Below are 57,671 nucleotides of genomic sequence, written 5' to 3'. Positions count from 1 at the left end.
TATTGCTGCGGGTGTGGCGTGATACTGGAACCTCTGGCACATGACTGGGCATGGTTTTTCCTCTTCTGTTATCTGTTTCTCTCGCTGTGCGTGCTACTTAACATTCTCGGCATCCCCCTTGACGTGGGGGCGCTTGCATCGCACCTTCTATTAATCAAGGCATGTTGCCAACTCTTTTCAAGGTTTGGAGAAAATCGCCATGAAAGGCGTTTGGGTTATTATCAAATCCATTTTTAAATTCATTCAGGGCCTCGGCACCACCGCGCTCGGTCTTCTGGTTATTCTCTTTCTCGTTGGCCTTTACGCTGCCAGCAACCGCGACACTCGTCCTGTGGTGCCGAACGGTGCTGTGCTGGTACTGTGGCCAAACGGTTCGATTGTCGAGCAGGCGGAATATCCCGACCCGCTTGATGAACTCTTCACCGATTTCAACAGCGTACCACCGCAAACCAGTGTGCATGATATCCTGCGCTCGCTGGACCGTGCCAAGGGTGACGGTCGCATCAAGGCTGTGGCTGTGCTGACGGACAATATGTTCGGTGCCGCACCCAGCCACCTGCACGCCATCGCGGGCGCGCTGCGCGACTTCAAGGCCAGCGGCAAGAAGGTGTATGCGATCTCAAGCGCCTATTCCCAGGGCACCTATATGATCGCCGCGGAAGCCGACAAGGTATACATGAACCCGCTCGGCAGTGTGCTGCTGACCGGCTTCGGTTCCTACCCCACCTATTTCAAGGACATGCTGGACAAGATCGAAGCCAACGTGAATGTCTTCCGCGTTGGTACCTACAAGTCAGCGGTTGAGCCTTTCATCCGGAACGATATGTCACCGGCTGCAAAGGAAGCGAACCTCGCGTTCCTCAACAGCCTGTGGGAACAGTATGAAACGTCCGTCGTGACCGCACGTGGGCTTGAGCCCGGCGCGCTGACTGCCGCCATGAACACGGTGAACGAAGACCTGCGTGCCGTGGGCGGTGACTTTGCCCAGCTTGCGGTCTCCAACGGTCTCGTGGACGAACTGGCCGCGCGCCAGGACTGGCGTCAGGCGCTGATGGATGAATACGGTTCCACGCCGGACGGCACCAGCTTCAACCAGATCCATTTTGAGGCGTATCTCGCCGCGACCGACAAACCCAACATGAACCCGAACCAGATTGCGGTTATCACCGCGCAGGGTGAGATTGTGATGGGTGAAGGCCCGATCACGGTCACCGCCGCGGAAACCGTGGTCGGTTACATTCGCGACGCACGCAACAACCCGAACACAGCGGCGATTGTACTGCGTGTGGACAGCCCCGGCGGCTCTTCCTTCGCGTCGGAACTGATCCGGCAGGAGCTTGTGGCAGCGCAGCAAGATGGCCTCAAAGTAATCGCGTCCTTCGGCCCTGTGGCGGCCTCGGGCGGTTACTGGATTTCCGCGACCGCTGATGAAATCTGGGCCGCGCCAAGCACCATCACCGGCTCCATCGGTATCTTCGGCATTGTGCCAACGTTTGAGCGCACGCTTGATAAAATCGGCATCCACACCGACGGCGTGGGCACCTCCCCACTCGCCGGTGCCTTTGACATCACCCGCCCAATGACCGACACCGCCAAGGACATCATCCAGCAGTCGATCGAGAACGGCTACGACCAGTTCCTCAACCTTGTGGCCACCGGCCGCAACATGACGGTTGAGGATGTGGACAAAATCGCACAGGGCCGTGTGTGGGTTGGCTCCAAAGCGCTTGAGCTTGGCCTTGTTGACCACCTTGGTGACTTTGGCGACGCCGTGAAAGCCGCTGCTGCGGCGGCCGGTGTGGACAGCTATTCCGTTGTCTTCTACCGCGACCAGCCGGACCGCTTTGACCAGATGCTGGCAAGCTTCCTCAACTCCTCCATGGGTGGTGGCCTGAAAGGTTCGCTTGCGCCGCATATGTCATCGATGATGAAAACGGCGCTTGAGCTAAAGTCGAGCGCGGAGCTGTTCCTGTCGCAGTTCAATGACCCGAACGCGCGTTATGCGGTTTGTTTCGTCTGTAAAGTGAAGGAATAAAACGTGTCTGACCCCAAGACAAAAAGCGATGCTGAATGGCGTGATGAACTGACGCCGGAACAGTATCAGGTGTGCCGCTGTGGCGGCACCGAACCACCTTTCACGGGCCGCTATTGGAACACCAAAACCAAGGGCACTTACCTATGTGCAGCCTGCAAGGCGCCGCTGTTCTCAAGCGAAACCAAATACGATAGCGGCTCCGGCTGGCCCAGCTTCTGGGCCGCGATTGACGAGGACGCGGTGGCTGAAAAGCGCGATACGTCCCACGGCATGATCCGCACGGAAATCCTGTGTGCACGCTGTGACAGCCACCTCGGCCATGTATTCCCGGATGGGCCGCAGCCAACAGGGCGGCGCTATTGCACCAATTCAGCCTCGCTTGAGCTCGAGCCGGAGGGCTGATTTTGTCAAGGCGGAAGGTGTTTCAAAATACGCAACACGGTGTCGACAAAACACCAGCTACCGTTTCAAAATAAGCATCATACATTTCTTTCAACAGCAGCGCACAGCGCACCGGCCAGCAAGGCCAAGGCTCAAGAAAGGAATGTATGATGACCACCGCCCAGAACTCGCACCTGACCGTGCTCCGCGTTGATGCAAGTGCGCGCAAGTCCGGCTCCATCACCCGCGATTTCACCAACCGCTTTATCGACACCATCAGCGCAGGCCGCGATGTTGCCGTGCTGAACCACGATGTGGCGGACGGCCTGCCGTTCCTGTCGGAAGACTGGATTGGCGCCAACTTCACCCCGGCTGATGCCCGCACGACTGAGCAGCAACAACTGCTCGCACTCTCCGACAAGCTGATCGAAGACGTGAAAGCGGCTGATATCCTCGCCATCGGTGTTCCGATTTATAACTTCAGCGTACCGGCGGCGCTTAAAGCTTGGATCGACCAGATCGCCCGCGCTGGTGTGACGTTCAAATATACCGAGAAAGGCCCTGAAGGCCTGCTGACGGGCAAGAAAGCATATCTGTTTGTGGCATCAGGCGGCACACCCGTGGGCGCCGACTATGACTATGCCACCACCTATATGCGCCATGTGCTTGGCTTCATCGGCATCACGGACGTGACCATCGTCGCCGCTGATAAAACCGCGATTGACGTGGACGCCAGCCTCAAGGGCGCTGAAGCCCAGCTTTCGGGCGCGGTGGAAGAGTTCAAACAAGCGGCCTAATCCTCGCGGGCCACTTGAACGGGAAAACGCACCGCATCCTCGCGCGGTGCGTTTTCTATTTTGCCTACAGGTCGCGCAAGCCCAGAAGCACGGCACCACCAATGGCCGTTGCCATAATGGCGAAATAGCTGACCCAGATGAACCCAGCCTTGAGGAAGGCGCGTATCCAGCCCTGTTCCTGCCCAACCCTGAGCGCAATGATCAGGTAAAGCGACGTACCCCACCAAAAGACGCTAAAGCCCATATCGCCGCCAAAGCGCGGTACGATGATAATGAGCGCCGTCATCAGCAGAAAAAGGAAGCTGTGGAAATGCAGCGAGAACACCAATTGATGCAGGAAAAGCCTGTCTTTCTTCCAGTGGAATAGCCTCAGGAGCAGCGCAAACACTGGCACCAGCACAAAAAGCGCCCGCGGCAGCCATTCGTTGAACAGGCGGTTCATCTGTTCGGGCTGCCTCAGCGCCCTTGCCGCACCGCGGATCACGTCTTTCATGAACTCTGGCGTTTCGGGGTCATTCAGGCGTTCGTCAATGTCTTCCTGCCTGAGGCCTTCATGCTCTTCGCCGTCATTGTCGACAAACATGCCGATATCGATGTTATAAGGCATCTCCATGCCAAAATCGTCGTCGTCATCCGAGACTTTTACCTTAAGTGCTTCGGGATCAAGCGCCATTTTCTCAAGCGCCGCGCGGGCTTCTTCGGGGATTTCATCACCGTTTTCCTCAAGCGCCTTTTTGATCGCATCGCGCGCGTTTTCAACACGCTCTTCTGCCGGCGACGGCTCACCTTCCTTCTGCTCGGCTTCTGGAACGTCATCAGGCGTCGGCGGAACTGGCAGGACCTCAAGGCCCTCTTCCTCACGTTGCTGGTTCAGCTCCTCAAGCTTCTTGGCCGCCTCAGCCTCGGCTTCCTTGCGTTTTTCGGCCAGCTCTTCCGCCGTGTTGCGCGGGCTTACGTCAATATCCAGGATCAGCACATCGGCAATGGCCACGATGACAAAGAACATGATCGAGACAGTGATGTATAGCCTGAGTGGCGGCACAAATTGCGCGCGCCTGCCTTGCGCAAACGCACGGGTCAAGCCACCGGGCACCAGCACCAGCAGGAACAGGGTCTTGAACAGGCGGCTGTCGCTAGAGAATACGTTATCGAGGATTTCCCGGAGCAACGACCAGAAGGGCCGCTTGAAGTCATCATCGCGCTGGCCGCAAATATGGCAGAACGGGCCGGTGAGCGGCGCGCGGCAATTGCTGCATTCAAGCCCGGCGGAACGAATTTCAACCGCCTTGGCTTCATGGGAATCGCGCAAGCGAAACTCATTCCGAAGCCGCCGCTTACGAAGCTGGAGTGTCCATTTTCTTAGTAATTTGCGCATCGCCCTGCCCCCTCAATATTTGCCCTATAGCAAAGGGGGCCGTTTGTTTCCAGCGCGGAATGTGGCGTGAGACCCTAGCCCGCTGCCATCGCCCGGTCGGAAACATAAGGGTTGGACTGCCGCTCCGCGCCAAATGTGGACAAGGGACCATGCCCCGGCACAAAGGTCACATCGTTCCCAAGCGGCCACAGCTTTTGGGTGATGGCGTCAAGAAGGTCCTGATGGTTGCCGCGCGGGAAATCGGTGCGGCCGATCGAACCTTTGAACAGCACATCGCCCACGAAAGCCACTTTGTGTGTGGGCTCAAAAAACACCACATGCCCCGGCGTGTGGCCCGGCGTATGCAGCACCTTGAGCGTGATATTGCCGATGGTGACCTCATCGCCATCATTGAGCCACTCATCAGGCTCAACGCACCTCAGGCCCGGCATACGGTAGTTGGCGGCATGTTCCTCAATCTGGTCGAGCCAGAATTTATCGTCCCGGTGCGGGCCGATGACCGGCAGGCCAAGCTGCTCCCGGATCTGCTGCGCACCGCCTGCATGGTCAAGGTGACCGTGGGTGAGGAAGATTTTCTTGAGCGTCACACCCAGCTTTTTCGCCACGTCCAGCAGTTTGTCAGCGTCCCCTCCGGGGTCGACAAAGGCAGCTTCCATCGTTTCATCACACCAGATGATGCTGCAATTCTGCTCAAACGCGGTAACGGGAACAATCTGGGCCTTCAGCATATTCACTCCTCAACCAAATTCGGGGCCGACCATAGCGGCAGGCGCGACCACCATCAATAGATAGGGCAGCGCGCGGGCAAATAAAGCCTTGTACCGCGGACTCGCGTCGGGCATAGGGGACTCTCAAACCCTGTGGAGAGTATATATGCGCCAGACCCTTGCCCTTGCGGCCCTCGCCTTCCTTGTCAGCGCATGTTCTGTCATCACTCTCCCCGTCAAGGTTGCTGCCAAAACCGTCGATGTCGCTGTGGACGTTATCGACTGAGGTTTGCTAAAACCGGTGCGTAAAAACAGTCCTTCGAATGCGCATTGAAACTTGTGCGCAATCGCGTTAGCATCAAAATAGTTTAGGCCTAAAATAAATAGGCCGCTATATTCCGTGTGTGAGGGGATGAAACATGTCAAAGCAGCCTGAGGCACCCAAGGGCCCAGCCACCGCCGTCGATGTCAGCGGTGAGGATATCCACTGGAATCAGGATATTTCCTACGGCTCCTACCTGAAGCTCGACGAGCTGCTGGAATGCCAGACCCCGCTTTCCGACAAACACGACGAAATGCTGTTTGTCATCATCCACCAGGCGTCGGAGCTGTGGATGAAATGCTGCATTCATGAGATCGGCGCCGCGATGGAGCATGTGAAGGCCGACACCTTGGGCCCCGTGTTCAAGATGCTGGCGCGTGTAGCGCGTATCCAAACCAACCTCAAGCAGTCTTGGGAAATCCTTTCCACCATGACCCCGTCGGATTATGCCGAATTCAGGGGCGACCTTGGCCAAAGCTCCGGTTTCCAGAGTTTCCAGTACCGGGAAATTGAATACCGCCTTGGCAACAAGTCCGAACGTATGGCGGAGGCCCACAAGGCAAACCCGAAACGTTATCAGCGCCTGCAAACGGTGCTGGACGAACCCAGCTTCTATGACCTGTGCCTCCAGCTTCTGGCAAAACGCGGCTTTGATATCCCGGATGACGTGCTGAACCGCAACTGGCGGGAACCCTATAGCGCGAATGACAAGGTGGAAGCCGCGTGGCTCACCATCTACCGCGACCCGAAAAAATACTGGGACCTCTATGAGCTCGCAGAAAAACTGGTGGACCTTGAGCATCACTTCCACGCCTGGCGCTTCGCGCATATGAAAACCGTTGAGCGTATCATCGGTTACAAGCGCGGTACGGGCGGTACCGGTGGTGTTTCCTACCTCGTAAAAGCCCTAGACCTGCGCTTCTTCCCGGAACTCTGGACCCTGCGCACCAGCCTTTAAGGGATTTTGCCATGAGCCGCATTTTTGATATCTCACAAACCATCCGCCCCGGTATCCCGGTCTGGCCCGGTGACAGCGCCTTTACGCTTGAACGCACATGGTCGATCGAACCCGGCTGCCCGGTGAATGTCTCGGCCATGACCATGTCAACCCACACCGGCAGCCATGCGGACAGCCGCCTGCACTTCCGGGAAGACGGGGTGGACTGCGCGGCCACTGCGCTTGATGCCTATATCGGGCCCGCCACACTCATTGACCTCTCAGCCACTGTAAAGTCCGGCAGTCTGGTCGAGCCGCACCACCTTGAGGCAGTACTGCCTGTGAAGGTCGAGCGTGTCCTGATCAAGCTGTTCAAATCCTTCCCGCATGACGGCTGGGACAGCGATTTCCCGGCCATGAGCCCGGATGCCATTCGCCTGCTGGCTGCGCGCGGCTGCAAGCTTATTGGCCTTGACGTGCCCTCGCTCGACCGCGAGGACAGCAAAACCCTCGACGCGCATTTTGCCGTCGACGCCGCCGGCATGGCCATCCTTGAAGGCCTTGTGTTTGATGATGTACCGCCGGGCGACTATGAACTCATCGCCCTGCCGCTTAAAATTGCGGGTGCTGACGGCAGCCCCGTCCGTGCAATTCTCCGGAGTATCCCATGATCCCCACAACGCTCGACTGGTGCCAAAATCAGGATAAAAACGACCCGCTGGCCGAGGTGCGTGAGAAGTTCGACCTGCCGCACGGCGTGATCTATATGGACGGCAACAGCCTTGGGCCAATGCCGAAATCCGTTTTTGCCCGCGTGAACAATGTGGTGAAAAACGAGTGGCGCACCGACCTCATCAAGAGCTGGAACACCGCTGGCTGGATTGGCCTGCCGACCCGCGTGGGCGCGCGCATTGCGCCGCTCGTGGGCGCGAAGGAAAGCGAAGTGGTGATGGCGGACAGCACAAGCGTCAACATCTTCAAGGTCGCCGCTGCCGCGTGCCGTATGAACAAGGGCCGGACCAAAATCCTGTCCGAGCCGGGCAATTTCCCGACCGACCTGTACATGATGCAGGGCCTCGCTGACTTCCTCGGTGAAGAGTATGAGCTTGTCACCGTAGACCGCACCGAGATTGTGGATGCGATTGACGAGAACACCGCCATGGTGCTCCTGACCCACGTGCATTATGTCACCGCTGACATGTTCGATATGAAGGAAGTCACAACAGCGGCGCACGCCAAGGGCGCGCTGATGGTGTGGGACCTCAGCCACTCCGCCGGTGCCGTGCCCGTTGACCTGAACGGCGCGGGCGCTGACTTCGCGGTGGGATGCGGCTATAAATACCTGAACGGCGGCCCCGGCGCGCCTGCCTTCCTCTATGTAGCGGAGCGGCATCTGGGTGCCGTGCGCCAGCCGCTTTCCGGCTGGTTTGGCCACAAAAACCCCTTCAGCTTTGTCGATGACTTTGAACCCGCGGGCGACATTCGCCGCATGCTTGTGGGCACCACCGGCGTTCTGGCCGCCAGCGCGCTTGAAGAAGCGCTCAAGGTGTTTGACGGGGTGGACATGCGGCTTGTGCGGCAAAAATCCCTCGCGATGACGGACCTTTTCATGGCGCTCGTGCGCGAAAAGCTGGTGGGTTACAACCTCGGCGTTGTCACCCCGGTCAAACACGCGAACCGCGGCAGCCATGTCTCGCTCTCCTTCGCGGAAGGTTATGCCGTGATGCAGGCGCTGATCGACCGGGGTGTGATCGGTGATTTCCGCGCGCCGAACTATATGCGCTTCGGCTTCACGCCGCTTTACCTCTCGTTCGAGGATGTCTACCGCGCGGTCGATATCCTTGCGGAAATCCTCGAGAAAGAAATCTGGCGCGACAGCAAATACCGCACCCGGTCGGATGTGACCTAACGGCTACCGCCGTTTCTTGATCACGAGCGCGATGGAGCTTTCGGCGGCGAGGTTGGTTTCGTCCACCTGATATTTGTCGTCCGGCTTTTTGGATTTGGCGAGTGTCAGGCACTGCAGCGCCATGTGCATCAAGCCGTCTGCGTCGCCCTCAAGCCAGACCTCGCTATCGCGCGAACCCTGCATGATGCGGATCATCGGGTCAAAGTCCGGCTCGTTCGAGCGCTCCTTGTATATTTCACGCAGGCGCGCGAGTACATCATCCATGTGTCTGTCCTTCTTTCAGGTTGTTAATACTACCCTCCCTTTTGTGTCCCGGCGCCACACTGGCTGTCCGGGCGCAATCTCGACACCGCCCACAAAACGTGGTGCGGGCATATGGTCAAGCCAGTCTTCTTCGGTCATCAGGATGCGCTCGCCCCGTTCGGTGAGGCCCAGCACCTTGTCCGGCCACGCCTCTGCGTCCTCAAGCACCTCTGCCGCGCCGCCCGCGACCAGCCGCTCCAGCTCATACCAGTACATCAGGTCACCGAGGTAAGGCAGCGGCTCGTAGCGCAACATAAGCTGGCCGAACATGGCCCCGGCCTTGACGCGATGTTTTTCAGCCAGCATGCGGAGGCTCAGGGTCTCCGTCAGGCTCAGGCCGTGCCGGGTGGACGGCAGTTCATCCAGATGGCGGTCGAGCGCTTCCCGCATCGTGGGCACGGCAGGCGTGCCAGCCTTGACGATCTCCGCCAGCGCCTTGGGGCTATCGGCCGTCAGTGCTTTCCACACCTCTGCGCCAAGGGCTGTCTGCTCCTCCCCCACCTCGGTTCGGCTTTCCCACACGGCCACGAGGTCCTTGGGGCCAAGCTGGCCAAGGCCGGTGAAGCGCGGCAGCACCGGATAGTCATAAACGCACACCAGCTCCACCGGCGGCATGTCGCGGTATTCATGCAGATGCCTGAGGATATAGGCGAGGATAAGCTGGTCGAAATGGTCATGCTCGAACCAGAGCACGATGCTTTCATACGCGGCGGCCTGACGGAGCGCGTCATACCGCTCCTTTTCCCGCGCACGCACGTCAGCGAGCGGCAGGTGGTAGGCGTCTGCGATAAAAGCCGCGCGCTCTTCCATGAAGTCGCCCAGCGGCAGGTCATGCAGGGGGCCTTGGCAATAAGGGTCTGAGAAGTCGAGAAAATCGCCTTCAAATCCGGCGTCGCGCAGCGCAACCTCAATGTCGCTACCACACCGGATGTGAAGAGTATTTTTACTATCAAGCGCCAAGATGGCATGCTCCCGTTATTGGTACATTCCCTCTAAGGGTGCCTGAAAGATAAGGCAGCCTCAAGGCATATCGGCTTGATTTTTATAAGAAAAAAATTAGGGGCGGTGGGAGGAACCGCCCCTTTAAGTCATGGGAAGAGGAAAGGTGAAAACCGCCTTAGCGGTTTTCAGAAATCTTGTAGACAACCGGGAGAACAAGCTCACCCGGCTCCTGGCCTTCCGGCAGGCTCGGCAGTTTGCCGATACGGCCCGCGAGAAGAAGGGCCTCAGCGTCGAGCGCCTCATGGCCCGACGACTGGGCGATTTCCTGACGCGCGATGCTGCCGTCAGCGTCAACAGTCAGGCGTACTTTCACGCTGCCTTCAACACCTTCGGCCACAAGGTCTGCCGGGTAGGAAACACGGTTTGCCACGCGGCGACGAACGCTGTTCCGCCATACGCTCAGCGCGTCTTCGCTCTTGGCGATCATCTTGTCGTCCGCAATCTTGAACGACAGCGGTACAACAACCGTGTGGGCGTCACCGCTCTCACGGGCTGGCAGGCGGCCAAGGTCTTTCGCCATGCGAAGCGCTGCTTCATCAAGGATGCTTGAGCCGGAGGACTGGGCGAGAGTGTAGCCAGTCACGTCACCGTCTTTAGACACATCGATACGAAGTTTCACGGTACCCTCGATACCGAGATCAAGCGCGCGGCTTGGGTAGCGCTGAACCTTGGCAAGCTCTTCACGAACTTCATTTGCCCAGACTGCCTGACCGGCAGCATCGTTACCTGCCACGGCAGGCAGGGAGACAGCGGCAAGCGCTGCGGAAAGGACTGCGGTTTTCAACACCGGGAAGGACATTTCATCTGCTCCTGAAACATGAATTCTGGCGTCTTCTCTGACGCGAGGCCTTTATGGACCCGATCTGTTTCAGGATTATCGCAGCTATGTGAAATAAACATTTTTCGAGCCGAGCTGATATGCATTTTTCGCATAGCTCAAAGCATGTGCGGATACGCGAAAAGTTCGCACACTTCATGCACAAATGCCGCACATATCCCGCACAGGTTTTGCACACATTTTTGAGATTTCAGGAGAAAGGGGAGAGTGGCTGGGGCGGGAGGATTCGAACCTCCGCATGTCGGTACCAAAAACCGATGCCTTACCGCTTGGCGACGCCCCAACTGGCGTGTGGCGCGGTTTTAGTCAAACTGCCCCTGCCTGTAAAGACCTTTTTTTACGCTTTTGTGGAATTTTGCGTTTGTGACCGATGGGCACCACCTGGTGTGCCTAGCCGGTCACCACACGGTCAGCCATAAACCACCAGCCGGGCTGGCTTTTTTCCGCAGTTTTCAATGCTTCCGCGGCAGCCTCAAGGCTCTCGAGCAGCGCGAAGCATGTGGCGCCGCTACCGGACATGCGCACCATCTGCACACCCTCAAGACTACGCAAAAATGCCAGCACTTCCGCCACTTCAGGGCATGCAGCAACCGCCGGAACCTCAAGCGAATTTCGGGTGTTCAGGCCAAGCATCTCCAGCGAATCCCAAGGCGATACGCCCTGCCCCAGCGTGCCATCAAAGGCGGAACCCGCTTCTTTGAACGCCTTGAAAACCGCGGGTGTAGACAGTTCAACACCGGGGTTCGCAAGCAGAATTCCAGCTTCAAAGCCTAGCGGCACTTCTCGCACCCGCTCCCCAACCCCTTGAACAAAAAGCGGTTTCTGGTACAGACACGCGGGCACGTCCGCGCCAAGCCGGATGGCGATTTCGGATAGCTCATCAAGCGAAAGTCCAAGGTTCCAGAAGTCATTCAGCGCCAAAAGCGTCGCCGCCGCATCCGCCGAGCCGCCGCCAATGCCAGCCGCGACGGGCAGGTTCTTCTCTAGGCTCAGCGCCACATTGGGCGCGATGCCTGCGGTGGTTGCCAGCGCCTCAGCTGCAGCCACAACAAGGTTGTTCTCACCGCCCGCTAGCGCGCCCGCAAACGGCCCAGAGAGGGCAAAAGATAAACGATCCGAAGGAGATACGGTGATGCGGTCGCCAGATTCGGTGAACACAAACAGGCTTTCAAGCAGATGGTAGCCATCATCCCGCCTGCCCGTGATGTGCAGGAAAAGGTTCACCTTGGCCGGCGCTGTTACCGTTAGGGACTGCCCCTCGGCCCCCGTGCTCATGACAGGTCAGGCAGGCCTTCTTGGAGCTTCTGCAGAAGTTCCGGCCGCTCCTTGTCATCGGGGCCATTATCAAGCGCATGACGCCACTGGAAGCGCGCCTCGATCTTGCGGCCAACACGCCAATAGGCATCGCCCAGATGGTGATTGATGGTAGGGTCATTTGGCTCAAGCTTCACAGCTTTCTCAAGCTCAGTCACCGCGTCATCATAGTTACCGGTCAGATAATGTACCCAGCCAAGGCTATCCACCACAAAACCGTCATCCGGGCGCTGCTCGACCGCCTGTTTGATCATATCCTTAGCGCGGTCCACGTTCATGCCGCGGTCAATCCAGCTATAGCCCAGATAATTGAGAACACTGGGTTCTCCGGGGTTGAGACGCAGGGCTGTCACAAGGTCAGTCTCAGCCTTAGCCCAGTCGCCCATACGTTCATAACAGACACCACGAGCGAAGAAGACAAACCAGTCCCGCGCGCCGGGCTGCCTGATCTGGTCAATCACCTGCCCGTAACGCACCGCCGCTTCCTGAAACTGCTCCTTCTCGCGCAGCATGTCCGCGAGGGTGGCGAGGAGCGTGCTGTTATTAGGGTTCTCCCGCAGGCCAGAGCGCACAAGTGCTTCGGCCCCCGCACCGTCACCGGCGGCACGCAGCGCGCCAATGCGCTTGAGTTCCGCCAGCTCCCTGAGCGGGCTTGTAGGCGCCACGGCCGAATAGGTTGTTGCCGCCGCTTCATGAATGCCAAGCTTCTCCAGAAGCCCACCCAGCATGATGTATGTCTCCGCCACCTCCGGCATCATGTAGGAGGCGACACGGAGGTAAACCACACCCGCCTGCATGGACTGGCCTTGCGCAAATTCGGTCCCCAGACCATAGAACACTGACCCCGCAGCGCCGCGCGGCGTGCTGGTATCCTGCGTGGGCGCGTAGCCCGCCGTAATGCGCATGCCTTCCCGCATCAGGAAGCCATTGTCGCCAAAACGGGCTGTTTGTTCACCAAGGAAAGCGCGAGCATCGGCCTTAAAGCCCGCGCGGTACATCATATAGGCGTAGGATACGATGGGCTGGAATGAGGTCGGGCGCTCTGCCGCCACGATCTTCTCATAGGCAGCTTTCGCGCCTTCATAGTCACCAAGATGATCGAGAATATAGGCAACCTGCTCTTCCCCAATCCCCTTGAGACGCGGGTCGGACAGCAGCGCATCGAGCGTCGCCAATGCGTCGCCCCTGTTGCCTTCCGCCGCATAGCTCCACGCCTGCAGGATGGGGGTCACAAGGAAGCTGAAACCGGTGTTGCCGCTAGCTTTCAGGCGTTCACGCACTTCTGGCCAGTCATCCCGCTTGTATGCCTCAAGCACATACATCATGCGGATGAGGTCATCCTGCGGCGCATCCGGTTTTGCGAGGATTTCAGCGGCCACCCGGGCCGCGTCATCCGGCCTGCCAGCATAAAGGAGCTGGAAAAAGGCGCGGTCAGCCACGAACTGGCTGTCGGGGTCAAGGTTCAGCGCGTCCAGATAATAACGCGCTGCCCTTGTGTAATTTTCATCATGGTGTGCGAGGGTCGCAGCTACAAAGGGGCCGTAGAAGCTTTTGCCTTCATCGGTTTCCTCGAACTCGCTATGGAGAGGGCCACTGACAGGTGCTGCCACCTGTTTTTCCGGCACTTCCGACGTACAAGCCGCAAGTGCCAGTGCCAATAGGATCGAACGTGAAGGCTTCATCATGCCCCTTTGCTATACTCGCTACATATTCGGGTAGTTCGGGCCTCCGCCGCCCTCTGGCACCACCCAATTGATATTCTGTGTTATATCCTTGATATCACAGGTTTTGCAGTGAACACAGTTCTGCGCGTTGATTTGCAGACGCTTGTCTCCACTGTCCCCTTCCACAAACTCGTACACACCCGCCGGGCAGTAGCGCTGTTCAGGGCCTGCGTAGTCCTTGAGGTTGATCTCAACCGGTACCGTCGGGTCCTTGAGCGTCAGGTGGATCGGCTGATCTTCCTCATGGTTGGTATTAGAGAGGAATACCGACGAAAGTTTGTCAAAGGTAATTTTTCCGTCTGGCTTCGGATAATCGATCGGCTTGGCGTTTGCTGCCTTCTTGGTCGCTTCGTTATCCTTGTGGCCATGCTTGAACGTCCACGGCACGAGGAAACCAAGGCCGATGTTGTTGAGCCACATGTCCATACCGGCGTAGAGCGTACCAAGGGTAACGCCGAACTTCGACAGCGCCGGGCGCACGTTGCGTACGCGGTGCAGGTCTTTGTAAATCCAGCTGTTTTTGAACGCTTCTTGATAGGACGTGAGTTCAACTTCACCAGCAGACCCGGCCACAACCGCATCAAACGCCGCTTCAGCCGCCAGCATGCCGGACTTCATGGCGTTATGGCTGCCCTTGATGCGCGGTACGTTCACGAAACCAGCCGCACAGCCGATGAGCGCACCGCCCGGGAAGCTGAGCTTCGGCACGGACTGCAGGCCACCTTCGTTGATCGCACGCGCGCCGTAAGCAACGCGGCGACCACCTTCGAGGATTTCACGAACCGCAGGGTGGTTCTTGAAGCGCTGCATCTCATCAAATGGCGAGAGATACGGGTTCTGATAGTCAAGCGTGACCACAAAACCGATGGCGACCTGATTGTTTTCCTGGTGGTAGATGAAACCACCACCAGCATCTTCCGTCAGCGGCCAGCCCTGACTGTGGATCACACGGCCCGGCTTGTGCTTGGCGGGGTCGATATCCCACAGTTCCTTGATGCCGATGCCATAGGTCTGGTGGTCGCTATCAGCACGCAGGCCGAATTTCTTTTCGAGACCCTTGGTGAGCGAACCGCGACAACCTTCCGCAAAGAGTGTGTATTTCGCATGCAGTTCCATGCCCGGCTCGTAGCCCGACTTGTGGCTGCCGTCGCGCGCGACGCCCATGTCGCCGGTTGCCACACCTTTAACACGGCCGTCTTCATGATAGAGCACCTCCGCGCCCGCGAAACCCGGGTAGATCTCCACACCCATGGCTTCGGCTTGCTCAGCAAGCCAGCGGGTGAAGTTGCCAAGCGAAAGCGTATACATGCCGTCGTTCGACAGCAGTGGCGGCAGCAGAAAGTGCGGAAACTCGGTCTTGCCGGTCTCTGACAGAATCCAGTGATGGTTTTCGGTCACTGGCGTATTCAAGGGCGCACCCTTGTCTTTCCAGTCCGGGATCAGCTCGTTGAGAGCAATCGGGTCCACCACCGCGCCCGAGAGGATATGTGCCCCGATTTCGGAGCCCTTCTCGATCACGCAGACCATCAGTTCCTGTTCTTTTTCCTGAGCCAGTTGCATCAGGCGGATTGCTGCTGAGAGGCCAGCGGGGCCACCGCCAACGATCACAACGTCAAATTCCATGGATTCGCGTTCCATGCACCGCTCCTTCAAACTTCCCTAAATCCGGTCCTACACCGTTCTGGCATCATGCCCGGGCGTTTCATGATCGGAAACTGGACCGCAGATGCCAGATTTCAAGTGTTTATGCCCGTGTGCGGGCTAAACGTCAAACGCTTGCAGGTGTTTAATTCTTTGCCGGAGCGTAAGGCCAGCTTGCCGCGACGTCCAAATGGCACAAAATTCACGGCAAAAAGTGAATGCAAATCCGTCCCGCAGCCCTGTATAGTCGTAATGGAAAGTTGATTCAGTCAGGACAACATGCAGGACACCGGCCTTCACAATATGGACGCAGCCACCCTGCTCGCATGGCACATTGCCATGGGGGCGGATGAGGCTATTGATGACGAATGTGTCGACCGCTTCACGGCCCCTGCCCCGCAGGCGGCAACAGTGCAACAACCACCAACGCAGCAATCTGGCGCCAGCCCGCGTGTGCAACAGTCGCGGCCCGGTGTACAGATGCAAGCAGGTACCGGCCCCCGCCGTGTGGAGGCGCGCCCGGTGCAAGCCATCGCCGGTGCCGGGCAGGCAGCCGCCGAAAGTGTGGTGGCGTCGTGCAAAACCCTTGATGAGCTTGAAGCTGCGCTGAACGCCTTTGATGGCGGCCTCCTGAAGCGTTCCGCGAAAAATACTGTGTTCGCTGACGGCACACGCGGCGCACCGCTGATGATTGTCGGCGAAGCGCCGGGCGCGGATGAGGACCAGCAGGGCAAACCGTTTGTTGGCGTCTCCGGCCAACTGCTGGACAAGATGCTGAATGCCTCGGGCATGAGCCGCGACAAAGATGTTTACATCTCGAACGTGGTGCCGTGGCGCCCGCTCGGGAATCGCACGCCGGACCAGGCCGTCATTACCATGTGCCTGCCCTTCATTCGCAAGCATATTGAGCTTGCCGCGCCCAAGGCGGTACTGATGCTGGGCGGTGTGTCCGCCAAGGCGCTTCTGGGCACCGAAGACGGCATCACCCGCTTGCGTGGCCGCTGGCGCGAGATTGACATCCGCGGTCAGAAATTCGCCGCATTACCGGCCTATCACCCTGCTTATCTCCTACGCCAACCGGCCCTCAAGGGACTGGCGTGGCGTGACCTGCTTGCAGTTAAGAGGAAATTGCAGTCGTCATGAGTTTACGTGCCGCCGTCCTTGGTTTGATGTTTGTTGTCACCGCCTTCACCGGGCCAGCAATGGCTGCGCCTGCCGAAGTTCCGAATGTCCTCAGTGAAGAAGATGTCAATCGCTACCGCAGCATCTTTGAGCTACAGGAACAGGCGAAGTGGAAACAGGCTGACAAGCTGATCGCACGCCTCGACAACCCTGTGCTGATGGGCCATGTCTGGTTCCAGCGTTATATGCACCCGACCGGATACCGCAGCAAATATTCCGAGCTCTCGAACTGGCTCTCCCGGTATGCCGATCATCCGAACGCTTGGCGCGTCTATAGCCTTGCACGGCGCCGCCAGGGCAAGGCAAGCCCGCCGCAGCGTCCTGCTGATACCCGCTACCCCGGTGTGACCGGCCAGTCCGCTGACCCAAAGCCACCGCTGCCAAGCCGCACCCGTGACGAGCGCAATTCAGTCAGCACCTTCATGGCGAACGTGCGCCGTTATGTCCGCAAGGGCGAGCCTGAGCGTGCAGAGAAGCGTTACTGGGCTATGGTGGAACGCGGCCTTCTGGTGCCCTATGAAGAAGCCGAGGCGCTTGAGCGTATTTCCTCCAGCTACTACTATAAATCGAATGACTTCAAGGCCCGGGTGCTCGCAACACGGGCAGCTGAACTTGCGCGCGAGATCGTGCCGGAGGTGGACTGGATTGCAGGCCTTTCCAACTGGCGCACCGGTGATATCGCCCAAGCTTATGAACACTTCGCGCATCTCGCCAAATCCGAACGCGCGGGCAACTGGCTTTTGTCAGCCGGTGAGTTCTGGGCGGGACGTGCGGCCTACAGGCTTGGGAACGCAAGCCAGGGCGCGGAACATCTGATCGCCGCCAGCAACTATGTTGAAACCTTCTATGGCCTGATTGCTGCGCGACAACTTGGCATCAAACCCGAAATTGATTGGTCCGTGCCTGCCCTGTCGCAATCGGCGATGAACAAGCTATGGAAACATTCGGCGACACAGCGGGCCATCGCGCTCACAGAGATTGGCCGGGACGATATTGCGGACGAGGAACTGCGCCTGCTGTGGGGCCGCGAAGGCACCACCGTGCAGGAAGACCTACTCGCCCTCGCGGCGCGTTTGAACCTGCCTAATATCCAGATTCGCCTTGGCCGCGCGGGTGGTACCGGCAAACCAGCTTCGACCGCCGTGCGCTATCCGCTGCCTGACTGGGCCCCCGCGGGGGGCTTCACGCTTGATCGCGCGCTGATTTTTGCCATGGTCCGCAAGGAAAGTGACTTCCGTATCCGCGCGAAAAGCCGTGCGGGTGCGGGCGGCCTTATGCAGGTAATGCCAGCAACAGCGAGCTACATCAGCAAGAACAGGAAGCTTCTGAAGCGCAACCGTGACCGGCTCTATGAGCCCGAGTTCAACATTGCGCTTGGCCAGCAATATATCGAATATCTGCTCGACATGGACTATGTGGAGGGCAACCTTTTCATGGCGCTCGCCGCTTATAATGGTGGCCCGGGCAGCCTGATGGGCTGGCACAAGGAAGTGACCTACGGCACCGACCCTCTGCTGTTTATCGAGTCCATCGGCTTCTATGAAACCCGCAGCTATATCGAGCGCGTGATGGCTAACTTCTGGCTCTACCGTATGAGGCTCGGGCAGGACACACCGAGCCTTGATGCTATCGCCTCAGGTGCGTGGCCAACGCTTGAACTCCTTGATACCGAGGAAACCGCCCTCGCGCACCAGCGTGCGCTGACCAAAGTCTACACAGGAAATACGTCCAGTGCCGATGATTGATGAAACACGCCCGTTCATCCCTGCCCGCATTGCGGTGATGACCGTCTCGGACACCCGCACCTTCGAGGACGACCGTTCCGGCGACACGCTTGCAGCACGCATTGAGGAAGCTGGCCACATTTTGGCGGACCGCGTGATTGTGCGTGACGAAAGCGACGCCATCACCGCACAGCTTTACAAATGGATTGACGACAAGGACGTGCAGGTGGTGATTTCGACCGGCGGCACGGGTATTACCGGGCGCGATATCACGCCTGAATGTTTTGAAGCGCTCTATACAAAGGCCATACCCGGCTTTGGTGAGCTGTTCCGCATGCTGTCCTATGAAACCATCGGCACCAGCACGATCCAGAGCCGCGCCACCGGCGGGATTGCAGGCACTACGCTTCTCTTTGCCCTGCCCGGCTCTACGGGTGCCGTGAAAGACGGCTGGGACAAAATCCTGAGCACGCAACTCGACAATCGCTACCGGCCTTGCAATTTCATTGAACTCATGCCCCGCTTCGGCGAGAAATAAACCACATTCCATAGTGCATATACCAATCGGCGAGCGACCGTAATGCGTGCACTGTCTTCTGATATTGCTGTGGTGCGGCCCACGATCATCGGCCCTTCAAGCTGTGCGCCTCCTGCATCGCCCATTAAGCAAATCAACTTTCACTTTCCCCTTGAAATATTTTTTCAACCTTTACGTTATCGCAATTTTAACGCTAAGATTGAAACCTGCTTATTCGAGAGGAAAGGAAAATCCATGCACAAACACCTCGCTGTAGTTGCACTTTCCACCGCCCTGACATCGGCTGCTTTTGGGGAGCAGTTGGTGGACAAGAGCCATGGTTTCAACGGCATTGAACGCCTGTACATTGAACAGGAATGCTCCTCCAACGCCGGCGCAGCGGCTGACGCAGCTCGCGCAGCATCGCTTGCCGCGCACGCTGAGAATCTCACCTGCGCTGGCGACTTCAAGGAAGCCATGTCGGTCTACAAGGAAGCGCTGAAGTCAGACAACCTGACCAGTGCGGACAAAGGTGAACTCTACACCGGGCTTGGCTATACCGCGATTGCTGCTGATAAATTCCGCTATGCCAAAAACCTTCTCAAGAAGGCAGTGGCTTCTTTTCAGCAAGCCGGCGACAGCAAGAGCGCGGCGAAAGCTGAGATCTGGCTAGCCAAGGCGCTGATCATGCAGGGTCACACCAAGGATGCCGCCGAACTACTGGAAGGCGCACTCGCATCGCTCAAAACTACTGAGGGTGCGGAGAAGGAGGTTGTGGTCGGCAACACCTTGCTTGTTTACGCCTATGAGCAGCGCCGCGAGAGCGAAAAAGCGGCGGAGCTTGTGCGCAACTTCGCGGCCTCTGGCCAATTCAACGCGGCCGAAGCCACCAACATTCCGCTGTATGGCCGCAACCCGAGCTTCCGCGGCAAAGCTGCGCAAACCAAGGGCCAGACCCGCGGCGACGTCACCTTGGAATTCACTGTCGCGAATGACGGCTCGGTTCAAAACGCAGCTGTGGTCGCCAGCACCAGCAGCTCTGAATTTGAACGTGTGGCCCTTAATGCCATTCAGAACTTCCGTTTCCTGCCTGCGGGCGAAAGCGCTGAGCCGGTGAAATACAGTTTCCACTGGGACATGGAGGAACAAACCGGTGTAAACATTCAGGCACCACGTCCGCCCCACGGGACCACAAGCTTTGGTTCGGTTCGGTTCGGACTTGAGAATGTGATGCGCTGATCCTTCGAAGTACTATCCGTTAGCAAAGGGCCGGGTTTCCGGCCCTTTTCCTATCGCCATGCCAAGACGCATCAATTTATTCGCACATCGCACGCCGGTTACGAGCCGAGCTGATTTAACGCTTCCTTCTCCCGCCCCCCTCGCCTAGTGTCGAGAGCATAAAAATACTGCATAAAATCTCTGGGGAGAGGTCGTGTTGCGAAAAAAAGGCAGCCAACTGGCGGCGCTTGCACTGCTTGCCGCATCCATATTCGTTCTGGGAACACCTGCACTGGCGCAGGAAAGTGCGCTTGAGCGAGGCGATTTCATTGGGCTGATGTCCGAGTTGATCCATGACCTAGACGCCTTTGTTTTCATGTCCGTGGATTTGTTCGGCGCCAGCGTAAAACCCATCGTGATCTGGATGGGCGCACCGATGGTGCTGCTGACGCTTTATTTTGGCTTCATTAACCTCACCAGTTTTGGCCGTGCGTGGCGCGTGGCCCGCGGCGACTACCAGAACCCGAATGCCGTGGGAGAGGTAACGCAGTTCCAGGCGCTATCAACCGCGCTTTCGGGTACCGTTGGGCTTGGCAATATCGCCGGTGTGGCGGCCGCCATCTCGCTAGGTGGTCCCGGCGCAACATTCTGGATGATCCTGATCGGTCTTTGCGCCATGACCCTCAAATTCGCCGAATGTACGCTTGGTGTAAAATACCGCGAAGTGCATGAGGACGGCACCGTTTCGGGCGGCCCGATGCACTATCTCAAACGCGGCCTTGCGGCACGCGGCTGGGTAAAGCTTGGCCTCTTCCTCGGCTGGTCTTATGCGCTTCTGGCGCTGCCGTCGCTCCTTCAGGTCGCGACGGTGAATCAGATTTACGAGGCGATCACTGTCGTCACGGAGGTGGACAGCACACTCTATCAGTGGCTTTTTGGTATCGTGCTTGCCGCACTCACCGCAGTTGTGATTGTAGGCGGCATTCGCTCCATCGCTAGCGTGACCGCCAAGCTCGTTCCGCTGATGGCCTTCATCTACATATCAGCGGCCCTCACCATCATCCTTGGCAATATCGACCAATTGCCCGCGGCCGTTGCCACCATCATTGACGGCGCGTTCCGCCCAGAGGGCGTTGCCGGCGGTATTCTGGGTGTTATCGTCATTGGCATGCAGCGCGCGGTTTATTCAACCGAAGCAGGCCTTGGCTCCGCCACCATGGCACACGCAGCGGCCAAGACAGATGAGCCCATGTCAGAAGGCATGGTTGCGCTGATGGAGCCGTTTATCGATACCGTCGTTGTGTGCACCATGACCGCCCTCGTGATTGTGATCACCGGCGTATACCAATCGGCCGACGGTGTGGAGGGGGTGGCGCTGACGGCCAGCGCATTCGGTAAGATAATCAGTTGGTTCCCATGGGTGCTGGCAGTTGCAGCTTTCCTGTTTGGCTTTTCAACTATCGTCAGCTGGGGCTATTATTCGAGCAAGATCTGGGAGTTCATTTTTGGCGGCAGCACCCGGTCGATGACGCTATACAAAGTGGTGTATTGTACGGCCATCATCCCCGGTGCCGTCTTTACGCTGGATGAAGTTTACACGCTGATGAGCAGCCTCTTTTTCCTTATGGCAATCCCGAATATCATCGGCATTTACCTAATGGCGCCAGAGTTGAAGTCAGACCTTAAAAGCTATCTTGAGCGCCTGAAGAGTCGCGACATCAAGCGCCGTGCGCACTAAGTCTACAGGAGAAGAAAATGCGCTACCTCATTGCTTCTATTGCCATTTTAACTCTTTGCTTCAGTGCCTTCGCATCTGACAGTGACAAACAGGCAGTGTCCGAAACGCTTGACGCCTATCATACCGCCGCGTCAAAAGCTGACTGGGAAACCTACTTTGGCCTGATGAGTGACGACGCCATTTTTCTCGGCACTGATGCGAGCGAGCGCTGGGACAAGGAGACTTTCCAGTCCTATGCCACTCCTACTAAGGGCTGGACATATACCGTCACCGAGCGCCACATCAATTTCACGCCTGATGGAAACAGTGCCTGGTTTGACGAGCTGCTCAGCAATTCGAAATACGGGACAAGCCGGGGTACCGGCGTGCTGATTCGCGCGAATGACGGCTGGAAAATTTCTCAGTACCATCTCACCTTCCCCATCCCGAACGACATCGCTGATGGAATCACACAGCAGATTCAGGTATTTGAGGAACGGCAAAAAATGGGCCAGAAATAGGTCAGCTCTCTTGTCTTGAAAGCGTCATCTGATACCCGCATCCTTAACCTTGGTTGAGTTCCTTTGGCCAACAGGAAGAGGAGGCGCTAGTGCCCGTTTCCGGTGTTTTGGAGCAGTTGCTTAACTACTGGCACGAGTTGCCGCGCGAAGGCAGCGCGCGCATCCCCGCACGCCAGACTTTGAACCTTGCTGAACTGCATGAACTGTTGCCACGCATCTCACTTTTGAAACGTGTGGACAGGTTCGATGTGCAGGTTTCAATGATCGGCACAAGCGCGCCCGCGCTTTGGCAAAACCCGATGGCTGGTTTCAACGCCTTCGACCTTACAAGCCCTGACCTATATGAGAATACAGCCCGGCTCTATGATGCGGTGCTGGAGCAACCGAGCGGAGCATACCTGATGGAAAAGGTCTACCGTCACAAGGGACGTGATGCGGATATTTCGTCGCTTTACCTGCCGCTGAATGACCGCAACGGGAAGCCCGTCTACATCATCGGTTGTTCGGTTTACCGCAAACGCCCGACATACGCCCGCATCAACGACCGACTGATGCCGGACCACCAGAAAATCTCCAGCATCGAGTTTATTGATCTGGGGAATGGGGTGCCATCGGTGATGTTTGAACGGCCCCTTCCACGGCCACGGCCTGAGCCCGAGGCACGGTGGTGGGACCGCTTCATGCCAGCCAAACCACGCCCTCCGAAGGGTTCGTGGATGGATGCCTGAGAAATGAGGGGTTAGGCGAGGCGCCTAACCCATTTTCCGGACCATCTTGAAAAGTGTATTGGGGAAGAAGCGCTTGACGAGAAGCGCTTTCATCTCCGGCCCGTCACCGACCGGAATTTCACGCTTGCCGCGCTCAAGCCCTTTCATGATCACCTTGGCGCACTCGACCACATCCATACCGCCAGCGATATTCTTGTCCACCTTGCCAAATTCACTGCCGTCACCCTTCAAGGCGTGGGTGGCGATATTGGTGCGAATAAAGCCGGGCGTGATGGTGCTAACCTGAATGCCACTGTCTTCCACCTCAGCACGCAGAGCATCAAAGAAGCCCATCATCGCGTGTTTTGCGGCGCAGTAACCCGTGCGCTGTTTAACACCAATCTTGCCTGCTACTGAGGCTGTGACGACCATATGACCGCTACCCTGCGCAAGCATGATGGGCAGCACTTCTTTGGTGAGTGCAATCTGCCCAAACACATCCACCTCAAAAAGCTTGCGGTATGTTGCCATGTCTGTATCGACACACAGGGAGCGCTGGGAGATACCGGCGTTGTTGATCAGCATGTCTATGCTGCCGGTAAAAGCCTTGGCCTGTGCCGTCGCTGTCGCGATCTGCGCCTCGTCCGTCACATCAAGTGGCAGGACCAGTATGTCGTCGGGGCCGTTGCCATATGTACCCGCGGTCGCTTTAACGCGCTCCAGTTCATCCGGTCGCCGCGCGGAGAGGATAAGCTTTGCGCCCCGCCGCGCAAATTCATAGGCCAGCGCCTCACCAATCCCTGACGAAGCGCCTGTGATCCAGATTGTTTTTCCTTTGTACACCCGAGCCTCCCTGCGTTGAGTATATCCATGAATTAGGATAGTTATGGACAAGATCAAACCCTTGCGGCAAAGCCATAGGGATAACTGCCCTAAAATGACCGCACGCTGCGGGTAAAGACTGCGATTATGTATTTCCAGACGCCTACGCTTATCTCACTGACCTCCGCCGCGCTGCGCGCCTTTAAGCTTCGGCCGCAGCTGTTCATGCTGCTTGCCATGCTCGCGGGTATCCTGTCAGCCTTACTCTATATGCCGTCAGCGGCGGTAATTGAGGAAGTGTTACTGGCGCTTGAAGCTGGGGGCGATGCGGAAAGTTCGGCAGGCCGTCTGGCTGATATTCTGGAAGAAGGCCTTGGCACCTTGTTCGCAGGCCACCTGATGGTCACCGCAGTGACCACCTTCCTGGCAGTGCCGTGGGCACGCGCTGTAGCCCCTGGCACACTTTTGCCGTCTTCTGGCGGAACACCTGCGTTCATCAGACGCGGATTCCGCGCCTTCCTGCATATGATTGCGGCTAATGGCATGACCATCCTGCTGGCGCTTTTTGGCCTGCCCATTGTTGCAATCCTGTCCGGCAATTTGGGCAGCCTCGGGAACGCGGTGCTCATGACCGCGCTTGTGCTGATGATCTGGGCTGCGCTTGCGTTTACAGGCCTCGCGCACCTTGCAATCGCCGCCGAAGCGCGGGACCGCAAGGATACACTCCTTACCGCATGGCGCCGTGGTCGCTTCTTCATGATGCCTATTACCGCATCTCTCGCGCTGTTCCTGCTCGCGGCCTTCACGTTGAATTCCACGCTGGCGGGCTTGGTCGGCGCTATGCTGCCGGACGACGCTGGAAAGCTCATCGTTGCTGCACTCTCGGGCACCATACTATATGCAGCAAGCGCCCTGCATATCGCTGCTCTTTATATCGTGCCTGACTTCCGCGACCTCGACGCAGCCTGATCAGCCATTCCAGCGGAAAGTCGGTGGCCGCTTTTCGAGAAACGCGCGCACACCTTCAGCCGCATCCGCCCCCTCATGTGCATCCCTGAACACGGCAGCGGTTTCGTCGTCATCATCCACTTGCCCGTCAAGGATACGGCGGATGAAATCCTTGATGCCGTGCACACTGAACTGTGAGACAGCGGCAATCTGCTGCGCGAATGCGTCTGCACGCCCGTCAAGCTCATCCTGCGCGCACAGTTCATCCACAAGGCCAATAGCAAGCGCTTCTTCCGCGTCAACCACCCGGCCGGTAAAAAGCATGCTTTTCGCTTTGGCTGGCCCAATCAGGTCAATGAGCTGTTTGGTGTCATTCAGCGGGTACACAAGGCCAAGCTTGGCGGGGGTAATGGCGAAACGTGCACCCATGGCCGCAAAACGGAAATCGCAGTGGATTGCGATACCGCAACCGCCGCCCATACATGCGCCCTTGATCTTGGCAATGGTTGGCTTGCGCAGACGTGCGAGAAGGCGCTGTGCCTCACGAATAGCCACCCGGTTGCTTTCCTGTCGGTCTTTATCCTTTGCAATGATCTCAAGCTCGGCAATGTCCGCGCCGGCGGAGAAAGCCGCGTCGCTGGTAGAGGCCACTATTATCACTCGTACATCAGCGTCCCGGTCGAGCGCAGTTGCCGCTTGCGGCAGCATGCGCCACATGGCTTCTGACATCGCATTGCGTTTATCGGCACGGTTCAGCATAAGTTTGCCGATGCCGTTTGCCTTCTCGATGTATATCGGGCCGCTTTTGTCAGCAAAATCAGTCATCGTGTATCCTTAAAAGAGGCTCGGTTGCGGGTCTTCGGGCGGTGGATCAAGGCATTCTGGGCCATTAAAGCGCACATTATTGACCACCGTACTAACCGGCTGCCAGTGAAATGCTGTCTCCGGCACAAAATTGAAGCTCTCCAGAAAGCCACGCGGCAGCGGATCATGGGGGGTGAGCCACGCCTGATAGTCCTCAGGCCTTACCACAAGCGGTCTGCGGTGATGCAGGCTTTTCATCGGGCCTTCCGTCGCTGCGGTCAGGATCGCCATGGTCTCGAGCCAGTGGTCGCCACTCGGCCCATGCCAGACAGACCATATGCCGGCAAACGCCATGGGTTTACCGTCCACTGGGGTAACATAGAAGGGCTGCTTGCGCCCGCCGACCGTCTTCCATTCATACCAGCCTGAGAATGGCACCAAACACCGTTGCCGCTTGATGCTTGACCGGAACGATGCTTTTTCCCGCACAGTCTCGATCCGCGCGTTAATGAGCGGCTTGCTGTCCGTCAGGTCCTTCTTCCATTCCGGAATAAGTCCCCATTCAACAGCCACCAGTTCACGCAGGCCCTTGGCGTTCAGACGAATGATCAGGACAGGTTGGGTCGGGGCGATATTAAAATTTGGCGGGATAGGCGCATCGGCACGGACGCCGAATATCCGATCAACTTCCGTATTTGGCGCGATGAATACATACCGGCCGCACATAGTTACTTGCCTCCCCGCCGACGCCGCCCCACACTGGCGGCCGATGGCAACGAACAAATAGCAAGGCCCCGATGGACGCAAGAGAAAATCCCACCCGCCCGATTGTTGGTGCCGGTGCCGTTGTAATGAAAGACGGCCAAGTCCTTCTGATCCGCCGAGGCAAGGCCCCGAAGCTTGGCAGTTGGAGCCTTCCAGGCGGCGCGCAGGAACTGGGCGAAACCATTGAGGAAACTGTCATTCGTGAGGTGTTCGAGGAGACCGGCCTTGAAGTCCGCATCCTCGCCTTCCTTGACGTGGTTGACCTCATTGAGCGGGATGGCGACCAGTTGAGGTACCATTACACGCTGGTTGACTATCTCGCTGAACCTGTTGGTGGCACTTTGCGTCCAGGCACAGATGCGGCGGATACACGCTTCTTTAGCCTTGAAGAAACAAGGGCACTTCCGTTATGGAGTGAAACCCACCGCATCATTGAACTTGCGGCGCGTCAAATGTCAGAGATCAAGGAACGAACGGATGTATGAAAGCAGCAAACCAAGCGCCCGCAGCCTGTGGGGCATGCTTGCCCTGATTTTCGGCATCGCGGCCTATGCTTTCATGATCGCCGCCATCGGTAGCGAAATTATTGATGCCTCGCTCTGGATCCAGACGCCGTTTTATCTGGTCGCAGGTATCCTGTGGATTTTCCCGGCGCGCAAAATTCTGGAATGGATCGGGCGCGGCAAGCGCTAGACCAACGAAAAAGGGCGACCCATGGCCGCCCTTCTCGTCTGCTAAACTCTCTGCACCTACGCGGTTGGCAACTTATAGTCCGCGAACTGCTCCCGCAGCGTTTTCTTGGAGATTTTGCCTGTTGCCGTGTGCGGCAACTCGCTCACGAACGCCACATCGTCTGGCAGCCACCATTTGGCAACCTTATCGGCCAGGAATGCGTTCATCTCTTCCAAGGTGACCGTCTTGCCCTCTTCCATCACGAGAACAAGAAGCGGACGCTCGTCCCATTTCGGGTGGAAAATGCCGATCACAGCGGCTTCGACCACATCGGGATGCGCAACTGCTGCGTTCTCAAGATCGATAGAACTGATCCATTCACCACCAGACTTGATCACATCCTTTGCGCGGTCAGTGATTTGCATGTAGCCGTACTCGTCAATGCACGCCACATCGCCGGTATCGAACCAGTTGCCATCTTCAAGGATGTTACCAGCTTCGTGTTTGAAATAGCTCTCGACCACCCAAGGGCCACGCACCATCAGGCGTCCTGAAGTCTTGCCGTCACGCGGCAACACACTGCCTTCATCATCCTGAATGGACATCTCAACACCAAGCACGGAACGGCCTTGTTTGCACTGGATATCCAGCTTTTTCTCAGCTGAAAGCGGCTGCACCGCAGCATTTTCGCTACCGAGCGAGCCAAGCGGGCTGGTTTCCGTCATGCCCCACGCGTGGTTTACACGCACACCGTAGTTTTCCTGGAATGCCTGGATCATGCTGCGCGGCGCGGCGGAGCCACCGATGGTAACAGTCGTCAGCTTGGCCATGTCCTTGCCCGTTGCCTGCAGGTATTTGAGCATTCCCAGCCAGACCGTCGGCACGGCGGCGGTCACCGTAATGCCCTCTTCCACAATCAGCTTGTGCAGGGTTTCCGGGTCATGGTGCGGGCCGTTCAGCACGAGCTTTGCGCCCGAACCCGCAGCAGCATAGGGGATGCCCCAGGCGTTAGCATGGAACATGGGCACGACCGGCAGGATCACAGATGTTGAGGTAATACCAAGCGTATCACCCGCAAGTGCCAGAAGCGTGTGCAGGAAGTTCGACCGATGCGAATAAAGCACGCCCTTCGGATTGCCCGTCGTTCCGGATGTGTAACAAAGCCCGCACGCCGTGTTCTCATCGAAAGTCGGCCAGCTATAGTTGCCGTCCTCCGCGGCGATAAGTTCCTCATAGGAAATCGCGCCTTTGAGCGTTGTCTCTGGCATGTGGTCCTTGCCCACCATGATGACGAACTTTTCAATGGTCGTCAGGTGTGCGGCGATTGCTTCAATAAGCGGCACAAAGGTGATGTCGAGCATCAGCACTTTGTCTTCCGCGTGGTTCATGATGTAGACAAGCTGCTCAGGAAACAGGCGCGGGTTCACTGTATGGGTTACCGCACCCATACCTGAAGCGCCGTACCAGATTTCCATGTGCCGGTGGCTGTTCCAGGCAAGTGTCGCGACCCGGTCACCAAACTGCACGCCAAGGCGCTGCAGGGCCTGCGCGCACTTCTTCGCACGCAGTTCACATTCGGCATAATTGTAGCGGAACTGCCCGCCTTCAGGCAGCATGGAGATGATTTCCCGCGCCGGGTGGTTGATCGCCGCATGCTCAATGAATTTGGAAACCAGCAGCGGCCAGTTTTGCATTTGTCCTAACACGTATTGCTCCCCATAACTTAGAAGGCCGCATCTTCCCGTGTGCGGCCTTTTCTGGCGTTGGAATGACTATAGACCCCTGCCGCCGCTTTTCAATTATAAGCGGCGTGGAAAAACATGCCTGAAGCTATATGTCTGAAAGCGGCAGAAAAGAATGGGGATCGTTTTCGCTCACAAGGAACGCATTTGTGGTACATATATCTGCCTGGATACCGGTGATAATCCATACCCATCCAGCAACTTCCGAGCGGGCTTTATCGGTTTCTGAGGGCTCTGCAACACCGCTTGGGTGACTATGCCACACGCCCACAATCTGTAGACCTCCCGCACGCGCTTCCTTTTGCAGCCGGATGATCAAAGATGGGTCGATCTCAAAGGTTTTACGCGGGTCTTGTGCCGTAACATTACCGCTGAAGGCGATATCAACAACTTCGGTGACAGGGCCACGCAAATTGCCGAGGAGCAACCCACACCCTTCCTTGGGTAGCCAGAGGCGCGCATGCTCCTCAAGCCGCTCAATGAGCCCAGATGCTATTGTGACCCGCGCCAAAAGTCCCTCAGGGCACCCGCACGGGGGTTTGCGTCCCCGTTTGGCGGTCAACAAGGATGATGTGGTCAGCGCCCGTGTTGTCGCGGAAATGGAAAATCAACTCACGTGCGTTCCCGCTCACGGAAACGAGTGTGCTGCCCGCGGGACGCATGATGGCAAAGTCGTCTGCGGCGATGCCGCTCAACACCGGCGCCGATGCGATGGGCGTCTCATCTGCAGGCGCTTCAAGCTCCATCAGGCTTTCGGCTGCCCGGTTAGCAATCGCGTAAACAACAAATCCGAAGAGTGCGAGCAGGACAAGTCCGAGCACAAGAACAAGGCGCTTCAGTCCCTTGTGCTGATCGGCGGCAGCGCTCAGTTCTTCGGCGACACGCTCCATATCAGCTTTGCTGCCTGGCGAAGAAAGCTTCTTTTCATCAATCTCGGACGTGACTTTTTTGTCTTCCGCCATCATAAGATGTCTCCATGAGCGACATGTTCCACATTACCGTAAGCCCAGAGCAGGCAGGCATCCGCCTTGATAAGCTGCTGTCGGACGCATTACCAGACCTTTCGCGTTCACGCCTGCAGGCGTTGATCAAGGAGGGGCAGGTAATTCTCGCGGGTTCACCCGCCAAGATAAAGAGCCCATCCCGCTCCGTCAAACCGGGCGAAAGCTTCACCGTGAACATTCCCATGCCGGAAGATGCCGCCCCCGCCGCGCAGGACATTCCGCTTGATGTGGTTTTTGAGGACGAACACCTGATCGTGGTCAACAAAGCGCCGGGCATGGTCGTGCACCCTGCCCCCGGCAGCCCGGACGGCACACTCGTCAACGCCCTGCTGCATCACTGCGCCGGTAGCCTGAGCGGCATTGGCGGCGTTAAACGCCCCGGCATCGTGCACCGTATCGACAAGGAAACAAGCGGCCTTCTGATCATGGCAAAGCATGACAAGGCGCATAATGGCCTCGCCGAACAGTTTGCCGACCATTCGATCGAGCGGCTTTATACTGCGGTGTGCAAAGGGCACCCGGTGCCGCCTGCCGCGCGCATTGAAGGTAACATCGCCCGCCACCCGGTGGACCGCAAACGCATGGCGGTATCCGAGACCGGTGGAAAATGGGCGGCGACCCACTATCGCACGATCAAACAGTACCAGCAGGCCGGCACCGCTCTTGCCAGTCTGATTGAATGCAAGCTTGAGACGGGCCGTACCCATCAGGTGCGGGTTCATATGGCGCATATTGGCCACCCACTTGTAGGGGACCCGGTCTATGCCCGCGCAGGCAAGATTGCGAATTCGATCAAAGGTCCGGCGCGCGACGCGCTTGCATCCTTCAAACGGCAGGCACTGCACGCCCGCGTGCTCGGATTTTTACACCCGATTACAGGTGAAAGGTTTAAATTCGAGAGCGACTTACCATATGACATGAAATTGCTTCTGGACGCGCTGGACCGATACGCGGTCTAGGGTATCCAGATTTTTTCGTCTGTTTGACACTGTGTATTGTTCCACCGTATTATATCGGCACGATATATTTATAAAATCGGGTCCAAGACCCGGGCGAGGATTAGACCATGAGCAATCTCAGCAATCTCCCTACCCTTTCGCCTGAAGGCAGCCTGAGCCAGTACCTGCAGGAAATCCGCAAGTTCCCGATGCTCGAGGCCAATGAGGAATATATGCTCGCCAAAGCATGGGCGGAGCACAAGGACAGCAAAGCGGCACATAAGCTGGTCACCAGCCACCTGCGCCTTGTTGCAAAAATCGCCATGGGCTATCGCGGTTATGGCCTGCCCGTTGCTGACCTCATCGCCGAGGGCAATGTGGGCATGATGCAGGCTGTAAAGCGTTTTGACGCAGAGAAAGGCTTCCGCCTTGCTACCTATGCCATGTGGTGGATCCGCGCAGCCATTCAGGAATATATCCTGCGGAGCTGGTCGCTTGTTAAAATCGGCACCACGGCTGCGCAGAAAAAACTCTTCTTCAACCTGCGCCGCCTGAAGGGCCAGATTGAAGCGATTGAAGAAGGTGACCTGCTGCCGGAGAATGTCACCAAGATTGCCGAGAAATTGGACGTTTCCGAGCAGGACGTGGTGAGCATGAACCGCCGCCTTTCAGCGATGGACCATTCCCTGAACGCCCCGCTGCGTGCGGATGCTGAAGGCGAATGGCAGGATTGGCTGGTGGACGACGCGCCTGATCAGGAAACGCTTGTCGCGGAAAAAGAAGAACACGATAACCGGATCGAGCTTCTCCAGAACGCGATGGAAGACCTGAACGAGCGTGAACGTCACATCCTGACGGAACGCCGTTTGGCCGAGCCGCCAAAAACCCTTGAAGAACTGAGCCAGGAATATGGTGTCAGCCGTGAGCGTGTCCGCCAGATTGAGGTGCGGGCGTTTGAGAAAGTTCAAAAGGCCATGCGATTGGCTGCAGCAAGTCAAGCACGCCCGAACTAATCAGAATGTGAAGAACTTCAGGGCTGGCATGTATCGTGTCAGTCCTGAGATGACCTGCGTCCTTGCATCCAAGCTGGTTCCGGCGCGTCACTTTCATCACCACCCAAGACTTCAGGTCCCCAAAGCTCAAGAAGCGCCTGCCGCTGCTGTGTCAGTTGCTTGAGCTTATCTTGCGCCATGACCTGAAGTACTTGCGCCGCAATCATCGGCCCCACGTACAGAAGCGCGTAGCCAATCGCGGCAGACCCCAGCATGGCAACAAGATTGATGGGGTCCAGAACAACCACACTTAGGTCGCGCGGACGGTCCCAAAGCTGCATCGCAAACGGCAATATCCCTGTGATGTTGGAGAAGCCCACACACTGCAGCTTCTGTGCCTTGTGCGCCCCTTTTCCGGTGAGCGCCAGCACCATTGTAGGCAGCAGCCCCACGACAAATAGCGCCGCCACCTGCCAACTGAAAAGCGACACCATCAATAGGCCAACGAACAGCAGCGGGAAAAATCCGTTCATTTCCCCTTGCGGTCGTCTCCTGCGCATTTTCATTGGCAGTTTGTTCACATCAGCCTCCGGGGAAGAATGTCAAAAAGCCAACAACGACCATAGCCCCGAACGCAACCCAGCGGCTACCTCGCAACCCTGCGGCTCGCGCATCTGGATCAGTGGGCTGTATCTTACGGCTGAGCAATACACGGTCCTTCTCAAGCTTCATAAGGGCGTTACGCGCTTGCGAAAATTCGCGTGCGTCCTCCGCCTGAATGCGCACCATGTTCACTTCCGACGTAAGCTTTGAGATGTCACCACCCTTCTTGACCTTATCAAGAAGCTGGTTTACTCGCTCGCGACGCTTGCGATTTTTGAGGCTCTTCACTGCAGGCGCAAGACCTTCCACCAGCTTCTCGGTGAGGTTCGGCAGGCTTTCAAGTTTGAAGCGCCGTTGCAGCAGGCCGAAGAACTCAGCAGACAGACTATTGAAGCGGGAAGGGTCATTTTGCGCAGCAGCAAGCTTGTTGAACTCACGCTCAAGGTCGGTGCCGTGGGCGGCGCAGAAGGCGGCAACATGCCGGTCCAGAAGGATATTTTTACCCCCACCACTGGCCGCAAGCCGGTCAAGGGCGCGCATCATCTGTTTGACGGAGCCAATCCACACGTTGGAGAAGCGCTGACTGATGCACGGCAATATCGTGTTCATGCCGTACAGCACCCGTTCCATGCCGCGCCCCAGTTGTTTACTGGTGGAATGCGCAATGAAGGGTCTCACATCGCGCACATGGGCCAGGAATTTGGGATGTTTGACGCCGCAGATTTCCGTCAGTGAAGTGAGGAAACGCTCGTCCAGAATCTCGTGAATAACCCCCAAAAGGTCGCGGTCATCCCGCGCGAAAGCATCCGCAATCATGGATGGCAGCCCATCAAGCATGAGGGAGTAGCCTTTATAGTGCACAGGCCCCGTGGGGTGAATAAACAGGCAGACCCGCGTGACCATCTTATAGTCGTCAGGCCGCACACCACCAAGATTGCTGCTGTCGGAGGTAACCCTCAGCACATTTTCAAGCCGTTCAGACAGGATTTCATCCCGGAACGACAGCTGCACCCAGGACGGAAAGTCCAGCGACTTGAGGAAGTTGGATGCTTCTCGCGGGTCTCGTGCAAACGCATCGGCCAACAGGCGGCGATCGACATAGGCAACGCCCTTGAAATTCGTTGGCCGGTTCATCGACCACGCCCGCATGCTGGTGCGCTTAGGTTTCCCTACCCCCTCAAACCAGTCGAGCACGTCTTCCGCAGCCCAGCGTTCTTCGGTTTCGTCCGCCATCAGGCCTCGAACAAGCGTACCGAGTGCGCCCGGGATATCCCGCCCGCCGCCAAGCGCCCAGAAGGACCCTTGGTTCACCCGCGCCATCAACATGCTGTCGCGGTCGCGGCCGCGCCAAAGCTGTTCACCGAAATAGAGGCTCTGAAGTGCAGCGCCTAGCTGGTAAAAATCACACGCTGCATCGCCGTTTCCGCGGGCAGTTTCGTGGGCAACTGCAACCTCAAGGCTTTCTAGCGCAAAAGGCACCTTGTAGCCTGGTGGCGAGCTATAGCATTCGCCAAGATGTATTTCTTCGCTGTCGTTCGACACAAAATACATATTGGTGGGCAAGATAGCTCGGTGGGTAAAGCCACGCTTATGCAGCGCTGCAATCGCCTTAAGCGCTGACAGGACAACGCTTTGTCGCAACCTGTTCGTATTCACGCGCGGGTTCACACGTCCATCAGGCCCAAAAAGCGCACCACCTGCGGGCCGTTCGAATATGGTGACCAGGCGCTGGCGTCTGCCACCTTGTTCAATGGTCATGAGGCCGCGGTCAACCGGGTTGACCATATTGGCAACCGGACGCGCTTTCAGGCTACGATAAATCTCGTTCCGCATCGGCACGGTCGGATGGTGAATGAGTGCATACACATCCTTGCCCGGGCGTTCCTTGTCGGACGCCTTGAACGCGTCACCGCCTTCGGTCGTAAATTCGGGAAGCGGCGCCGAAAAATCGACCACGTACCGCTCTCCGAAGGCGCTTTGCCCGTCTGGAACTGGTGCGATCTCGCCGCTCAAATAACTTTCCCCTCAGTGCAACCCTGAATGTCCACCGGGAAGCCAGCCCGGTAGGTCCGCCAAAACTATTGCCACAGCAATACTATGCAGTTGGTTAACAAATGTGAATCATTCGGGAACTTTTAGCAACCGGAAACAAAAAAAATGCCGCTTCTCTGGGGAGTTAGCGGCATTCTTCCTGTATTCGGAACACCTCTAAAAAGGTGAAGATTTTTTAGTCCTGGAACGGATCACGCACCAGAATAGTGTCGTTCCGCTCTGGGCTCGTGGACAGAAGCGCCACAGGAACACCGATCAGTTCTTCAACCCGGCGTACATATTTCACCGCAGTTGCCGGCAGATCTGCCCAGCTCCGCGCGCCGAAAGTGCTTTCCTGCCAACCTTCGAGGGTTTCATAAACCGGCTCAACCTTGGCCTGGTCTTCCATACCGTACGGCAGGTAATCAACCACTTCACCGTTGTGCTTGTAGCCGACACAAACCTTGATCTCGTCAAGGCCGTCGAGCACGTCAAGCTTCGTGAGTGCTATCCCGTCAACACCGCCGATGGTCAGGCTCTGGCGTACCAGCACGGCATCAAACCAGCCACAGCGGCGCGAACGGCCTGTCACGGTGCCAAATTCATGGCCGCGCTCACCAAGGCGCTTGCCAACGGCGTCCGTCAGCTCGGTCGGGAACGGGCCGGAGCCAACACGCGTGGTGTAGGCTTTGGTGATACCGAGCACATAGTCGAGCGAGCGTGCACCAAGGCCCGAGCCACCAGCAGCTTGGCCTGCAATGGTGTTCGAGGACGTCACGAACGGATAGGTGCCGTGGTCCACATCGAGAAGCGTGCCTTGCGCACCTTCAAACAGGATGCGCTTGCCGGCTTTCGTCGCTGTATCGAGCGTGCGCCAAACGTTGGTCACATAGGGGAGGATTTGCGGCGCGAGTTCCATCAACTGATCCGCCACTTCCTTCGCGCTGAACTCTTCATGGCCGAGGCCACGGCGCACAGCGTTGTGGTGCGTGAGCGCGACATCAAGGCGTGCCTCAATCATCTCGCGGGACTGCAGGTCGCATACGCGCAGCGCACGGCGGCCAACCTTGTCCTCATAAGCCGGGCCGATACCGCGGCGCGTGGTGCCGATCTTCACACCAGTCGTCGCGTCTTCGCGAAGCGCGTCGAGCTCACGGTGGTACGGCATGATGAGTGTCGCGTTTGCGGCGATCTGGAAGCTCTCTGGCGAAATTTCAACACCCTGCCCGCGCAGTTTCTCCATCTCGGAGAGGAGCGCCCACGGGTCGATAACCACACCATTGCCGATCACGCTGATTTTGCCGCCGCGCACAATACCGGAAGGCAGAAGGGACAGTTTATAGACAGTGCCATCTACAACGAGCGTATGGCCGGCGTTGTGACCACCCTGAAAGCGCACAACAACGTCAGCGCGTTCGGAGAGCCAGTCAACAATCTTGCCCTTGCCCTCGTCACCCCATTGCGAGCCAACAACAACAACGTTGCCCATGTGAAATCCCCTTCTTGGATTCGGTAAAAAACGAGCTTTTATACGGCCTTGATCTGATCATCAAGGAAGATATGGCTGCAGCCCAGGCGGACGGCCTCGGCCGCCGCGTCTGTGTCGGCGGCGAGCGCCTGCACAGTGCGCCACCCCTCTGCCCGAAGCTTCACACCTGCATCTGGCGCAACCCCATGCGGCAGATAGATTTTTTGGACCGCTTCAGCTGCAGGCAAGGCTTTCATGAGGCTGTCGAGATAGACGGAAAAGCCCGTTGCTTCCTCCTCATGACCATCAGGATGGGTCACGAGATAACGGCCGCCACGACCGAGTTCACCCTCGCCGCCCTTGGAGAAAAGCGCGAATCCGATGCCCGACTTGTATTCAAAGCCATGACTTTCGCACGGATCAATGGTGACAGACAGGTTCGGCAGGCGGTCACGAATCATATCAAGTAGGCGACCAAGCCGCGCGATGAGCTTGCCCGGACCAGCCTTGAGCTCCAGCGCCTTGAGAATACCAACAGCACGCTCACCTGGACCAGCGGCCTCAAGCAGCGCTTCAAAATGCTTGCGCTTCAGGCCGTCGAGCGCAGCCAGCGCACCAATATCCTTGGCATCAAGAGCCGCAAAAACCATGTCGCGCAGGTCGCCCTCAAGTTTGTGCATATCGCACATTTGAGCCACGAGCGGTGCGACGGTCAGGTCAAGCGACAGCTCGCCAATTCCTACCGCTTCAAGCGCTTCTACAGCGAGTACAATGACTTCGAGTTCCGCTTCGAGGCTGGGTGCCCCCACGAGTTCCACACCAGCCTGAATGAACTGGCGGTCAGGGCGCATCTGGCTACCCTTCGTGCGCAGCACATTGCCGGTGTAAGCAAGGCGTAGCGGGCGCGGTGCATCAGTCAGCCGGGTCGCGGCAAGGCGGGCCATCTGGATGGTCATATCCGCGCGAATCGCCATCATGCGCTGGGTATCAGGGTCCATCAGGCGGAACATCTGTTTGGCACGCGTGGCACCAGCACCCACGAGCAGGCTGTCTTCATATTCCACCAGCGGCGGGGATACACGGTCGTATCCATGAGAAAGGAAGCTATCCATCAGGCCACGCACCAGCGCGGCTTCCTGCTCAGCCTTCGGGCTCAGCTGGTCACGAAATCCTTCCGGCAACAAGGCCTGACGGGCGTAAGATGAGCCCGCCATCTGTTGTCTGGGACCGTTCATGGGGTCCGCTCCCTTTCTCAGTTTTTTGCGTCAATCCTTAACGCTCTGCCCGGAAGGACAGGCGTTTTGCCTGACGTACATGAGCGAGTGCAGCCACTTGGTCAAGCACAATATCCTTGAGCGGCTGGTCAACGGCAACAAGGGCGACAGCCTCCTCACCCTCGATCCGGCGACCAAGAGCAAAGGTTGCGATGTTCACACCGTTATAGCCAAGCAGCGAACCAAGGGCACCGATGAAGCCCGGTTTGTCGTCGTTTACGACATAGAGCATGTTGGGCGCGAGGTTGGCTTCAAGGCGAACACCGTTCACTTCAACGATCCGCGGCATGCGGTCAGCAAACAGGGTGCCGGATACCGTACGCGTACGCTTCTCGGTCTCGACCGTCAGTTTGATACCAGTGTGATAGTCGCCTTCACGGTCGTGTTTCACTTCTGTCACCTGCACACCGCGTTCCTTTGCGATCACCGGCGCGTTGACCATGTTCACACTGTCCATCAGTGGCGACAGCAGGCCTTCAAGCACCACAGCCGTCAGCGGCTTGGTATTGAGACTTGCAACATGGCCTTCATACTCAATGACGATACGCTTGAGGCCGTGTTCGGTCAGTTGGCCCGCAAAGCCGCCGATCTCTTCCGCAAGCTTCATGTATGGCTGCAGCTTCGGTGCATCCTCGGCACTCACAGAAGGCATGTTGAGCGCGTTCGTCACAGCACCCGTCAGCAGGTAATCGGACATCTGCTCCGCCACCTGAAGTGCCACATTGACCTGTGCTTCAGTGGTCGACGCGCCGAGGTGTGGGGTGCAGATAACATTCTCATGGCCGAACAGCGGGTTTTCGGTTGCCGGCTCAACAGCAAACACGTCAAGCGCTGCGCCCGCGACCTTGCCGCTATTGAGGGCTTCAAGGAGAGCTGCTTCGTCAACAAGGCCACCGCGGGCACAGTTGATGATGCGAACGCCATCTTTCATCTTCTTGAAGGCTTCCTTGCCCACAATGCCACGGGTCTGGTCAGTGAGCGGCGTGTGTAGCGTGATGAAATCAGCCTTCGCGAATACGTCCTCAAGCTCACCTTTGGTCACGCCAAGGTCTGCCGCACGCTCCGGCGCGAGGAACGGGTCAAACGCGATGACTTTCATCTTGAGGCCAAGGGCACGATCCGCCACCACGGAACCGATGTTACCGCAACCGATCAGGCCAAGGGTTTTGCCGGTAAGCTCAACACCCATGAATTTGGACTTTTCCCATTTGCCAGCATGCGTGGACGCATTGGCTTGTGGGATCTGACGCGCGAGCGCCATCATCATCGAGATCGCATGTTCCGCTGTGGTGATCGAGTTGCCGAACGGCGTGTTCATCACCACCACACCAGCGTTGGTGGCCGCAGGAACGTCAACGTTGTCAACACCGATACCAGCGCGGCCAACAACCTTCAGGTTCTTGGCGGCCTCAAGGATTTTTGGCGTGACCTTGGTCGAAGACCGGATGGCAAGGCCATCATAGTCACCAATGATTTTCAGAAGCTCGTCCTTATCAAGGCCTGGCTTATAGTCAACTTCAACGCCTGCTTCTTTGAATGTTTTTTCAGCAAGCGGGCTCATTTTGTCGGAAATCAGCACCTTAGGCATGATTGGTCCTTCTCTCAAATTCTATGCGGGAAAAGCGGGGCGCTGCGCACATCCGCGCGCCCCGGACATCATCTCAATCAGGCGTAGGACGCCTTGACGGTGGCATATGCCCAGTCGAGCCAACCGGTCAGAACCTGAAGGTCTTCGGCATCAACGGTCGCACCAGCCCAGATACGCAGGCCCGGAGGGGCATCGCGGTATGCGCCAATATCATAGGCCACGCCTTCTTCATCCAGAAGGGCAGCAAGCTTCTTCGGCACTGCCGCTTGCGCTTCCGCATCAAGCGTCGCGAGCCATGGGTCGGAGACCTTGAGGCACACGCTGGTGTTCGAGATCGTCGCCGGATCATTCGCGAGGAACGCCGCCCAGTCGGACTTGGCAACCCAGTCCGCCAGAACCTTAAGGTTCGCTTCCGACTTGGCGATGAGCGCCTTGAGGCCACCGACACCGTCCGCCCACTCAAGCGCGTCGATATAATCTTCAACGCAGAGCATGGACGGCGTGTTGATGGTCTCGCCCGTAAAGATACCTTCAATCAACTTGCCGCCTTTGGTCATGCGGAAGATTTTCGGCAGCGGCCAAGCGGGCGTATAGCTCTCGAGCCGTTCAACGGCGCGCGGGCTCAGGATCAGCATGCCATGGGCGGCTTCACCGCCGAGCACTTTCTGCCAGCTATAGGTGACAACATCGAGTTTCTGCCACGGCAGGTCCATCGCGAAAGCGGCTGAGGTGGCATCACAAATGGTCAGGCCCTTGCGGTCGTCGGCGATCCAGTCAGCCGCAGGAACCTTCACGCCAGACGTGGTGCCGTTCCATGTGAAAACAACGTCGTGCTCAGGGTCAACCGCATCAAGATCCGGCAGGTCACCGTAAGGTGCGTCGAAGACGCGGACTTTCTCAAGCTTGAGCTGTTTGGCGACATCGGTTACCCAACCGGCGCCAAAGCTTTCCCAAGCGAGCATATCCACAGGGCGTGCGCCGAGCATGGACCAAAGCGCCATCTCAACTGCGCCAGTATCAGACGCAGGCACGATGCCGATACGGTAATCATCCGGCACGCCAAGAATTTCACGGGTTTTATCGATTGCGTACTTAAGCTTGGCCTTGCCAGGCTTTGCACGGTGGGAACGCCCGAGGAGAGCGTTATCAAGTGCGTCCACACTCCAACCGGGACGCTTAGCACACGGGCCCGAGCTAAACTCCGGGCGCCGAGGCGCAACAGTAGGCTTCGTCATGTCTCTATCCTTCCAGATAGCAAGCACCTCGTTGGGGAGGTGTGTCCCAAAATGATTGCCGACCTCACAGACGACTGCTTCCCAGTTGGGGGAAGTACCGGGGACGGAAATTATAGGAAGCGTGGATAGAGTCAATGAAAGATTTGTATCGTCCGCGAGAAGTTTTTGTAACGATGTTGCGGCCCGCAAATCTATGCGAAGGATCAAGGTATACGCGTACGTAAAAGGCTAAACATTTTAGCCGTTTGTGAGAACACGATGCCTTTTAAGCCCGCCCTTGCCCTTGCTCTTTCAGCTTCACTTCTTGTCACCGCATGCGCGAAAGGTGGCCCTGATGGCAGGCGCGGCCCACCACCCGGCGCCGCTGGAATGGCAGAGCACGGGCCAATGGACCCTGAGCGCATGAAAAGCCTCGTGACACGTTACACAGAACGCTGGGACGCCAACAATGACGGGGCAGCAACGTGTGACGACATAAACCTGACACGCAGCCGCCTGTTCCGCGTACTCGATGAAGACAAGGATGGCTTCCTGAACTCCGGCGAATATCGTCACGCGAAGTTCGAGGATAAGTCCTTCCTGTTCTTCGACTTCATGGCCGTTGATAAAGACCATGATGGTAGTGTGTCTGTGGAAGAGCTTGTGGCCGTACCAAACAGCCAGTTCCTCGCCGCGGACAATGACCATGATTGCCGCATTTCGGCTGACGAAGCCATGATGGCGCTCGAAGAAATGCAAAGGGGTTTCGGGCGCCCAGAAAGTGGACGTGGTGGCAAGCGAGGTCGCGGAGGCCCTGGCGGCCAACCACCCCAGGTTTCAGAGTGACGACACCCTAATGTGCCATCTCTTCGAACTGGGTGCCGGCCAAGGCAAGCCGTACCTCTGCACAGTTCTCAACGATGTCCTCCAGGCTACCGGGACGCAGCTTCTGCTGCATGGTACGCAGCTCACCGAGCGAGTCTATCCCTAGCGCCACCTCTAGCGCTTGAGCGGCTTTTGAGGTCAGGCTGTTTGTTGAGCTATCAAAAAGCTCAGCATATTCAAGTTCACAAGCATCAGGGAACAGTGCTGCCAGATTGTCGATATAGCGTTCACGGCGGGCCATCTTCTTCAGTGAATTCACCATATGGTTGGTATCGACCTGCAGTTTTGCTAGCCCTTGCACGCTGCCTGTCGCGTGCCATATCCCACTTTTATCGGCAGAGAGACGAGAAAGGTATGTTCGCACCAGATTTCGGCGACGCACGAATAACACACCATATCCTGAAGCCTTCACCATTGAGAACAGATTCGGCCGTGCATTCACGCCCCGATCATAAGGCTCGAACTGGTGAGCTTGGCTTAATTTCACGTCCAGAATTAAGACTTGTTCCGTAAGACTTTCACGCAGATGCCCAAGATATCGCTGGAGGCGCATTTCGGACCGGTCCGGCAGAATGAGGTCTGGCTCTGATGTCACAACGTCCCGCAGCCAGTTGAAATAGTGCATGGGATGTTGCTCAATCGCGTCCCCAAACACCTCGCCAAGATAATTGCAAGCCGGATGCTGGTTCAGCAGGCTGGACAGTGCGCCGGTACCGGAGCGCTGTCTTGCGAACAGAAAAACGATCTTCTTGTTTTTATCGTCAGGCACTATTTCGCTTTCCGGCTCGCCTGCGTCCTTGCTTTCTCTGCATCACGCGCATCAAAAGCATCGTCCCAGAAACTGACCGACAGGTCATCAATCTCACGCGTCTGCGCGTTCATCAGCATCACAAGCCCAACATCCATACCTTTCGAGTAGGAGATAAAGGCGCGGTAGCCTTTCACGGCCCCCGAGTGCAACACAACATCCTCGTCACCAAAGGAATAGATGCGCCAACCCAGGCCATAATAGGCATCTGAAATATGACGTCGCCAGCTACGGCGGCTCAACTCGCGCGTTGAACGCACTTCCTTGGATGTGACTGTCTTGATAATCGCGGGAGTGATGACCTCTGGCTTGTAGCCCATCTGTGCCATCAGCCACTTCGCCATATCTTCGATACTGGCATTCACGCCTGCCGCCGGCGCCACACGGTAGTAGTTTGGCTCAACAAGCACCCTCTGCCAGCCGTTCCGGCGCGTGAACACGTGTGGCTCTGCCCTGTTCGCAGTAGAGAGAAACGCCTCCAGCCCTACGGAGGAATGATTCATGTCGAGAGGTTCCATGATGCGCTTGGAGACGAGCGCACCATATTGTTCACCGGTTGACTGTTCGATCACCGGCTGCACGAGGCTGAACAGGATATTCTGGTAGCCATAACATTCCCCCGGTTTGCACATGGCATCAAGCTGGGCAAAATAAGGAATGATCTTGTCGAGACTCCAGTCATCTTCGAGCATATTGTCATAGGCATTTGGCGTAATGCCTGCGCTATGGCTCAGCAAGTGTCTTACCTTCAGGCCGCTGGCATGCCCGGCAGTTTTGAATTTCAGGTTGGGCACATACCCAAGTACCCGCGCATCGAGACTGAATTTACCCTCCGCCGCCAGTATTGCAGCCATTTCACCGCCAAAGGTCTTGGAGACCGACGCGAGACGGAAAACCGTTGCGCTATTGACCGGCAGCTCGGCATCCACCGCGCGCGAGCCCATGGTGCGCAGTGCTATGACCTTACCGTCCTTGACGATGGCATATGCCGCACCGGGGATCTTTTTCTCCGACACCTGTTTCTGGAAATCAGCGTCAAATTTTTGGGCGAGCGAAATATCGGTCGCCTTGGCGCCAAGGCTTAAAGCAAAGATGGCAAGGGCGGATACTAGGATACGCATGACAAAGACGAATTAACCCTTCTAAAGTTCGTTTTTGATGAAACGTGTGACCAGACGGGAAATAAGGTCCGGCTTTTCTGCATGAAGCCAGTGCCCGGTTCCCTCAACTGTTCGCACCACGGCATTCGGAAACAGCGCCAATGTCGCGTCCCTGTGTTCAGGCTTGATATAGTCCGATAACCCTCCCCTGAGGAATAACACCGGCACGTCCACGGCATGGCCACTATTTGCTGCGACAATATTGGCATAATCATGTTCGATGGCATCAAGACCAATCCGCCAACCCGGCTTTCCATCTTTGCCGCGCCGCCAGTTGGTCAGAAGGAAACTCAGCACATCCGGCTCTTCTACATAGGGCGCCAAAATTGCCTCTGCGTCCGACCGGCTCGATGCATCACTATTCGCCACAGCGCGCAAACCCTTCAGGATTTCGGTGTGGTGATGGCTATATTTCACCGGCGCGATATCTGCGACGATGAGCTTTTTAACCCGCGTCGGATTATCAAGCGTCAGCTGCATCGCGGCCTTGCCACCCATTGAGTGGCCAAACAGGAAAAACTGACCGACACCGATCCGGTCGAGCATGGCGACAACATCCGCAGCCATTTCCGCGTACGACATGGTATCCGCGTGCGGGCTGCGTCCATGATTACGCAGGTCGAAACTGATAACCCTGAATTCTTCTTCCAGGTTCCGCGCGATACCGCCAAGGTTATCCGACGACCCGAAAAGGCCGTGCAGCAACACAACAGGATCGCCCTCTCCGCGCTCGCGGTAGAACAGCTCCATTAGTCGCGCTCCATGTGGACACGTGCGTGCCCGAGCGGGCCATGGCCTTCACCGAAGCCGGGTGCGGCCTTGATAGCGCTGTGCACGAAGGCGTGGCTACGTTCAAAGGCTTCCTCAAGCGACTTCCCGGCCGACAGATAAGCAGCCATAGCACTCGCGAGTGTACACCCCGTGCCGTGAGTGTGCCGCGTATCGATACGCTGGCTTGCGATCACGCATTCGCCTTTAAGACTGACAAGGATATCGGTGACATCTGGCCCTTGAAGGTGCCCACCTTTCAGAAGAACGGCTTCAACCCCGGTTTCTAGAATATCGTAGGCCGCGGCTTTCATGTCATCGACATTCACAATCTTCCGGCCCGTGAGCATCTCAGCCTCAGGAATGTTTGGCGTAACAAGGCTCGCGTGGGCAATCAGGGTTTTGAGCGCCTCTACCGCGTCATCACGCAGAAGCTGCGCACCAGACGTTGCCACCATCACTGGGTCCACGATCAGATCGCCGCCAAAAGCCACGTCATCAATCACCGCAAGCACGGTTTCAATGACCTCAGCGTCGTGCAGCATGCCTGTCTTGATTGCATCCGCCCCCACGTCGGAGAGCACGGTACGCATTTGGGCCGCGATCACACCGGGTGAGATTGCCTCAATGCCGGATACGCCTTTGGTGTTTTGCACCGTAATCGCGGTGATGGCGGTCGCCGCATATTGACCCAGCATGGTGACCGTTTTGATATCAGCCTGTATGCCTGCGCCGCCCGAACTATCGGAGCCCGCAACGATTAACACCCGGCCCATGTCGGCAAGGTTGCTCATTTGCCCGCAGCCTCAATCTCAGCGCAGATACCTTCCACGAGCGCAGTGATTTTGGCTTCATCGTCGCCTTCCGCCATCACGCGAATAAGTGGTTCGGTGCCCGACTTCCGAATCACTAGACGGCCAGAGCCATTGAGCGCCTGTTCAGCCGAGGCAATGCATTTTTTCACAGCTTCAGCTTCGAGCGGCTCCCCGCCCGCATAGCGCACGTTCTTGAGAAGCTGCGGCACCGGCTCAAACTGGCGGCACACCTGCGAGGCCGTCATGCCGGACTGCTGAATTTCCGTCAGCACCTGAAGCGCGGCCACAAGGCCATCGCCCGTTGTGGCAAAATCGCTCAGCACAATATGGCCGGACTGCTCGCCACCGATATTGAAGCCTGTCTGGCGCATGCGTTCAACCACATAGCGGTCGCCCACTTTTGTACGTTCAAGGGTCAGCCCTTCGCTATGCAACAACCGCTCAAGCCCAAGGTTGGACATAACGGTGCTGACAAGGCCGTTGCCTTTCAGCACGCCGCGTTTTTGCCAGTTGCGGGTGATCAGCGCCATGATCTGGTCACCGTCAACAATCTGCCCCTTCTCATCACAAAGGATCAGCCGGTCCGCATCACCGTCAAGCGCGATGCCGATATCAGCACCTTCTTCCACTACACGGGCACACATGGCTTCGGGGTGGGTCGAGCCGCATTTGTCATTGATGTTGAATCCGTTTGGCGACACGCCAATCGCGATCACGTCGGCACCCAGTTCCCACAGCACCGTGGGCGCAACCTTGTAGGCGGCGCCGTGCGCACAGTCGACCACGATCTTGAGACCATCGAACGTCAAGCCGTTCGGCACAGTAGCTTTGGCAAACTCGACATAGCGGCCACTAGCATCCTCCAGCCGCGTCGCGCGGCCAAGCTCGTCAGACGGCACGAGCGCTTCATTAACGCCAGCGTCCACAAGGCCTTCGATCTCAAGCTCTTTTTCATCCGACAGCTTAAAGCCATCCGGGCCGAAGAACTTGATGCCATTGTCATAGTGCGGGTTGTGGCTCGCGGAAATCATGACACCAAGGTCAGCGCGCAGGGATTTCACCAGCATGGCGATGGCGGGCGTCGGCATCGGACCCACCATGATCACGTCCATGCCCGCGGCTACAAATCCAGCAGCAAGCGCAGGTTCATACATATAGCCTGACCGGCGTGTATCCTTGCCAATTACGACACGGTGCACGTGGTCACCACGAATGAAGCTTTTACCGGCGGCGAGACCAACACGCATGGCAACATCCGGCGTCATGAAACCTTCATTGACGCGCCCGCGCATACCGTCAGTGCCAAAATACTTACGGCTCATAAGCCCTTCCCTGAATTCACTAAAAAATTAATCGGATTGTAACGGCTTCAAACCATTCCGTCCATGATTGCTGCATCATGAAATGCCTGCGTGAGCTTGAGCGCTTGTGCGGTTTCAGCAACGTCATGAACGCGCACTATCTGCGCACCCAGCTCAACCGAGCGGATGGCAGCGGCGAGCGAGCCGGGCATGCGTGCTGCAGCAATCTCTTCCCCTGTGATCGCTCCAATAAAACGCTTACGCGACGCGCCCATCAGAATGGGGCAGCCGAGGGTCAGGAAAAGCGGCAAGCCATTAATGAGCGCCAGATTATCCTGCACCACCCGCTTGCCAAAGCCGATGCCGGGGTCGACCACGATATGGTCTTGCGCAATGCCCGCTTTCACACACGCCGCAATACGGTCCTGCAGGTAATCATATACCTCATAGAGCACATGGCTGTAGGAAGGATTGTCCTGCATCGTCTCGGGCAAACCCTGCGAGTGCATCAGCACAACGGGCAAATCGGCACGTGCCGCGACAGGCAAGCTGTCGCCATCATATGTCAGGGCTGAAACATCATTGATGATATGAGCGCCCGCCTGCACCGCCTTGTCCATGACGAACGAATGCCGCGTATCAATGGAAAGCGGAATGCCGTCATCCTGCAGGGCTTCGATCACGGGCACGACACGTTCAGCCTCTTCGCCTTCCCACACAGGTTTGGCGCCGGGCCGGGTGCTTTCGCCGCCGATATCGATGATATCTGCACCCTCAGCGATCATGGCGCGGGCATGCCTGATGGCCGCATCACGGTCGAGGAACTTGCCGCCGTCCGAGAAACTGTCCGGCGTGACGTTGAGGATACCCATGATGCGCGGACGGGTGAAGGCAAAGGGCAGATCCCGCCCCGGAAGACGCAGCCCTTTCTGGGGTGCCTGAAAGCGGGCAAGCTGGATTTCCAGCTGGCCTGCAATCGCTTCCGGTAGCCGATCGAGAGTGTCTGCCATGTCAGCAGCGGCGACAGTTTCCTGCCAAACCGTTTCTCCCGCGTCCCGCACCACAACGCGCGCAGCTGCAAAACGGCGGCCCGGCACAGAACACGCTATGCCCAAGCTACCGCCCGAAATGGAACCGACGGGTACAAGGTATGCCCTTGCCCCGTCGGAAATCTTGTCTAGCTGATCGCTTGTCACCAGCCCCTAGCCCTCTGGCTGAGGCTCGCCGTGGTCAAGCCCGGCTGTCGGCACCGCACTCGGCGCGGCAGGCGGCACGTTTGGCGAGCTGTCAGGCTTCTTCGGCTTCACGCGGATCGGCTCACCTTTGATGAGCGCCTTGATCTCGTCACCCGTCAGGGTTTCGTATTCAAGAAGCGCTTTCGCCACAGTGTGCAGGTCGTCGATATAATCCGTGAGGATTTTCTTCGCACGGTCCTGCGCGCCTTCGACGAAGGATTTCACTTCCTGGTCGATCATGCGGGCAGTCTCTTCAGACACATTCTGCTGACGCGATACGGAGTGACCGAGGAATACCTCTTCCTCGTTCGCCGCATACTGAAGCGGGCCAAGTTTGTCGGACATACCCCAACGCGTCACCATATTGCGGGCCAGGTTGGTCGCATACTGGATATCGCTCGATGCGCCAGACGTTACTTTCTCGTGCCCGAAGATCACTTCTTCCGCCACACGACCACCCATCGCGATTGCTAGGTTGTCGTGCATTTTCTCACGGCTTTGCGAATATTCGTCCCGCTCAGGCAAGCGCATCACCATGCCGAGCGCACGACCACGCGGGATGATGGTTGCCTTGTGGATCGGGTCAGACGATTTGCAGTGCAGGGTCACAAGGGCGTGGCCGCCTTCGTGATAGGCTGTCAGCTTCTTCTCGTCTTCCGTCATCACCATGGAGCGCCGCTCGGAACCCATCATCACCTTGTCTTTGGCTGCTTCGAACTCGGACATCGCAACAATCTTCTTGCCGCGACGTGCAGCAAGAAGTGCAGCCTCGTTCACAAGGTTCATCAGGTCAGCACCAGAGAAGCCGGGCGTACCGCGCGCAATGGTGTTCACGTCCACGTCTGGCGCCAACGGCACCTTTTTCATGTGAACGCCAAGGATTTTCTCACGGCCATTGATGTCCGGGTTCGGCACAACAACCTGGCGGTCAAAACGGCCCGGGCGCAAGAGCGCAGGGTCAAGAACGTCCGGGCGGTTGGTCGCGGCGAGGATGATGATACCCTCGTTCGCTTCAAAGCCGTCCATCTCCACAAGGAGCTGGTTCAGCGTCTGCTCACGCTCATCGTTACCCCCACCAAGGCCCGCGCCACGGTGACGGCCGACGGCGTCGATCTCGTCAATGAAGATGATACACGGCGCGTTTTTCTTCGCCTGCTCGAACATGTCGCGCACACGGCTCGCACCAACACCCACAAACATTTCCACAAAGTCAGAACCGGAAATGGTGAAGAACGGTACATTAGCCTCACCCGCAATCGCACGCGCGAGCAAGGTTTTACCGGTACCCGGAGGGCCTACAAGAAGCGCACCCTTGGGGATTTTACCGCCAAGACGCTGGAACTTCTGTGGGTCCTTGAGGAAATCGACGATCTCTTCAAGTTCTTCCTTGGCTTCTTCAATACCAGCAACGTCCTCGAACGTTACGCGGCCCTGCTTTTCGGTCAGCAGGCGAGCACGGCTTTTACCAAAGCCCATTGCGCCACCACCGCCGGAACGACCTTGCATCTGACGCATGAAGAAGATCCACACACCAATGAGGAGAAGGAAAGGCAGCCACGAAATCAGGGCGCCCATCAGGAAGCTCTCGTCCTTCTTCTTCACCACATAGGTTACATTGTGTTCTTTAAGGGTACGGGTCAGCTCATCATCATAGATGGGGGCAACCACACGGAAGGTCTCACCCGTCGAGAATGTACCGGTGATATCCTGACCCTGGGCCTCAACCCGTTCGACCTTGTTCTGCTCCACAGCCTCGATAAACTGGCTGTACGGAAGCTCAGGCGTCTTGCTTGCTCCGCCCTGGAACATATTGAAAAGCGCTACAAGCAGCAGGATGATCAACACCCAAACAAGCGCATTCCGCATAAATCCGTTCACTTTTTTGCCTTTCTCTGGTCGCAGCCAAACTTACCGCGGCCACACTTTATGCACTATCCCCTCGGCATGCTTATCACAGAGATAAGCTTCCGCACGCCCGGTGCAAGAGGTAACAGGTTGCCCTGCCCTATTTTTTCGGCCGAATGAGCGGTTTCCGCGACAGGCGAATAGTAACATTCACGAGGTCACTATATCCCATCAATGGAAGCGCCCGCAATTGTCCTTCCGAGAAAACCGCAGGAAGCGACAGACGCACTTCATGTGGCATGTTGATCTCACGGACTTCGGGCCATTTTATGACCGCCTTCCCCCAGCCTTTTTCGCCGAGCGCGCCGATTTCAAGGCCCCTAGTATCACCGACGGCTGAAATTTCAAACCGGTTATCCCAGATGCAGCCATCTGCAACAGGCTTGAGAGCCTCGCATGCGGCTACTTCGCGGCACACGGTGATGCCATCTTTTCCAAGCATAAACTGCGCCCCGTAGAGTGTCTGCCCGCCGCTAGTTCCAGACAGCGTTTCCAGCAGGCGTTCCACTTTTTCCATACGGGGTGTATAGCTGACCGGTTCAAATGCACGACACAGGGACGCCAGCCCCCGCAGTACAATATCCAGTGGCGCGGCGCTCAGGGCCGACGGGTCCAGCGTTAGGAAGCCCGGCTCATGTTCAGACACGGCCCGTGAGAACCATTCACGCTCATAAAACTCGAGCGCATCACGGGAACGGCGCAAGCGTTTCGCGGTTTCGGCCAAACGCTCAGCCTGAAGCCCCTCGATTGGCGGCGCTTGCAATAATTGCCGGACCTTCACCCGGTCAAACTGCGTATTCTCGTTACTGGGGTCCTCCACCCACGCGACACCTTCGCTTTCGAGCCAGTCTTTGAGCGCAGCTTTCGGATGATCGAGCAGCGGACGGATAAGGGTAATAGCTTCGAAACCCACGCACGGCGCAGATTGCGGCATGCCTGCAAGGCCGTAAACACCGCTACCGCGCGCAAGCCTGAGGAGCAAAGTCTCGGCCTGATCGTCCATGTGATGTGCAGTTGCGAGATAAGGTACATCATTTGCTGCGCACCACTCAGCCAGCAAACGGTAGCGTGCCGCCCGCGCTTCCGCCTGAATGTTGCTGCTCGGCTTTTCGCCCTCCCACTCCAGCACATGATGCGTAATGCCGAAGCGTTGCAGTGTTTCGCCAACCCCTAGCGCTTCTGTGGCGGATTCGGGGCGCAAGCCATGGTCCACCGTGAGTGCAACAACTGTGCGAAGTTTGTGCATTAAAAGTGCAAGGGCGAGGCTATCCGCCCCGCCCGATACGGCTACCACAACCCTTGAACCAGCTTCGATGCCCAGTTCATTGAGGGTGCGTTCCAGCGCTGCTGTCAGCCCCGATGCAGCCATGGCCATGGCCTAGTAGCTGCAGCCAGCTGTCTGTGCGGTTTTCCTGGCCCGCGCGATAAGCCGGTCATTCGCCTTGCTTTCCATGCGGCGGAATTCCGCAAGCGCATTACAGGCGTCCGGTGCGCTATCAAGCGCGATCAGGACGTCCGCAAGGTCAAGGAGCGCGTCCGGGCGTTTATCATGGTTCGGGTGTTCCTCAATGAGCGCCAGCAATTGCTGCGCGGCTTGTGGCATGCGGCCCTTCAGCAGGTGAATGCGGCCAAGCCAGAACTTGGCGTTGCCCGCGCGTTCATCCTTCGGATTCGCCTTGAGGAACAGGTCCATCGCCTTGAAACCGTTATCAAGGTCGTTCTTCTGAATGAACTCGAATGCATAACGGTACTGGGCAGCAGGGTCCGCGTCCGGAAGTTCAATAGCCGGTGCCGCGGAGGCAGGTGCCGTTGTCGTGGTTGCTGGACCCGCATCGGATGAGGATGAACTGCTGATCTGCGCTTTCATTTCGGCTTGCGCCTGTGCTGTTTCTTGCGCCTGCAAGGTCATTTCCTTGCGCAGAAGCTCAACCGCCTCGTCCATCTGGCGCTGCTTGTATTCCAGCTCTTCTAGTCTGCCATTGATGGAGCGGAGCTGGCTTTCAAGACTACCTACCTTTGTAACCAGATCACCCATCAGGGACCGGTCAGCCGGATCGACGGGACCACTTGATACTGAGGGCACAGCGCCCTGCCCTCCGCGCAAACGGTTTTCAAGCGCGATCATCTCGCGTTCAAGCCGTTCAACCTTGAGGGCGATTTCCGCCTGACTTTGTGCGGATACGGGCACTGCCGCCCCCACAGCAAAGACCAGCGCCATAGCAGTAAGAAGTTTTTTCATCCCATACTCTCCTTCCCGGAAGGCGTTACCCCTCTGGGACTAACCAAGAATTCCGGTAAAAAAATGGCCCCGCCCCGGATTTCCGGGCACGGGGCCACATTGTCCATCGTGCGCCGTCAGTGTTTACTGAACGACAAGAACCCCACGGCGGTTCTGGTTCCAAACGGATTCACCGTTGCCAACCACAGCCGGACGTTCTTTACCGTAAGAGATGGTTTTCATGCGCGAAGCCGGAACGCCCTGAGAGATCAGGTAGTTTTTAACGGCTGTTGCACGACGCTCACCAAGTGCGAGGTTGTACTCGCGCGTGCCGCGTTCGTCACAGTGACCTTCTACAGTCACATCAACGCGCGGGAAGTTGCGCAGCCACTGTGCTTGCTTCGAAAGCGTTGCACGTGCTTCTGCACTCAGTTCGGAGCTGTCGTAAGCAAAGAATACACGGTCACCAGCATAGTTGGTGAGGCCGCTTTGGTTCGGGGAACCCATTCTCTGGGCTTCAAGTTCTTCAGCGGACAGGTCTTGCGTGATCGGACGATCCGGACGACCGGAATCTTCCACCTGTTCGACCGGTGGTGTCGTATCTTCTACTTTTTTATCATTGTTAGAACACGCTGCCAGCAGCAGTGCTACAGCGGAGATGGTGGCAATATTTTTGCCCAGGCGCTTGGACGTCATATTTGTTCCCTCCAACGGAATGGGGTTCCCCCGGCTTACCTACATATAAGGTTGCCAGTCCCGAAGTGCCCCCGGAACTGACAACGTTTGTTCGCGGCAACTATAGACCGCGAATTTCGTATGATCAAGCAATCAAAATGCGGCAAATATTTGTTCTGTCGTGAAATTTTCGTGAACTGGACAAAACTTCCGATAGCTAAAATTTTAGCCACACGCTGACGATTGTACCGAGCGCAAATATCCCGATAATCGCGGCGGAAATATGGTTGATTATGGCTAAAAAGCGGTCGTTCACTTTATCTCGCAAATATCGCCCAAAAGATACGAGCGTTGCCCACCATAGGGAGGCCCCTAAAAACACCCCAATAATGAGCGCGATGGCATCGGCGTGGATGTAGCCGCTACCCTGCCCGAGGTCACCGATGCCCGCGACGGCATAGAGGCCGAGGAAACCGAAAAAAACGCCGGGATTTGTGAGAGTTAGCATGAGTGCGGCCAGCATGCCGCGTTTCACACCGCCTTCTTGCGGCGCCTGGTCGATATGCGGATGGCTGCGCCAGATACGCACCGCGAAACCGAACATGATGATGGCGCCAACAATGCGCAGTTCGGTATCGTAGCTGTCGATCGCACTGAGGAAGGCCTTGAGCCCCAAAGCTGCAAGCCCCGCGTAGAAAGCATCACCTAGTGCGGCACCAAGGCCAATCACAAAACCATCACGCGAGCGGCCAAACAGGCTCCGGCGCAGGCAGATGATGTTTACAGGGCCAACGGGTGCGGAAAGGGCGAACCCGAAAGCCAGCCCCCACAGCACATATCCAATCTCGCTAATCACGATATGGTCAGCCCCGTCACCTATTCAGGCTTGTCCTGAATGCCAGCAAAGCGCCACGCGAGGGTTTCCCCCGCATGGAACGGCGCGATACGCAGGCCGGGCGCCTCAAGCACTTCCGGCACGACTGTGTCCTCGCGTTCGAGCACCACATACCGCTCGTTGAGCGGCAGGCCGTAGAATTTCGGGCCACTCTCGGACGCGAAAGCTTCAAAATGTTCCATCGCGCCCTCTTCTTCAAAAGTTTTGATGTAGCTCTCAAGCGCATAAGGGGCATTGAAAATGCCCGCACAGCCACATGCCGCTTCCTTGCGCTCAACCGTGTGCGGCGCAGAATCGGTACCAAGGAAAAACTTTGGTGAGCCGGACGTAGCCGCCGCACGAAGCGCAAGCCGGTGCTGTTCACGTTTGATCACCGGCAGGCAGTAGAAGTGTGGCTTGATACCGCCAACGAGCATGGCGTTGCGGTTGTGCACAAGGTGTTGCGGAGTGATGGTTGCACCCACATTCGGGCCACAGGCTTCAACAAACGCGGCTGCTTCTGCCGTTGTGATATGTTCAAAAACGATCTTGAGCTCAGGGAAATCCGCCACGACTTGCTTCATCGTGCGTTCAATGAACACCGCTTCCCGGTCGAAGATATCGATGTCGTGGTCCGTGACCTCACCATGCACGAGGAATGGCATGCCGATACGTTGCATGGTCTCAAGCACCGGGTAGATATTCTTGATGTCAGTTACACCGTGTGTCGAGTTGGTTGTCGCGTTCGCCGGGTACATCTTGCAGGCGGTGAACACGCCTGAGGTAAAGCCACGCTCAACCTCGGCCGGGTCAATCGAATCTGTCAGGTAACAGGTCATCAGCGGGGTGAACTCAAGCCCCTCGGGTACCGCCTTCAGGATTCGGCTGCGGTAAACCTCCGCGGCGGCAACGGTTGTCACCGGCGGGGTCAGGTTTGGCATCACAATCGCCCGCGCAAACTGCCGTGCCGTATAGCCCACAACCGCGCCCAGCATCTCACCGTCACGCAAGTGCACATGCCAGTCATCTGGCTGACGGATTACAAGACGGTTCGGCGATGTGGCTGCAGGGCTCATTTGCTCAACTCTATTTTGAAACACGAAATTTGTTTCGGCAGTTGTAACGGGCTTGGGCCGCGCTTACAACTTGAAAGCCGCGCGCGTATCGCCATCTCTATGGCGAGCCCACGAACCCATAACCGTGTGACAAGGAAGTTTTATGACAGCCAAAGCCCTCAAGCTCGATAGCCGCGCAGTTCTCCGCCTTTCAGGCACTGAAACGCGCAAATTCCTGCAGGGGCTTGTCACCAATGATGTGATGGCAGCAGTTCCCGGCAAGGCAGTCTACGCAGCCCTCCTCACGCCGCAAGGCAAGTTCATGTATGACATGATCATCATGGCGGACGGTGATGACCTGCTGTTGGATATTGAGGCTGAGCGCAAGGATGACCTGCTCCGCCGCCTCACCATGTATAAACTCCGCGCGGATGTTACCATCACCGACGAGAGCGACCTGAAAGTCTGGGCCGTGTGGACCGATGCAACACCAGAAGGCATCGCGGCCACTGACCCCCGTGATGCAGCCCTTGGCTACCGTGTGATTTCAGCCGCCGCCCCCACCTCCGAGCCGCTCGCGGCTTCAGACTATGAGGCGAAGCGTCTCGCCCTTGGCGTCCCGGACAGTAGCCGCGACATGGAAGTGGAAAAATACTTCTGGCTGGAGACAGATGCCGAGCGCCTGAACGGTGTCTCCTTCTCGAAAGGCTGTTATGTGGGGCAAGAGCTGACGGCCCGCATGAAACACCGAACCACGCTCAAGAAAAAGCTGGTGGCGGTCAAGGCGGAGAGTGGCGGACTTGAGGCCGGGCAGGAAATCACGACCGCTGACGGCAAATCCGCCGGTGAGATCCGCAGCACAGACGGCACACATGCCATCGCCTATTTCCGGCTTGAATTTACGGATGCAACGCTTAATGCTGGAACGACGTCAATCACTCTGGCGTAAGGGAAGGCATATGACCAAATCAAAGAAACAGCGCAAACATGACGCCGACGTGGCGCATGAGCGTTCCAACCTGCTCACTCTCGGTATCATTGTTGCTGGCATTCTCATTACCGTGCTGGTACTCGCGAGCTAGACTTTCGGCAAAACCTTTTGCGGGTGATAGCCACCGGCGTGCCCCATGAAGGGCGGATGGATATTGTAGCCGAGGAGCTTTTGCATTTCCTCCGGCATGCTGGCCACTGTCTCCTGCGGGATGGAAAGGAAGAAGTTTTCCTGCGTGCGCGCCCACGATGCACAATACTGCGGGAACAGCCCAAGCCGCGAACCGTTTGAAACGTTACCCCCGGCCCTGTGCCACAGGTTACCCAGGAATATGAGCACGGAACCGCGCGGCATCTCCGCCTTCACGATTTCAGCGTTTGCGGGAGAATGCCAACCGTCATCCCTGCCCGGCTCATGCCGGGTGAATGCGTCACTGAGCGTGAGCACACCTTCCGGCGTTTCACCCTCGCCCCATTTATGGCTATAAGGGATCAACTCCGTCGCGCCATTCTCAGCGGTGAAATCATCCATTGCCCATATTGCGCCAACCGAGAACGCAGGCCGCGGACGCGGGATGGGGTAAAAGCCGTCATCCACATGAAAAGCCTGCGGCTGCTCACCCGGCAGCACATTGGCCGCGAGGGCTGCGGTGATCAGGCAATCACCCCACAACAGCGGCCGAATGATCTTGAGCACATCTGGGTGAGAGAAAAAGGGCCACAGCGCCGGACCGTATTTGGGTAATGAGTAGATGCGCTGCGTCTTGAACCCTTCAAACTGGTTCCGCCCTGTGCGCTGGGAAGCGAAGATTGGGTCGAGGATATCACGCGCGGCCTGGATGGTCTCATCCGGCAGCAGGTTTTCAATGATGAAATAGCCGCGATCCTGAATGGTCTCGATAATCTGTTTGTGGTCCATGCTCGCCTCCCCTGTCAGATATGAGATTAGAGCCGGGACCACAAAAGAAAAGCCCCGCGCGCTGCGGGGCTTTTTGCTTACTTTACGAGTGACGTTAAAACCGAGAACACAAATCGAAGGATTTTCGCAGCGTTAAAGTCAAAAAGATAGAGCACGCCGGCCACCACCGCGCAAATGGCCAGGGTTTTCAGAATAACTTTGTATATGTCCCTGTCGCTCACCCTAAACCCCAAAAGAAAATGGTCCCGAAGGCCCATCTAATTTAGTCTTTCAGCGCAGCCTGCGCTGCCGCCAAGCGGGCGATTGGCACGCGGTACGGTGAGCAGGATACATAGTCGAGGCCGGTACGGTGACAGAATTCCACGCTGGCCGGGTCACCGCCGTGTTCACCACAGATACCAAGCTTGAGGTCAGGCTTCGTCGACCGGCCACGCTCAGCACCCAGCTTCACCAGTTCGCCCACGCCTTCCTGGTCGATGGAGACAAACGGGTCTTGGGCAAAGATATCCTGCTTCACATACTGATCGAGGAAGCGGCCAGCATCGTCACGGCTGATACCGATGGTGGTTTGTGTCAGGTCGTTGGTGCCGAAGCTGAAGAAGTCCGCCGCAACCGCGATACGGTCCGCACAGATGGCCGCACGCGGCAGCTCAATCATGGTACCAACCATATATTCAACCCGGTGGCCCTTCTCACTGAACACTTCTTCCGCCACGGTTTCCACATGGCCGCGCAGGGTCTCTAGCTCCTTGCGGGTTGCCACAAGCGGGATCATGATCTCAGGCACCACGGTGTCGCCGGTTTTCTGCTCAACAGCAATCGCGGCTTCAAAAATCGCGCGCGCCTGCATCTCATAGATTTCCGGGTAGGTGATACCAAGGCGGCAACCACGGTGGCCTAGCATGGGGTTGAACTCATGCAGTTCAGCCGCGCGGCGCTTGAGATGTTCCACATTCGCGCCAATGGCTTTTGCCACGTCACCAAACTCTTCTTCCTCACGGGGCAAGAATTCGTGGAGAGGCGGGTCAAGCAAGCGAATGGTGACCGGCAGGCCGCGCATGATCTTGAAGATTTCTTCAAAGTCACCGCGCTGCATCGGCAAAAGTTTCGCCAGCGCTGCTTTACGGCCTTCCAGTTCTTCCGCGAGGATCATTTCGCGCACGGCGATGATACGCTCGCCTTCAAAGAACATGTGCTCTGTGCGGCAAAGGCCAATGCCTTCTGCGCCAAAGTCGCGTGCGGTTTGTGTGTCGTGCGGCGTGTCAGCGTTGGTGCGAACCTTGAGGTGGCGGTATTTGTCCGCCCATTCCATGAGCGTACCAAAGTCACCTTCAAGTTCCGGCTGCAAGGTTTTCACCTCGCCCACCATCACTTCGCCCGACGCACCGTCGATGGTGATGATGTCACCGGCTTTCACTTCGCGACCAGACGCGGTCATGACACCGCCCTTGCCGTCAATGCGCAATTGCCCGGCGCCGGACACGCAGGGCCGGCCCATGCCACGCGCCACAACAGCCGCGTGGCTGGTCATGCCGCCACGGGCGGTCAGGATGCCTTTTGCGGCGTGCATGCCGTGGATGTCCTCAGGGCTGGTCTCAACCCGGCAAAGGATGACGGCCTTGCCGTCTTTTGCCATGGTTTCCGCCGTATCGGCGTCAAACACCACGATACCCGAAGCAGCACCCGGGGATGCCGGCAGGCCGCGGGTGAACAGGTCACGCGGCGCGTTGGGGTCAAGCGTCGGGTGCAGAAGCTGGTCAAGCGCGCCCGGCTCAACACGGAGCACAGCGGTTTTATGGTCAATCAGACCTTCCGACGCCATATCAACCGCGATCTTGAGCGCAGCCTTGGCGGTCCGCTTGCCAGAACGGGTTTGCAGCATCCACAGTTTGCCGTGCTGGACGGTAAACTCGATGTCCTGCATGTCGCGGTAGTGCCGCTCGAGCTTCTCGAACACGTCAGCAAGCTGGCCGAAGACTTCCGGCATGCTCTCTTCCATCGAAGGGGCGGTTGCGCCCGCTTCAACGCGCGCAGCCTTGGTCAGATACTGCGGCGTGCGGATACCCGCCACCACGTCCTCACCCTGCGCATCGATCAGGTATTCGCCGTAATATTCCTTGGTGCCCGTTGACGGGTTGCGCGTAAAGGCAACGCCAGTAGCTGACGTATCACCCATGTTGCCGAACACCATGGCCTGTACGTTGACGGCCGTACCCCAATCTTCCGGAATGTTATTGAGCTTGCGGTAAACTTTCGCGCGCTCGATCTGCCAGCTTGAGAATACAGCGCCAATCGCGCCCCAAAGCTGTTCTTTCACATCCTGCGGG

56 protein-coding genes and 1 tRNA gene (2 of these 57 only partly in view) are annotated in these 57,671 nt (G+C 57.4%); 21 read left to right on the top strand and 36 right to left on the bottom strand.

Features of this window, described 5'->3' with window-relative positions; translation table 11 throughout:
• Positions 1–52: the 5' end (the start) of an AIM24 family protein gene (locus B150_RS0111005; RefSeq protein ID WP_020399980.1), read on the bottom strand. Its footprint begins 800 nt before the window's first position; only the first 52 of its 852 coding nucleotides appear in the window; the start codon lies at positions 50–52; the stop codon falls past the left edge of the window.
• 147 nt (positions 53–199) lie between these two features.
• Between B150_RS0111005 and sppA the strand changes: the two genes are divergently transcribed.
• The 3 genes from sppA to B150_RS0110990 all read left to right on the top strand — a co-directional run bounded on the left by sppA (position 200) and on the right by B150_RS0110990 (position 3,213).
• A complete protein-coding gene (gene sppA, locus B150_RS0111000) occupies positions 200–2,035 on the top strand; it encodes a signal peptide peptidase SppA (RefSeq protein WP_026168325.1) in 1,836 nt (611 codons plus the stop codon).
• Between the two features lie 3 nt (positions 2,036–2,038).
• The gene (gene msrB, locus B150_RS23475) at positions 2,039–2,437 is read left to right on the top strand and encodes a peptide-methionine (R)-S-oxide reductase MsrB (protein WP_020399978.1); all 399 of its coding nucleotides are present in this window, start codon (positions 2,039–2,041) and stop codon (positions 2,435–2,437) included.
• A 149-nt stretch (positions 2,438–2,586) separates the two neighbouring features.
• On the top strand, positions 2,587–3,213 hold the full coding sequence (locus B150_RS0110990) for an FMN-dependent NADH-azoreductase (RefSeq protein WP_020399977.1): 627 nt from the start codon (positions 2,587–2,589) through the stop codon (positions 3,211–3,213).
• A gap of 64 nt (positions 3,214–3,277) precedes the next feature.
• Here B150_RS0110990 and B150_RS22400 read toward each other — a convergent pair whose 3' ends face one another.
• Positions 3,278–4,588 (bottom strand): DUF3667 domain-containing protein, encoded by a 1,311-nt coding sequence (locus B150_RS22400; protein WP_081611416.1) that lies wholly within the window; start codon positions 4,586–4,588, stop codon positions 3,278–3,280.
• A 74-nt stretch (positions 4,589–4,662) separates the two neighbouring features.
• Entirely contained in the window at positions 4,663–5,316 is a 654-nt protein-coding gene (locus B150_RS0110980) for an MBL fold metallo-hydrolase (RefSeq protein ID WP_020399975.1), read from the bottom strand.
• A gap of 398 nt (positions 5,317–5,714) precedes the next feature.
• Here B150_RS0110980 and kynA point away from each other — a divergent pair, with 398 nt between their 5' ends.
• The 3 genes from kynA to kynU are packed head-to-tail and all read left to right on the top strand — an operon-like array spanning position 5,715 to position 8,463.
• Positions 5,715–6,575: a tryptophan 2,3-dioxygenase gene (gene kynA / locus B150_RS0110970; protein WP_020399973.1), complete on the top strand. Its 861-nt coding sequence runs from the start codon at positions 5,715–5,717 to the stop codon at positions 6,573–6,575.
• An 11-nt stretch (positions 6,576–6,586) separates the two neighbouring features.
• On the top strand, positions 6,587–7,225 hold the full coding sequence (kynB, locus tag B150_RS0110965) for an arylformamidase (RefSeq protein WP_020399972.1): 639 nt from the start codon (positions 6,587–6,589) through the stop codon (positions 7,223–7,225).
• Positions 7,222–8,463 (top strand): kynureninase, encoded by a 1,242-nt coding sequence (gene kynU, locus B150_RS0110960; protein ID WP_020399971.1) that lies wholly within the window; start codon positions 7,222–7,224, stop codon positions 8,461–8,463. Before kynB ends, kynU begins: the two co-directional genes overlap by 4 nt.
• A 3-nt stretch (positions 8,464–8,466) precedes the next feature.
• On the opposite strand, the gene B150_RS0110955 is transcribed toward kynU, so the two are convergent.
• The 7 genes from B150_RS0110955 to B150_RS0110925 all read right to left on the bottom strand — a co-directional run bounded on the left by B150_RS0110955 (position 8,467) and on the right by B150_RS0110925 (position 15,282).
• Positions 8,467–8,727 (bottom strand): hypothetical protein, encoded by a 261-nt coding sequence (locus tag B150_RS0110955; RefSeq protein ID WP_020399970.1) that lies wholly within the window; start codon positions 8,725–8,727, stop codon positions 8,467–8,469.
• Positions 8,728–8,742: 15 nt separating this feature from the next.
• Positions 8,743–9,726, bottom strand: a complete 984-nt coding sequence (locus tag B150_RS20675) for a DUF1835 domain-containing protein (RefSeq protein WP_020399969.1) — start codon at positions 9,724–9,726, stop codon at positions 8,743–8,745.
• 157 nt (positions 9,727–9,883) lie between these two features.
• On the bottom strand, positions 9,884–10,567 hold the full coding sequence (locus B150_RS0110945) for a TonB family protein (protein ID WP_020399968.1): 684 nt from the start codon (positions 10,565–10,567) through the stop codon (positions 9,884–9,886).
• A gap of 247 nt (positions 10,568–10,814) precedes the next feature.
• Positions 10,815–10,889 (bottom strand) — tRNA-Gln (locus tag B150_RS0110940).
• Between the two features lie 107 nt (positions 10,890–10,996).
• Complete coding sequence (locus B150_RS0110935; protein WP_020399967.1) at positions 10,997–11,881, bottom strand: 4-(cytidine 5'-diphospho)-2-C-methyl-D-erythritol kinase; 885 nt, start codon at positions 11,879–11,881, stop codon at positions 10,997–10,999.
• Positions 11,878–13,605 (bottom strand): tetratricopeptide repeat protein, encoded by a 1,728-nt coding sequence (locus B150_RS0110930; RefSeq protein WP_040565333.1) that lies wholly within the window; start codon positions 13,603–13,605, stop codon positions 11,878–11,880. Before B150_RS0110930 ends, B150_RS0110935 begins: the two co-directional genes overlap by 4 nt.
• An 18-nt stretch (positions 13,606–13,623) precedes the next feature.
• Entirely contained in the window at positions 13,624–15,282 is a 1,659-nt protein-coding gene (locus B150_RS0110925) for an electron transfer flavoprotein-ubiquinone oxidoreductase (RefSeq protein ID WP_020399965.1), read from the bottom strand.
• Between the two features lie 282 nt (positions 15,283–15,564).
• On the opposite strand from B150_RS0110925, the gene B150_RS0110920 reads away from it, so the two are divergent.
• From B150_RS0110920 to B150_RS0110890, 7 genes are all read left to right on the top strand, one after another.
• Entirely contained in the window at positions 15,565–16,428 is an 864-nt protein-coding gene (locus B150_RS0110920; protein WP_020399964.1) for a uracil-DNA glycosylase, read from the top strand.
• A complete protein-coding gene (locus B150_RS20670; RefSeq protein WP_020399963.1) occupies positions 16,425–18,212 on the top strand; it encodes a lytic transglycosylase domain-containing protein in 1,788 nt (595 codons plus the stop codon). Before B150_RS0110920 ends, B150_RS20670 begins: the two co-directional genes overlap by 4 nt.
• The gene (gene moaB / locus B150_RS0110910) at positions 18,205–18,729 is read left to right on the top strand and encodes a molybdenum cofactor biosynthesis protein B (protein WP_020399962.1); all 525 of its coding nucleotides are present in this window, start codon (positions 18,205–18,207) and stop codon (positions 18,727–18,729) included. The genes B150_RS20670 and moaB overlap by 8 nt, the downstream gene beginning before the upstream one ends.
• A gap of 234 nt (positions 18,730–18,963) precedes the next feature.
• A complete protein-coding gene (locus B150_RS0110905) occupies positions 18,964–19,947 on the top strand; it encodes a TonB family protein (protein WP_020399961.1) in 984 nt (327 codons plus the stop codon).
• Positions 19,948–20,140: 193 nt separating this feature from the next.
• On the top strand, positions 20,141–21,664 hold the full coding sequence (locus B150_RS0110900) for an alanine/glycine:cation symporter family protein (protein ID WP_155860027.1): 1,524 nt from the start codon (positions 20,141–20,143) through the stop codon (positions 21,662–21,664).
• A 17-nt stretch (positions 21,665–21,681) separates the two neighbouring features.
• Positions 21,682–22,164, top strand: a complete 483-nt coding sequence (locus B150_RS0110895; RefSeq protein WP_020399959.1) for a nuclear transport factor 2 family protein — start codon at positions 21,682–21,684, stop codon at positions 22,162–22,164.
• An 89-nt stretch (positions 22,165–22,253) separates the two neighbouring features.
• Positions 22,254–22,892, top strand: coding sequence for a PAS domain-containing protein (locus tag B150_RS0110890; protein WP_020399958.1), 639 nt, complete (start codon positions 22,254–22,256; stop codon positions 22,890–22,892).
• A 24-nt stretch (positions 22,893–22,916) separates the two neighbouring features.
• On the opposite strand, the gene B150_RS0110885 is transcribed toward B150_RS0110890, so the two are convergent.
• Complete coding sequence (locus tag B150_RS0110885) at positions 22,917–23,714, bottom strand: SDR family oxidoreductase (RefSeq protein ID WP_020399957.1); 798 nt, start codon at positions 23,712–23,714, stop codon at positions 22,917–22,919.
• A 126-nt stretch (positions 23,715–23,840) separates the two neighbouring features.
• Between B150_RS0110885 and B150_RS0110880 the strand changes: the two genes are divergently transcribed.
• Positions 23,841–24,662, top strand: coding sequence for a hypothetical protein (locus B150_RS0110880; protein ID WP_020399956.1), 822 nt, complete (start codon positions 23,841–23,843; stop codon positions 24,660–24,662).
• Here the strand turns inward: B150_RS0110880 and B150_RS0110875 are convergent, their stop codons facing one another.
• Positions 24,663–25,466: an enoyl-CoA hydratase/isomerase family protein gene (locus tag B150_RS0110875; protein ID WP_020399955.1), complete on the bottom strand. Its 804-nt coding sequence runs from the start codon at positions 25,464–25,466 to the stop codon at positions 24,663–24,665.
• A 9-nt stretch (positions 25,467–25,475) separates the two neighbouring features.
• Complete coding sequence (locus B150_RS0110870) at positions 25,476–26,171, bottom strand: SOS response-associated peptidase (RefSeq protein WP_020399954.1); 696 nt, start codon at positions 26,169–26,171, stop codon at positions 25,476–25,478.
• A gap of 71 nt (positions 26,172–26,242) precedes the next feature.
• Between B150_RS0110870 and B150_RS0110865 the strand changes: the two genes are divergently transcribed.
• Both B150_RS0110865 and B150_RS23310 read left to right on the top strand, forming a co-directional pair.
• Positions 26,243–26,695 carry an NUDIX hydrolase gene (locus B150_RS0110865; protein ID WP_020399953.1) on the top strand — a complete coding sequence of 151 codons (453 nt, stop codon included), beginning with the start codon at positions 26,243–26,245 and terminating at the stop codon, positions 26,693–26,695.
• Complete coding sequence (locus B150_RS23310; RefSeq protein ID WP_020399952.1) at positions 26,688–26,903, top strand: DUF2842 domain-containing protein; 216 nt, start codon at positions 26,688–26,690, stop codon at positions 26,901–26,903. The genes B150_RS0110865 and B150_RS23310 overlap by 8 nt, the downstream gene beginning before the upstream one ends.
• A gap of 56 nt (positions 26,904–26,959) precedes the next feature.
• Here B150_RS23310 and B150_RS0110855 read toward each other — a convergent pair whose 3' ends face one another.
• The 3 genes from B150_RS0110855 to B150_RS0110845 form a co-directional block, all read right to left on the bottom strand.
• The gene (locus tag B150_RS0110855; RefSeq protein WP_020399951.1) at positions 26,960–28,576 is read right to left on the bottom strand and encodes a long-chain-fatty-acid--CoA ligase; all 1,617 of its coding nucleotides are present in this window, start codon (positions 28,574–28,576) and stop codon (positions 26,960–26,962) included.
• Between the two features lie 136 nt (positions 28,577–28,712).
• On the bottom strand, positions 28,713–29,135 hold the full coding sequence (locus B150_RS20665) for a M67 family metallopeptidase (RefSeq protein WP_162139692.1): 423 nt from the start codon (positions 29,133–29,135) through the stop codon (positions 28,713–28,715).
• A gap of 7 nt (positions 29,136–29,142) precedes the next feature.
• The gene (locus B150_RS0110845; protein WP_020399949.1) at positions 29,143–29,589 is read right to left on the bottom strand and encodes a hypothetical protein; all 447 of its coding nucleotides are present in this window, start codon (positions 29,587–29,589) and stop codon (positions 29,143–29,145) included.
• Positions 29,590–29,600: 11 nt separating this feature from the next.
• Between B150_RS0110845 and B150_RS0110840 the strand changes: the two genes are divergently transcribed.
• On the top strand, positions 29,601–30,587 hold the full coding sequence (locus B150_RS0110840; RefSeq protein ID WP_035921460.1) for an RluA family pseudouridine synthase: 987 nt from the start codon (positions 29,601–29,603) through the stop codon (positions 30,585–30,587).
• A gap of 107 nt (positions 30,588–30,694) precedes the next feature.
• Positions 30,695–31,579 (top strand): RNA polymerase sigma factor RpoH, encoded by an 885-nt coding sequence (rpoH, locus tag B150_RS0110835; RefSeq protein WP_020399947.1) that lies wholly within the window; start codon positions 30,695–30,697, stop codon positions 31,577–31,579.
• A 38-nt stretch (positions 31,580–31,617) separates the two neighbouring features.
• On the opposite strand, the gene B150_RS0110830 is transcribed toward rpoH, so the two are convergent.
• From B150_RS0110830 to B150_RS0110805, 6 genes are all read right to left on the bottom strand, one after another.
• Complete coding sequence (locus B150_RS0110830) at positions 31,618–32,091, bottom strand: hypothetical protein (RefSeq protein ID WP_020399946.1); 474 nt, start codon at positions 32,089–32,091, stop codon at positions 31,618–31,620.
• Between the two features lie 49 nt (positions 32,092–32,140).
• Positions 32,141–34,174: a hypothetical protein gene (locus B150_RS0110825; RefSeq protein WP_025896615.1), complete on the bottom strand. Its 2,034-nt coding sequence runs from the start codon at positions 34,172–34,174 to the stop codon at positions 32,141–32,143.
• 214 nt (positions 34,175–34,388) lie between these two features.
• The gene (locus B150_RS0110820) at positions 34,389–35,681 is read right to left on the bottom strand and encodes an adenylosuccinate synthase (protein WP_020399944.1); all 1,293 of its coding nucleotides are present in this window, start codon (positions 35,679–35,681) and stop codon (positions 34,389–34,391) included.
• A 38-nt stretch (positions 35,682–35,719) separates the two neighbouring features.
• A complete protein-coding gene (locus B150_RS0110815) occupies positions 35,720–36,895 on the bottom strand; it encodes an ATP phosphoribosyltransferase regulatory subunit (RefSeq protein WP_202899495.1) in 1,176 nt (391 codons plus the stop codon).
• 37 nt (positions 36,896–36,932) lie between these two features.
• On the bottom strand, positions 36,933–38,522 hold the full coding sequence (gene serA, locus B150_RS0110810) for a phosphoglycerate dehydrogenase (RefSeq protein WP_020399942.1): 1,590 nt from the start codon (positions 38,520–38,522) through the stop codon (positions 36,933–36,935).
• A gap of 77 nt (positions 38,523–38,599) precedes the next feature.
• On the bottom strand, positions 38,600–39,757 hold the full coding sequence (locus tag B150_RS0110805; protein WP_026168324.1) for a phosphoserine transaminase: 1,158 nt from the start codon (positions 39,755–39,757) through the stop codon (positions 38,600–38,602).
• 258 nt (positions 39,758–40,015) lie between these two features.
• Here B150_RS0110805 and B150_RS0110800 point away from each other — a divergent pair, with 258 nt between their 5' ends.
• Positions 40,016–40,582 carry an EF-hand domain-containing protein gene (locus B150_RS0110800; RefSeq protein ID WP_081611410.1) on the top strand — a complete coding sequence of 189 codons (567 nt, stop codon included), beginning with the start codon at positions 40,016–40,018 and terminating at the stop codon, positions 40,580–40,582.
• A 7-nt stretch (positions 40,583–40,589) separates the two neighbouring features.
• Here B150_RS0110800 and B150_RS0110795 read toward each other — a convergent pair whose 3' ends face one another.
• The 12 genes from B150_RS0110795 to pyrC form a co-directional block, all read right to left on the bottom strand.
• Positions 40,590–41,390, bottom strand: coding sequence for a hypothetical protein (locus tag B150_RS0110795; protein WP_020399939.1), 801 nt, complete (start codon positions 41,388–41,390; stop codon positions 40,590–40,592).
• Positions 41,390–42,550, bottom strand: a complete 1,161-nt coding sequence (locus B150_RS20660; RefSeq protein ID WP_020399938.1) for a serine hydrolase domain-containing protein — start codon at positions 42,548–42,550, stop codon at positions 41,390–41,392. Before B150_RS20660 ends, B150_RS0110795 begins: the two co-directional genes overlap by 1 nt.
• Before the next feature lie 21 nt (positions 42,551–42,571).
• Complete coding sequence (locus B150_RS0110785; protein WP_020399937.1) at positions 42,572–43,339, bottom strand: alpha/beta fold hydrolase; 768 nt, start codon at positions 43,337–43,339, stop codon at positions 42,572–42,574.
• Positions 43,339–44,151, bottom strand: a complete 813-nt coding sequence (gene thiD, locus B150_RS0110780) for a bifunctional hydroxymethylpyrimidine kinase/phosphomethylpyrimidine kinase (protein WP_020399936.1) — start codon at positions 44,149–44,151, stop codon at positions 43,339–43,341. Before thiD ends, B150_RS0110785 begins: the two co-directional genes overlap by 1 nt.
• On the bottom strand, positions 44,148–45,494 hold the full coding sequence (gene glmM, locus B150_RS0110775; RefSeq protein ID WP_020399935.1) for a phosphoglucosamine mutase: 1,347 nt from the start codon (positions 45,492–45,494) through the stop codon (positions 44,148–44,150). Before glmM ends, thiD begins: the two co-directional genes overlap by 4 nt.
• Positions 45,495–45,541: 47 nt before the next feature.
• Positions 45,542–46,669 carry a dihydropteroate synthase gene (folP, locus tag B150_RS20655; protein WP_202899493.1) on the bottom strand — a complete coding sequence of 376 codons (1,128 nt, stop codon included), beginning with the start codon at positions 46,667–46,669 and terminating at the stop codon, positions 45,542–45,544.
• 6 nt (positions 46,670–46,675) lie between these two features.
• On the bottom strand, positions 46,676–48,586 hold the full coding sequence (gene ftsH / locus B150_RS0110765) for an ATP-dependent zinc metalloprotease FtsH (RefSeq protein WP_026168323.1): 1,911 nt from the start codon (positions 48,584–48,586) through the stop codon (positions 46,676–46,678).
• Between the two features lie 127 nt (positions 48,587–48,713).
• On the bottom strand, positions 48,714–49,982 hold the full coding sequence (tilS, locus tag B150_RS0110760; protein ID WP_025896613.1) for a tRNA lysidine(34) synthetase TilS: 1,269 nt from the start codon (positions 49,980–49,982) through the stop codon (positions 48,714–48,716).
• Positions 49,983–49,991: 9 nt separating this feature from the next.
• Positions 49,992–50,852 (bottom strand): tol-pal system YbgF family protein, encoded by an 861-nt coding sequence (locus tag B150_RS0110755; protein WP_020399931.1) that lies wholly within the window; start codon positions 50,850–50,852, stop codon positions 49,992–49,994.
• Between the two features lie 123 nt (positions 50,853–50,975).
• Positions 50,976–51,527 carry a peptidoglycan-associated lipoprotein Pal gene (pal, locus tag B150_RS0110750; protein ID WP_020399930.1) on the bottom strand — a complete coding sequence of 184 codons (552 nt, stop codon included), beginning with the start codon at positions 51,525–51,527 and terminating at the stop codon, positions 50,976–50,978.
• A gap of 196 nt (positions 51,528–51,723) precedes the next feature.
• Positions 51,724–52,362 carry a LysE family translocator gene (locus B150_RS0110745; protein WP_020399929.1) on the bottom strand — a complete coding sequence of 213 codons (639 nt, stop codon included), beginning with the start codon at positions 52,360–52,362 and terminating at the stop codon, positions 51,724–51,726.
• A 20-nt stretch (positions 52,363–52,382) separates the two neighbouring features.
• A complete protein-coding gene (pyrC, locus tag B150_RS0110740) occupies positions 52,383–53,456 on the bottom strand; it encodes a dihydroorotase (protein WP_020399928.1) in 1,074 nt (357 codons plus the stop codon).
• Between the two features lie 142 nt (positions 53,457–53,598).
• On the opposite strand from pyrC, the gene ygfZ reads away from it, so the two are divergent.
• Positions 53,599–54,384 (top strand): CAF17-like 4Fe-4S cluster assembly/insertion protein YgfZ, encoded by a 786-nt coding sequence (ygfZ, locus tag B150_RS0110735; protein WP_020399927.1) that lies wholly within the window; start codon positions 53,599–53,601, stop codon positions 54,382–54,384.
• A gap of 10 nt (positions 54,385–54,394) precedes the next feature.
• Positions 54,395–54,517, top strand: coding sequence for a hypothetical protein (locus tag B150_RS23530; protein WP_020399926.1), 123 nt, complete (start codon positions 54,395–54,397; stop codon positions 54,515–54,517).
• Here B150_RS23530 and B150_RS20650 read toward each other — a convergent pair.
• Together B150_RS20650 and ppdK are read right to left on the bottom strand one after the other, a co-directional pair.
• Entirely contained in the window at positions 54,514–55,344 is an 831-nt protein-coding gene (locus B150_RS20650; protein ID WP_020399925.1) for a phytanoyl-CoA dioxygenase family protein, read from the bottom strand. The genes B150_RS23530 and B150_RS20650 overlap by 4 nt on opposite strands.
• A 262-nt stretch (positions 55,345–55,606) precedes the next feature.
• Positions 55,607–57,671: the 3' portion of a pyruvate, phosphate dikinase gene (ppdK, locus tag B150_RS0110715; RefSeq protein ID WP_020399923.1), read on the bottom strand. 596 nt of this gene lie beyond the right edge of the window; 2,065 of the gene's 2,661 nt are visible here — the last part of the coding sequence; its start codon lies off the right edge, out of view; it ends in the stop codon at positions 55,607–55,609.

The organism is Kordiimonas gwangyangensis DSM 19435 = JCM 12864, assembly GCF_000375545.1.
Taxonomy (GTDB): domain Bacteria; phylum Pseudomonadota; class Alphaproteobacteria; order Sphingomonadales; family Kordiimonadaceae; genus Kordiimonas; species Kordiimonas gwangyangensis.
Note: the sequence above shows the minus strand (reverse complement) of the source record. Positions and strands in the feature narration are given on the sequence as shown.

Bases quoted from the DNA above. Each gene is read 5' to 3' on its own strand.
- sppA (WP_026168325.1), top strand. From the start codon at position 200: ATGAAAGGCGTTTGGGTTATTATCAAATCCATTTTTAAATTCATTCAG.
- B150_RS0110990 (WP_020399977.1), top strand. From the start codon at position 2,587: ATGACCACCGCCCAGAACTCGCACCTGACCGTGCTCCGCGTTGATGCA.
- B150_RS22400 (WP_081611416.1), bottom strand. From the start codon at position 4,588: ATGCGCAAATTACTAAGAAAATGGACACTCCAGCTTCGTAAGCGGCGG.
- B150_RS0110980 (WP_020399975.1), bottom strand. From the start codon at position 5,316: ATGCTGAAGGCCCAGATTGTTCCCGTTACCGCGTTTGAGCAGAATTGC.
- kynA (WP_020399973.1), top strand. From the start codon at position 5,715: ATGTCAAAGCAGCCTGAGGCACCCAAGGGCCCAGCCACCGCCGTCGAT.
- kynB (WP_020399972.1), top strand. From the start codon at position 6,587: ATGAGCCGCATTTTTGATATCTCACAAACCATCCGCCCCGGTATCCCG.
- kynU (WP_020399971.1), top strand. From the start codon at position 7,222: ATGATCCCCACAACGCTCGACTGGTGCCAAAATCAGGATAAAAACGAC.
- B150_RS0110955 (WP_020399970.1), bottom strand. From the start codon at position 8,727: ATGGATGATGTACTCGCGCGCCTGCGTGAAATATACAAGGAGCGCTCG.
- B150_RS0110945 (WP_020399968.1), bottom strand. From the start codon at position 10,567: ATGTCCTTCCCGGTGTTGAAAACCGCAGTCCTTTCCGCAGCGCTTGCC.
- B150_RS0110935 (WP_020399967.1), bottom strand. From the start codon at position 11,881: ATGAGCACGGGGGCCGAGGGGCAGTCCCTAACGGTAACAGCGCCGGCC.
- B150_RS0110930 (WP_040565333.1), bottom strand. From the start codon at position 13,605: ATGATGAAGCCTTCACGTTCGATCCTATTGGCACTGGCACTTGCGGCT.
- B150_RS0110925 (WP_020399965.1), bottom strand. From the start codon at position 15,282: ATGGAACGCGAATCCATGGAATTTGACGTTGTGATCGTTGGCGGTGGC.
- B150_RS0110920 (WP_020399964.1), top strand. From the start codon at position 15,565: ATGCAGGACACCGGCCTTCACAATATGGACGCAGCCACCCTGCTCGCA.
- B150_RS20670 (WP_020399963.1), top strand. From the start codon at position 16,425: ATGAGTTTACGTGCCGCCGTCCTTGGTTTGATGTTTGTTGTCACCGCC.
- moaB (WP_020399962.1), top strand. From the start codon at position 18,205: ATGATTGATGAAACACGCCCGTTCATCCCTGCCCGCATTGCGGTGATG.
- B150_RS0110905 (WP_020399961.1), top strand. From the start codon at position 18,964: ATGCACAAACACCTCGCTGTAGTTGCACTTTCCACCGCCCTGACATCG.
- B150_RS0110895 (WP_020399959.1), top strand. From the start codon at position 21,682: ATGCGCTACCTCATTGCTTCTATTGCCATTTTAACTCTTTGCTTCAGT.
- B150_RS0110880 (WP_020399956.1), top strand. From the start codon at position 23,841: ATGTATTTCCAGACGCCTACGCTTATCTCACTGACCTCCGCCGCGCTG.
- B150_RS0110875 (WP_020399955.1), bottom strand. From the start codon at position 25,466: ATGACTGATTTTGCTGACAAAAGCGGCCCGATATACATCGAGAAGGCA.
- B150_RS0110870 (WP_020399954.1), bottom strand. From the start codon at position 26,171: ATGTGCGGCCGGTATGTATTCATCGCGCCAAATACGGAAGTTGATCGG.
- B150_RS0110865 (WP_020399953.1), top strand. From the start codon at position 26,243: ATGGACGCAAGAGAAAATCCCACCCGCCCGATTGTTGGTGCCGGTGCC.
- B150_RS23310 (WP_020399952.1), top strand. From the start codon at position 26,688: ATGTATGAAAGCAGCAAACCAAGCGCCCGCAGCCTGTGGGGCATGCTT.
- B150_RS0110855 (WP_020399951.1), bottom strand. From the start codon at position 28,576: ATGCAAAACTGGCCGCTGCTGGTTTCCAAATTCATTGAGCATGCGGCG.
- B150_RS0110845 (WP_020399949.1), bottom strand. From the start codon at position 29,589: ATGATGGCGGAAGACAAAAAAGTCACGTCCGAGATTGATGAAAAGAAG.
- B150_RS0110840 (WP_035921460.1), top strand. From the start codon at position 29,601: ATGAGCGACATGTTCCACATTACCGTAAGCCCAGAGCAGGCAGGCATC.
- rpoH (WP_020399947.1), top strand. From the start codon at position 30,695: ATGAGCAATCTCAGCAATCTCCCTACCCTTTCGCCTGAAGGCAGCCTG.
- B150_RS0110830 (WP_020399946.1), bottom strand. From the start codon at position 32,091: ATGAACGGATTTTTCCCGCTGCTGTTCGTTGGCCTATTGATGGTGTCG.
- B150_RS0110820 (WP_020399944.1), bottom strand. From the start codon at position 35,681: ATGGGCAACGTTGTTGTTGTTGGCTCGCAATGGGGTGACGAGGGCAAG.
- B150_RS0110815 (WP_202899495.1), bottom strand. From the start codon at position 36,895: ATGAACGGTCCCAGACAACAGATGGCGGGCTCATCTTACGCCCGTCAG.
- serA (WP_020399942.1), bottom strand. From the start codon at position 38,522: ATGCCTAAGGTGCTGATTTCCGACAAAATGAGCCCGCTTGCTGAAAAA.
- B150_RS0110805 (WP_026168324.1), bottom strand. From the start codon at position 39,757: ATGACGAAGCCTACTGTTGCGCCTCGGCGCCCGGAGTTTAGCTCGGGC.
- B150_RS0110800 (WP_081611410.1), top strand. From the start codon at position 40,016: ATGCCTTTTAAGCCCGCCCTTGCCCTTGCTCTTTCAGCTTCACTTCTT.
- B150_RS20660 (WP_020399938.1), bottom strand. From the start codon at position 42,550: ATGCGTATCCTAGTATCCGCCCTTGCCATCTTTGCTTTAAGCCTTGGC.
- B150_RS0110785 (WP_020399937.1), bottom strand. From the start codon at position 43,339: ATGGAGCTGTTCTACCGCGAGCGCGGAGAGGGCGATCCTGTTGTGTTG.
- thiD (WP_020399936.1), bottom strand. From the start codon at position 44,151: ATGAGCAACCTTGCCGACATGGGCCGGGTGTTAATCGTTGCGGGCTCC.
- glmM (WP_020399935.1), bottom strand. From the start codon at position 45,494: ATGAGCCGTAAGTATTTTGGCACTGACGGTATGCGCGGGCGCGTCAAT.
- tilS (WP_025896613.1), bottom strand. From the start codon at position 49,982: ATGGCTGCATCGGGGCTGACAGCAGCGCTGGAACGCACCCTCAATGAA.
- B150_RS0110755 (WP_020399931.1), bottom strand. From the start codon at position 50,852: ATGAAAAAACTTCTTACTGCTATGGCGCTGGTCTTTGCTGTGGGGGCG.
- pal (WP_020399930.1), bottom strand. From the start codon at position 51,527: ATGACGTCCAAGCGCCTGGGCAAAAATATTGCCACCATCTCCGCTGTA.
- pyrC (WP_020399928.1), bottom strand. From the start codon at position 53,456: ATGAGCCCTGCAGCCACATCGCCGAACCGTCTTGTAATCCGTCAGCCA.
- ygfZ (WP_020399927.1), top strand. From the start codon at position 53,599: ATGACAGCCAAAGCCCTCAAGCTCGATAGCCGCGCAGTTCTCCGCCTT.
- B150_RS23530 (WP_020399926.1), top strand. From the start codon at position 54,395: ATGACCAAATCAAAGAAACAGCGCAAACATGACGCCGACGTGGCGCAT.
- B150_RS20650 (WP_020399925.1), bottom strand. From the start codon at position 55,344: ATGGACCACAAACAGATTATCGAGACCATTCAGGATCGCGGCTATTTC.